General features: G+C 65.9%; 52 protein-coding genes and 2 pseudogenes (1 of these 54 running past the window's edge). 26 read left to right on the plus strand and 28 right to left on the minus strand.

From position 1 onward, the window contains the following. Window positions 1-288: 288 nt before the first annotated feature. The 8 genes from D5084_RS14445 to D5084_RS14480 form a co-directional block, all read right to left on the minus strand. Window positions 289-2,079 (minus strand): glycosyltransferase family 2 protein, encoded by a 1,791-nt coding sequence (locus D5084_RS14445; protein WP_128516210.1) that lies wholly within the window; start codon window positions 2,077-2,079, stop codon window positions 289-291. Continuing rightward, a complete protein-coding gene (locus D5084_RS14450) occupies window positions 2,076-2,888 on the minus strand; it encodes a hypothetical protein (RefSeq protein ID WP_238382664.1) in 813 nt (270 codons plus the stop codon). The genes D5084_RS14445 and D5084_RS14450 overlap by 4 nt, the downstream gene beginning before the upstream one ends. 17 nt (window positions 2,889-2,905) lie before the next feature. Beyond that, window positions 2,906-3,832, minus strand: a complete 927-nt coding sequence (locus D5084_RS14455) for a glycosyltransferase family protein (RefSeq protein WP_162302443.1) — start codon at window positions 3,830-3,832, stop codon at window positions 2,906-2,908. 218 nt (window positions 3,833-4,050) lie between these two features. Beyond that, window positions 4,051-4,461 carry a thioredoxin family protein gene (locus D5084_RS14460; protein ID WP_128516212.1) on the minus strand — a complete coding sequence of 137 codons (411 nt, stop codon included), beginning with the start codon at window positions 4,459-4,461 and terminating at the stop codon, window positions 4,051-4,053. A 12-nt stretch (window positions 4,462-4,473) separates the two neighbouring features. After that, on the minus strand, window positions 4,474-5,187 hold the full coding sequence (locus tag D5084_RS14465; RefSeq protein WP_128516213.1) for a cytochrome c biogenesis CcdA family protein: 714 nt from the start codon (window positions 5,185-5,187) through the stop codon (window positions 4,474-4,476). Window positions 5,188-5,277: 90 nt separating this feature from the next. Next, window positions 5,278-5,637, minus strand: coding sequence for a VOC family protein (locus D5084_RS14470; protein ID WP_128516214.1), 360 nt, complete (start codon window positions 5,635-5,637; stop codon window positions 5,278-5,280). A gap of 69 nt (window positions 5,638-5,706) precedes the next feature. Continuing rightward, window positions 5,707-5,994: an HU family DNA-binding protein gene (locus D5084_RS14475; protein WP_128516215.1), complete on the minus strand. Its 288-nt coding sequence runs from the start codon at window positions 5,992-5,994 to the stop codon at window positions 5,707-5,709. A 165-nt stretch (window positions 5,995-6,159) separates the two neighbouring features. Continuing rightward, window positions 6,160-7,638: an AMP nucleosidase gene (locus D5084_RS14480; RefSeq protein ID WP_128516216.1), complete on the minus strand. Its 1,479-nt coding sequence runs from the start codon at window positions 7,636-7,638 to the stop codon at window positions 6,160-6,162. Between the two features lie 161 nt (window positions 7,639-7,799). Between D5084_RS14480 and D5084_RS14485 the strand changes: the two genes are divergently transcribed. After that, window positions 7,800-8,645 carry an SDR family oxidoreductase gene (locus tag D5084_RS14485; protein WP_128516217.1) on the plus strand — a complete coding sequence of 282 codons (846 nt, stop codon included), beginning with the start codon at window positions 7,800-7,802 and terminating at the stop codon, window positions 8,643-8,645. A gap of 6 nt (window positions 8,646-8,651) precedes the next feature. On the opposite strand, the gene D5084_RS14490 is transcribed toward D5084_RS14485, so the two are convergent. Beyond that, a complete protein-coding gene (locus tag D5084_RS14490) occupies window positions 8,652-9,932 on the minus strand; it encodes an ROK family transcriptional regulator (RefSeq protein WP_128516218.1) in 1,281 nt (426 codons plus the stop codon). Window positions 9,933-10,144: 212 nt separating this feature from the next. Here D5084_RS14490 and D5084_RS14495 point away from each other — a divergent pair, with 212 nt between their 5' ends. From D5084_RS14495 to D5084_RS14555, 13 genes are all read left to right on the plus strand, one after another. Next, on the plus strand, window positions 10,145-11,170 hold the full coding sequence (locus tag D5084_RS14495; RefSeq protein ID WP_128516219.1) for a substrate-binding domain-containing protein: 1,026 nt from the start codon (window positions 10,145-10,147) through the stop codon (window positions 11,168-11,170). A 150-nt stretch (window positions 11,171-11,320) separates the two neighbouring features. Further along, window positions 11,321-12,346 carry a substrate-binding domain-containing protein gene (locus tag D5084_RS14500; protein WP_128516220.1) on the plus strand — a complete coding sequence of 342 codons (1,026 nt, stop codon included), beginning with the start codon at window positions 11,321-11,323 and terminating at the stop codon, window positions 12,344-12,346. Window positions 12,347-12,485: 139 nt separating this feature from the next. After that, window positions 12,486-13,877 (plus strand): sugar ABC transporter permease, encoded by a 1,392-nt coding sequence (locus D5084_RS14505; RefSeq protein WP_128516221.1) that lies wholly within the window; start codon window positions 12,486-12,488, stop codon window positions 13,875-13,877. A 12-nt stretch (window positions 13,878-13,889) separates the two neighbouring features. Then, entirely contained in the window at window positions 13,890-14,654 is a 765-nt protein-coding gene (locus D5084_RS14510; protein ID WP_128516222.1) for an ATP-binding cassette domain-containing protein, read from the plus strand. Next, entirely contained in the window at window positions 14,654-16,090 is a 1,437-nt protein-coding gene (xylB, locus tag D5084_RS14515) for a xylulokinase (RefSeq protein ID WP_128516223.1), read from the plus strand. Before D5084_RS14510 ends, xylB begins: the two co-directional genes overlap by 1 nt. After that, window positions 16,087-17,388 (plus strand): xylose isomerase, encoded by a 1,302-nt coding sequence (gene xylA / locus D5084_RS14520; RefSeq protein ID WP_128516224.1) that lies wholly within the window; start codon window positions 16,087-16,089, stop codon window positions 17,386-17,388. The genes xylB and xylA overlap by 4 nt, the downstream gene beginning before the upstream one ends. A 126-nt stretch (window positions 17,389-17,514) precedes the next feature. Next, window positions 17,515-19,182 carry a glycoside hydrolase family 3 protein gene (locus D5084_RS14525; protein ID WP_238382665.1) on the plus strand — a complete coding sequence of 556 codons (1,668 nt, stop codon included), beginning with the start codon at window positions 17,515-17,517 and terminating at the stop codon, window positions 19,180-19,182. 123 nt (window positions 19,183-19,305) lie between these two features. Then, entirely contained in the window at window positions 19,306-20,970 is a 1,665-nt protein-coding gene (locus D5084_RS14530) for a thiamine pyrophosphate-dependent enzyme (protein ID WP_128516369.1), read from the plus strand. After that, the gene (locus D5084_RS14535; RefSeq protein WP_128516225.1) at window positions 20,967-23,054 is read left to right on the plus strand and encodes a hydantoinase/oxoprolinase family protein; all 2,088 of its coding nucleotides are present in this window, start codon (window positions 20,967-20,969) and stop codon (window positions 23,052-23,054) included. Before D5084_RS14530 ends, D5084_RS14535 begins: the two co-directional genes overlap by 4 nt. Beyond that, window positions 23,051-24,664 carry a hydantoinase B/oxoprolinase family protein gene (locus D5084_RS14540; protein WP_128516226.1) on the plus strand — a complete coding sequence of 538 codons (1,614 nt, stop codon included), beginning with the start codon at window positions 23,051-23,053 and terminating at the stop codon, window positions 24,662-24,664. The genes D5084_RS14535 and D5084_RS14540 overlap by 4 nt, the downstream gene beginning before the upstream one ends. Further along, entirely contained in the window at window positions 24,661-25,491 is an 831-nt protein-coding gene (locus D5084_RS14545) for an NAD-dependent epimerase/dehydratase family protein (protein WP_128516227.1), read from the plus strand. The genes D5084_RS14540 and D5084_RS14545 overlap by 4 nt, the downstream gene beginning before the upstream one ends. Further along, a complete protein-coding gene (locus D5084_RS14550; RefSeq protein ID WP_128516228.1) occupies window positions 25,488-26,696 on the plus strand; it encodes an NAD(P)/FAD-dependent oxidoreductase in 1,209 nt (402 codons plus the stop codon). Before D5084_RS14545 ends, D5084_RS14550 begins: the two co-directional genes overlap by 4 nt. A gap of 12 nt (window positions 26,697-26,708) precedes the next feature. Further along, window positions 26,709-27,626, plus strand: coding sequence for a LysR substrate-binding domain-containing protein (locus D5084_RS14555; protein WP_128516229.1), 918 nt, complete (start codon window positions 26,709-26,711; stop codon window positions 27,624-27,626). A 63-nt stretch (window positions 27,627-27,689) separates the two neighbouring features. Here D5084_RS14555 and D5084_RS14560 read toward each other — a convergent pair. The 3 genes and pseudogenes from D5084_RS14560 to D5084_RS18770 form a co-directional block, all read right to left on the minus strand. Next, window positions 27,690-27,889 (minus strand): annotated as a pseudogene (locus D5084_RS14560) (ATP-binding cassette domain-containing protein); the annotation flags it as partial. Between the two features lie 11 nt (window positions 27,890-27,900). Next, entirely contained in the window at window positions 27,901-28,203 is a 303-nt protein-coding gene (locus D5084_RS18765; protein ID WP_354001229.1) for a transporter substrate-binding protein, read from the minus strand. 27 nt (window positions 28,204-28,230) lie between these two features. Continuing rightward, window positions 28,231-28,733: pseudogene (locus tag D5084_RS18770) on the minus strand (transporter substrate-binding protein). An 88-nt stretch (window positions 28,734-28,821) separates the two neighbouring features. Here D5084_RS18770 and D5084_RS14575 point away from each other — a divergent pair. Continuing rightward, window positions 28,822-29,370, plus strand: coding sequence for a DUF4202 domain-containing protein (locus tag D5084_RS14575; protein WP_128516232.1), 549 nt, complete (start codon window positions 28,822-28,824; stop codon window positions 29,368-29,370). Here the strand turns inward: D5084_RS14575 and D5084_RS14580 are convergent, their stop codons facing one another. Further along, the gene (locus D5084_RS14580) at window positions 29,371-30,204 is read right to left on the minus strand and encodes a YihY/virulence factor BrkB family protein (protein WP_128516233.1); all 834 of its coding nucleotides are present in this window, start codon (window positions 30,202-30,204) and stop codon (window positions 29,371-29,373) included. Between the two features lie 86 nt (window positions 30,205-30,290). On the opposite strand from D5084_RS14580, the gene mgrA reads away from it, so the two are divergent. Beyond that, a complete protein-coding gene (mgrA, locus tag D5084_RS14585) occupies window positions 30,291-31,316 on the plus strand; it encodes an L-glyceraldehyde 3-phosphate reductase (protein ID WP_128516234.1) in 1,026 nt (341 codons plus the stop codon). 90 nt (window positions 31,317-31,406) lie between these two features. Here mgrA and D5084_RS14590 read toward each other — a convergent pair whose 3' ends face one another. The 9 genes from D5084_RS14590 to D5084_RS14630 form a co-directional block, all read right to left on the minus strand. After that, window positions 31,407-32,750: an esterase-like activity of phytase family protein gene (locus D5084_RS14590; protein WP_128516235.1), complete on the minus strand. Its 1,344-nt coding sequence runs from the start codon at window positions 32,748-32,750 to the stop codon at window positions 31,407-31,409. A gap of 126 nt (window positions 32,751-32,876) precedes the next feature. Next, window positions 32,877-37,415, minus strand: a complete 4,539-nt coding sequence (gene gltB, locus D5084_RS14595) for a glutamate synthase large subunit (RefSeq protein WP_128516236.1) — start codon at window positions 37,413-37,415, stop codon at window positions 32,877-32,879. A gap of 10 nt (window positions 37,416-37,425) precedes the next feature. Continuing rightward, entirely contained in the window at window positions 37,426-37,869 is a 444-nt protein-coding gene (locus tag D5084_RS14600; RefSeq protein WP_128516237.1) for a GFA family protein, read from the minus strand. Further along, window positions 37,859-38,554: a hypothetical protein gene (locus tag D5084_RS14605; RefSeq protein ID WP_128516238.1), complete on the minus strand. Its 696-nt coding sequence runs from the start codon at window positions 38,552-38,554 to the stop codon at window positions 37,859-37,861. Before D5084_RS14605 ends, D5084_RS14600 begins: the two co-directional genes overlap by 11 nt. A gap of 103 nt (window positions 38,555-38,657) precedes the next feature. Next, entirely contained in the window at window positions 38,658-40,094 is a 1,437-nt protein-coding gene (locus tag D5084_RS14610; protein ID WP_128516239.1) for an NAD(P)-dependent oxidoreductase, read from the minus strand. Between the two features lie 223 nt (window positions 40,095-40,317). Beyond that, entirely contained in the window at window positions 40,318-41,160 is an 843-nt protein-coding gene (locus D5084_RS14615) for a fumarylacetoacetate hydrolase family protein (RefSeq protein ID WP_128516240.1), read from the minus strand. Window positions 41,161-41,169: 9 nt separating this feature from the next. Continuing rightward, window positions 41,170-41,910 carry an SDR family oxidoreductase gene (locus tag D5084_RS14620; RefSeq protein WP_128516241.1) on the minus strand — a complete coding sequence of 247 codons (741 nt, stop codon included), beginning with the start codon at window positions 41,908-41,910 and terminating at the stop codon, window positions 41,170-41,172. 28 nt (window positions 41,911-41,938) lie between these two features. After that, entirely contained in the window at window positions 41,939-42,157 is a 219-nt protein-coding gene (locus D5084_RS14625) for a hypothetical protein (RefSeq protein WP_128516242.1), read from the minus strand. Between the two features lie 350 nt (window positions 42,158-42,507). Further along, on the minus strand, window positions 42,508-43,287 hold the full coding sequence (locus D5084_RS14630) for an L-fucose dehydrogenase (RefSeq protein WP_128516243.1): 780 nt from the start codon (window positions 43,285-43,287) through the stop codon (window positions 42,508-42,510). 542 nt (window positions 43,288-43,829) lie between these two features. Between D5084_RS14630 and D5084_RS14635 the strand changes: the two genes are divergently transcribed. After that, on the plus strand, window positions 43,830-44,723 hold the full coding sequence (locus D5084_RS14635) for a sugar kinase (protein WP_128516244.1): 894 nt from the start codon (window positions 43,830-43,832) through the stop codon (window positions 44,721-44,723). A gap of 399 nt (window positions 44,724-45,122) precedes the next feature. On the opposite strand, the gene D5084_RS14640 is transcribed toward D5084_RS14635, so the two are convergent. Both D5084_RS14640 and ahcY read right to left on the minus strand, forming a co-directional pair. After that, window positions 45,123-45,464, minus strand: a complete 342-nt coding sequence (locus D5084_RS14640) for a DUF2853 family protein (protein WP_128516245.1) — start codon at window positions 45,462-45,464, stop codon at window positions 45,123-45,125. Window positions 45,465-45,602: 138 nt separating this feature from the next. Then, window positions 45,603-46,997: an adenosylhomocysteinase gene (ahcY, locus tag D5084_RS14645; RefSeq protein WP_128516246.1), complete on the minus strand. Its 1,395-nt coding sequence runs from the start codon at window positions 46,995-46,997 to the stop codon at window positions 45,603-45,605. A gap of 127 nt (window positions 46,998-47,124) precedes the next feature. Between ahcY and D5084_RS14650 the strand changes: the two genes are divergently transcribed. Both D5084_RS14650 and D5084_RS14655 read left to right on the plus strand, forming a co-directional pair. Further along, window positions 47,125-48,069, plus strand: a complete 945-nt coding sequence (locus tag D5084_RS14650) for a glycosyltransferase family 8 protein (protein ID WP_162302445.1) — start codon at window positions 47,125-47,127, stop codon at window positions 48,067-48,069. Then, entirely contained in the window at window positions 48,069-48,659 is a 591-nt protein-coding gene (locus D5084_RS14655) for an HD domain-containing protein (RefSeq protein WP_128516248.1), read from the plus strand. The genes D5084_RS14650 and D5084_RS14655 overlap by 1 nt, the downstream gene beginning before the upstream one ends. Window positions 48,660-48,678: 19 nt before the next feature. Here the strand turns inward: D5084_RS14655 and D5084_RS18395 are convergent, their stop codons facing one another. Further along, entirely contained in the window at window positions 48,679-48,837 is a 159-nt protein-coding gene (locus D5084_RS18395; RefSeq protein ID WP_155523139.1) for a hypothetical protein, read from the minus strand. Window positions 48,838-48,933: 96 nt separating this feature from the next. On the opposite strand from D5084_RS18395, the gene D5084_RS14660 reads away from it, so the two are divergent. Beyond that, complete coding sequence (locus D5084_RS14660; protein WP_128516249.1) at window positions 48,934-49,830, plus strand: LysR family transcriptional regulator; 897 nt, start codon at window positions 48,934-48,936, stop codon at window positions 49,828-49,830. A gap of 103 nt (window positions 49,831-49,933) precedes the next feature. Here D5084_RS14660 and D5084_RS14665 read toward each other — a convergent pair whose 3' ends face one another. The 3 genes from D5084_RS14665 to D5084_RS14675 all read right to left on the minus strand — a co-directional run bounded on the left by D5084_RS14665 (window position 49,934) and on the right by D5084_RS14675 (window position 51,528). Further along, entirely contained in the window at window positions 49,934-50,248 is a 315-nt protein-coding gene (locus D5084_RS14665; protein WP_128516250.1) for an H-NS histone family protein, read from the minus strand. Between the two features lie 71 nt (window positions 50,249-50,319). Beyond that, entirely contained in the window at window positions 50,320-50,874 is a 555-nt protein-coding gene (locus tag D5084_RS14670) for an ActR/PrrA/RegA family redox response regulator transcription factor (RefSeq protein ID WP_128516251.1), read from the minus strand. 27 nt (window positions 50,875-50,901) lie between these two features. Next, complete coding sequence (locus tag D5084_RS14675) at window positions 50,902-51,528, minus strand: SCO family protein (protein WP_128516252.1); 627 nt, start codon at window positions 51,526-51,528, stop codon at window positions 50,902-50,904. A gap of 96 nt (window positions 51,529-51,624) precedes the next feature. Here D5084_RS14675 and regB point away from each other — a divergent pair, with 96 nt between their 5' ends. The 6 genes from regB to addB all read left to right on the plus strand — a co-directional run. Beyond that, entirely contained in the window at window positions 51,625-53,016 is a 1,392-nt protein-coding gene (gene regB, locus D5084_RS14680; RefSeq protein ID WP_128516253.1) for a sensor histidine kinase RegB, read from the plus strand. A gap of 77 nt (window positions 53,017-53,093) precedes the next feature. Continuing rightward, window positions 53,094-54,662 (plus strand): PAS-domain containing protein, encoded by a 1,569-nt coding sequence (locus D5084_RS14685; RefSeq protein ID WP_128516254.1) that lies wholly within the window; start codon window positions 53,094-53,096, stop codon window positions 54,660-54,662. Window positions 54,663-54,699: 37 nt separating this feature from the next. Further along, a complete protein-coding gene (tsaE, locus tag D5084_RS14690; RefSeq protein WP_128516255.1) occupies window positions 54,700-55,167 on the plus strand; it encodes a tRNA (adenosine(37)-N6)-threonylcarbamoyltransferase complex ATPase subunit type 1 TsaE in 468 nt (155 codons plus the stop codon). Then, window positions 55,160-56,176, plus strand: coding sequence for an aminoglycoside phosphotransferase family protein (locus D5084_RS14695; RefSeq protein WP_128516256.1), 1,017 nt, complete (start codon window positions 55,160-55,162; stop codon window positions 56,174-56,176). Before tsaE ends, D5084_RS14695 begins: the two co-directional genes overlap by 8 nt. Then, entirely contained in the window at window positions 56,152-56,856 is a 705-nt protein-coding gene (locus D5084_RS14700) for a nucleotidyltransferase family protein (RefSeq protein ID WP_128516257.1), read from the plus strand. Before D5084_RS14695 ends, D5084_RS14700 begins: the two co-directional genes overlap by 25 nt. Then, window positions 56,849-57,209, plus strand: partial view of a double-strand break repair protein AddB gene (gene addB, locus D5084_RS14705; RefSeq protein WP_128516258.1) — the start only. It continues 2,537 nt past the right edge of the window; only the first 361 of its 2,898 coding nucleotides appear in the window; the start codon lies at window positions 56,849-56,851; its stop codon lies off the right edge, out of view. The genes D5084_RS14700 and addB overlap by 8 nt, the downstream gene beginning before the upstream one ends.

Here is a 57,209-nt window from a genome sequence, read left to right on the forward strand (position 1 = left end):
TGGCATCCTGATCAAGCAGGCCCGCGCCGAACATCACGGTGACGATCAGCGCCAGCTACACCACTCGACGGGACAGCATCTGGCTGGCCGGGCCGATTGCCCCTGCCGAGGCAACTGCGGGAAGTCAGGGGCCTGTCGCGGCCCCGGTCTGTGGAACCCGATGGCTGTGCCTGTGGGGCCGGTTGCGAGCACGAGCGCCTGCGGCGCAAGCCTTTGTCTCGCCTCTGGCGCGAGCGCCAACCGGCTCGGCGGGGCCTCCGGCGGGAGTATTTGGGAAACGGGCAAGAGCTAGTCGCGGCGGAGAGAAATCGTGCCGTTCGGTTCGCCCGTCATGTCCTCGGTGAAGCCGAGGGCGGTGAGGACCGGGGAAAGTTTCGTCCGGGCGACGGTGACTTCGGAGGGGTCGAGGAAGGGGATCAGGATGCGGCGGATGCCGGTGAGGGCGGCCTCGGTTAGGGCCTCGGCGGGAAGGAGCGGGCCTGACAGACGCAGCACGTCGGGGCGGGCGTCGGCGAGGAGTTTGTGCAGGCCGGACCAGATGCCGTCGGGGTTGAGCGTGACATGCGACCAGGCGATGCCGGTGGGATCGGGGAAGTTCAGCGCGACGATGCGGCGCGCCATGAGCCGGAGCGCGGGGCGCTCCTCGTGGAGCGTGACATGCAGATCGGGGATCGCGGCGCGGGCGCGCAGGGCGACGAAGCCGATGCCGCAGTCGAGGTCGAGCAGCCGGGTGCAGCCGGAGAGAAAACCTGCGATGTTGCGGGCATGGCGGCGGTCGAACTTGCCGGATTTCAGCACTTCGAGGCTGGCTGCGGTAAAGATGCGGGGGTCGAGCGGGATCTTCAGCCCCTGGTTTTCGACCAGCTCCAGCGGGATATCCTGCGACAGGTCGGCCGAGCCGGAGACATAGGGCGAGGCGAAGGGGGAGCCCCATCCGGGCGGGGGCGGGGTGCGGCGTTCGGCCTTGGGCTGCGCGTTGCGGCGCTGTTCCAGCCGGGTCTGGACGGCCTTCACCGCCTCGGGGTCGCGGGGTTTGGGAGGTTTGGCCACCACCTGACTGATCGGGACATCGGAGGCCGCGATCAGGGTCTGCACATAGGCCCGGTAATCGGGCGACTGCCGGTATTCGGCCAGCCGCGCTTCGGCCCGTTCGTGCGCGGCCTCGTGCAGGCGGCGGACCTCGGGGTCCTGAAGGAGGGCGGCCATGATCTGCGCGCGACGCTCGCGGTGGCGGAAGATGCGGGTGTCCTCGACTTCGTTGCGGTCCTGCAGGGACCAGTAGTCGGCGTTGTACTTGTCCTTCTTGAGATTCGCGTTGCCGCGGAACTTGCGCAGGCTGTAGGCGTCCATCGACTTGATGGCGTAGTGGTTGATCTGCGCCCAGTCGTAGCCCACTGTCCGGCGGATCGACCGCCAGCCGCGGAACTTGAACCAGTCTTCCAGCGGTCGGCCCGAGCCGTTGACCCAGAGCAGCGTGTCGGGGTAGTCGGTTTCCTTGTGCTGCGACTTGATGATCGGACGGTGCATCCCGAGGCGCAGGTATTTCGGATCGAACCTGAAAAGGGTCTTGGTGCCCCAGCCCTTGTTCCAGAACTCGGGTGCGGCGCGGGTGAACTGGTCGGTGATGGGCGCGCGCGACCAGGCGCGGATGCCGGAGGAGCCGAAAATGCGCCAGGTGAGGACCATCGCGCTGGCGCCCATCGCGTTCAGGTCGGCGACCATGCCGTCCAGCGTGCCCGAAGGATGGTTGATGCAGAGGAATTCATCGGCGTCGAGGACGAGGAGCCAGTCGGAGTTGACGATGAGCTCTTCTTCCGCTGCGGCCTTCAGCATGGACGGGTGCGGCTTCATGCCTTCGGGAATGATGTTTTCCCGGTGGTGGACGCCGATGTCCATCGCTTCAAGGCGTTTCAGCAGGGCATCCGTGCCATCCGAACAATCGTTCGTATAGACCATGATCTCGGTGAAGCCGACGGCGAAATGGTGGGCAACCCATTCGACGACGGTCGGGCCTTCGTCCTTCATGGTGGACAGCGCCACCAGCGAGCCGTGCGGGCTGGTCTGTCTGGTGAAGGTCATTCTTCCAGCGCGGCGGTGGGGTCGATGTCCAGCTTTTCGCACATGCGGGCGATGTAGCTGCCTTTCAGCGGCGGGTTCTTGCGCCACCAGGGACGGGCGGCGTTGGTGTAGATGTGGACCGACAGGGTCTGTTCGGTGAAGTGGCCCTCGACGTTGGAATGGGGGTCGTAGAACACATCGTTCAGCTGGAAGGGCACGGGGTAGAGCGTGTCGGCCCCCATCGCCTTGTCGATGTCGCCGGTTTTCGTGGCGAAATGGGTGAAGGCCTGGGGGCCGAAGGCGGTGCGTTCGGTCTGGTAGATGCGGACGGGTTTCGGCAGCCGGGGATCCAGCTTGTCCATCTTGCGGCGCTGCTTGTTGCCCCACCAGGCGGGGTAGTCGGGCAGGTTGTCGTAGTAGTCGAGCAGGCTTTCGATCAGCCTGCCCGTCTGCGGCATGGCGACGACGCCGCAGTTCAGCGCGCCGCGCATGCCGTGGCCGGCGTAGACGTGCTCTTGCCCCTCGGGGAATGGGCGGTGGCAGAAGGCGTCGCAGTCGATCCAGATCGCCCCGGTTTTCTGGATCATCTTGTAGCGGAACACGTTCGACAGGAACGAGGCCGAGGTTTCGGCCACGATGGCGCGGTCGATGTCCATGATTTCCGAGGCGGGGCGAACCTCGACGCCCTTGGGAACGTTGCGGACCAGGTCGGTGCAATACAGCGTCACCGGATGGCCCATCACCAGATGCGACTTGAGGCACAGCTGATTGATGTAATGCAGGCTTTCGCCAATCCAAAGCGAGGCGACAGGGCGGCGGTTCAGGTCCATGCGGGGGCCTTTGCGGGTCAGAATACGGTGGCGAAACGGTCGGGCAGGCGGAAGAGCGACTTGGTGCGCCCGCCGCCGAAGAAGGTGATCCTGCCGTCATGCAGATGCTGCTGTTCGTCGATCATGCGCTTGCGGAAGTCGGGGAGTTCGATGTCCTCGCGTTCGGCCACGCCCTTCGAGAGCTTGAGGAAGGTCTCCAGATCCTTGCCCCAGGCCTTTCCGACCTCTTCGGGGGGGCGGTCGCCGGCCATGGTCGCACGCATGTCCTTGCGGCTCTTCAGCCGTTCGGTGACCATTTCATAGTCGAAAAAGCGCAGATGGATCAGGTAGAGATGCGGGTCCAGAACGCGCGGCTGATGGCTGTTCGCGTGCCCGCCGATGGTGAAGCCGGTTTCCTTGCGCAGCACGCAGGGCTTGGCATAGTTTGCATTCGCCCGGAACACCCGGCGGCGGGACAGGATGGGCGCGTCGTCGGCCAGGGGCTCGGGTTCAGCCTCGGGGTTGTGGATCAGCTCGATCCCGAAGGGGCAGAGGGATGCCGGGACGCGCTTGCCGGTATAGGTGCCTAGGTAGGTGACCAGATCCGGCGCGACGGCGGGATCGACGATCACCACCTCGTCCACGTCGCCGACGATGAACCAGTTGTAATAGCGCAGCATCCCGGCCGAGAACTGGCTGTTGATGCCCCAGCGCCGCCGCTCCAGCCGCCAGAGAGTCGGGTCGCGCGGCAGGCGGATGACGTTCGCGCCTTCGCAGATGCGGTCGTGTTCAGGGTCGCCGCCATGCGAGAGGATGTAAAGATGTTCGCGCCCGAACTGGCGGCCGTAGTAGTCCACCCAGCGCTTCAGGAAATAGTAGTCCTTGTAGACCATGGTCATGGCCCCGGCCGGCTTCTTGGTCGGGTCGAGCGTGGCTGGTCCGGGCTGGGTGGGGGGTTCGGTCATCCGGCCTTCCTGGGGCATGCGGACGGACCGTATCACGCGGATTCGCGCGGGTTCAAGCGCGGGAAGCGGCCTGCCGCCCCGCCCGCAGCCGGTCGATCGGACGGCGCAACGGTCGCTGATGCCGCGCGGCTCAGGTCCGTTACCCCTCGGCCCTGCCGGACATGCGGATGTCCGAACGCGGGCCCGGACGTCAGGGACCTGCGTCCGGGCCGGATGGCTCAGCTGGTTGCGGCCTGAAGGGCCAGGTCCATCAGGGCCTTGATCTCGTCCCTGGCCGTGCCGGCAACGATGCGGCCAAGCTCCTTGTCGCCCTTCAGGACGACAAGGGTGGACCGGCGGGGTATGTTCAACTGTTTGACCAGATCGCCGTCGGACCAACGGTCCCAGTCGACGTTGATGAAGCTGAGGGATTGCTCATATTTCGGATTTTCCTTCAGCAGCGCAGTGATGACCCGTTCCTGCGCGGCGCAGGTGGAACACCAGCTGGCCTTGAAATCCAGAAATACGGTCTTGCCTGCGGCCAGTTCGGCCTTGAGCAGCTCGGGCGTGTAGTCGGCGGCGGCATGGGCGGCGACCGGCAGGGCCAGGGTCACGGCGGCGGTGGCAATCAGGAAGTCGCGGCGGTTCATGGGAAGCTCCGTTCAGAAGGAAACGCTGAGGTCGATCAGCCAGGTGGGAAGGTGGTCGATGAGCCAGGCTTCGGCGATGTGGTGCCAGCGGAAGAGGATGGCGAGGCCGACGGCCAGGAACATCGCCCCCATCAGCGGCTTGGCGCGGTCGGCCAGACGGCGCAGCAGGTCGCGGCGGCGCAGGATCGCGGCGCGTGCGCCGTAGCCCAGCGCAAGGATCACCGTGCCGACCCCGGCGGCGAAGGCGGTCATGATTGCGCCCGCCCAGCCGAGGCTTTGCCCCTGGCTGGCAAGGCTGATCGCGCCGCCAAGGGTGGGGCCGATGCAGGGGCTCCAGACCGCGCCGAGGAGGATACCGGCAAGCACCTGCCCGCCAAGGCCGGACCGGTCGATCCCGTCGATCCCGGCATCGGCGCGGGCGGCGAAACCGGCGGTGACGGTGGCGAAGCCGGCATTCAGGCGGGGGATCAGGAGGATCAGGCCGAAGCCGATCATCAGCACGGCGCCGGCCTGTGCCAGGCTGCGTTCGTCAAGGCCGATGGCCTGACCGAAAGCGGTGACCGTGAGGCCGAGGGTGACAAAGCTGACCGCCATGCCGCCCGCCATGGCCAGAGGTCCAAGCCGATGCGCCTGCAAGGCCGAGGCCAGCACTATAGGCAGCACCGGCAGGACGCAGGGGTTGATCAGGGTCAGAAGCCCGGCAAGATATGCAAAGACAAGGTCCATGGCATGACCTTGCCTTGTGAGCCGGTTACAGTCACTCAAACCTTTCGTTGGCCTGTGTGATCCGCCGCGAGGCGGTTGTAACAATCGGCGTCAGCCGGGCGGCTGCCATAGCTCGATGGGCGTGCCTTCGGGATCGTGGATGCGGGCGAAGGTGCCGTAACTGCCGTCGCCGTCCCAATCGGCGCGGGTTTCGACCTCGATCCCCGCGGCGCGCAATGCCGCGATCATTCCGGTCAGGTCATCGACGCGCAGGTTCAGCATCCATTGCCGTTCGGCGGCAAAATAGTCGGTGTCGGCCTTGAAGGGCGAAAGGACCGTCGGCCCGGCCTGTTGCATCCAGACCGAGACATCGGGCTGAGTGATGCCAAGATGGGTGCGATACCAGTCGTTCAACGCGGCAGGGTCCTGCGCCCGGAAGAAGATGCCGCCGATGCCGGTGACCTTGGCCATGCCTGCCTCCCAAAGCAAAAGGGCCGCCTTGATGGCGACCCTCTCACATCCGGCGGACGGCGGAAAGGCTTAGCCGTTGACCACGTCCTTCAGCGCCTTGGCGATGGCGAACTTGACCTGCTTGTCGGCCGGCTTGGTCATCGTCTCGCCCGTGGCGGGGTTGCGGACCTGACGTTCCGGGCGGGCCTTGCAGGCCACTTTGCCGAGGCCCGGCAGCGTGACGGTGCCGCCAGCGGCGACTTCGCGCGACACGACGGCGGCGATGGCATCCAGAGCGGCAGTCGCAGTCTTCTTGTCCCCACCCATCTCTTCGGCAACGGCGGCCACCAGCTGGGTCTTGGTCATCGGTTTGGACATTTGATCATCCTTCGTTGTTATTCGCTTCGTGTCATATGCACGGTTCGGCCCGCAAAGCACGGGCGTCCACCCCCGGTTGCGGGGCCACGGCCCAGACACACGGTTTGAGGCCCGAAATCAAGCCCCGAACCGAGAAACAAGGGGGTTTGACGGTTTTTTCGCCGTCTAGAGGAAGGCTGTTTCCTCGAAACTGCGCAGTTTCCGGCTGTGAAGGCGCTCGATCGGCGTTTCGCGCAAACGCTCCATGGCGCGGATGCCGATCTGGAGATGGCGGCTCACCTGCGTCTTGTAGAAGTCGGACGCCATGCCGGGCAGTTTCAGCTCGCCATGCAGGGGCTTGTCGCTGACACAGAGCAGCGTGCCGTAGGGCACCCGGAAGCGGAACCCGTTCGCGGCGATGGTCGCCGACTCCATGTCCAGCGCCACGGCGCGGGATTGCGACAGGCGGCGGACCGGGCCGGACTGGTCGCGCAGCTCCCAATTGCGGTTGTCGATGGTGGCGACCGTGCCGGTGCGCATGATGCGCTTCAGCTCGTAGCCTTCCAGCTGCGTCACCTCGGCCACCGCCTTTTCCAGCGCGATCTGGATCTCGGCCAGCGCCGGGATCGGCACCCAGACCGGCAGGTCGTCGTCCAGCACATGATCCTCGCGCAGATAGGCGTGGGCCAGGACGAAATCACCCAGGGACTGGCTGTTCCGCAGCCCCGCGCAATGGCCGACCATCAGCCAGGCATGGGGCCGCAGGACGGCGATATGGTCGGTGGCAGTCTTGGCGTTGGAGGGGCCGACGCCGATGTTGACCAGCGTGATCCCGTTCCCGTCCGCCCTTTTCAGATGGTAGGTCGGCATCTGCGGCATCTTCGGGCAGGGCTGGATCACCCCGTCCGGCGTGGTGATGATCTGGTTCCCGGTCGCCACGAAGGCGGTGTAGCCCGAGGTCGGGTCGGCCAGCGCCGAACGGGCATAGGCCTCGAACTCGTCCACATAGAACTGATAGTTGGTGAACAGGACGTGGTTCTGAAAATGCGTCGGGTCCGTCGCGGTGTAATGCGACAGGCGGGCCAGGCTGTAGTCCACCCGCTGCGCGGTAAACGGCGCAAGGGGGGCCGAGCCGTCGTCATAGCGCGTCATCACCCCGTTCACGATGTCGTCGTTTGTCGTGACCAGGTCCGGCACGTCGAACACGTCGCGCAAGCTGAAGTCCATCACCCCCTCCTGCGGGATCGCAACTTCGCTGCCCGAGACGGCGAAATGCACCGGCATCGGCGTGTCGGACAGGCCCACCTCGACCGTGACGCCGTGATTGCGGATCAGAAGCTCGATCTGCTGGATCAGGTAGTTGCGGAACAGGTCGGGCCGCGTGACCGTGGTGGCATAGGTGCCGGGCGCCGAGACATGGCCGAAGGCAAGGCGGGTGTCGATCTTGTCGAAGCTGGTGACCGTCAGCCGGATCTCGGGGTAATAGGCGCGGATGCGGCGGCCGGGATGGCCTTTGGACACGGTTTTCAGGAACTGTTCGGACAGAAAGCGGGTGGCCTGGAAATAGAGCAGCTCAAGACGGTCCACGGCCTCGGCGGCATTGGTGAAACTTTCCATTGCCGGGGCGTCCGGGGTGAGAATGGCGCTGTTCTGGTCGTCTTGCATTCCGGGGTCCTGCGGTTGATCCGGCATATAAGCCGAAAGCCGGGCAGGTCCGCAAGTGAAGCCATTGTAACGGCCGTGGCTGCCCCGAAATCCCCCGTGCCAAGCCCCGCCTCCTGCGCTGGCCTCTTGCACACCGCTGTCCGCCCTCCGATAGTCCGGCCATGTCCACGCTTCTGTCCCTTGGCCACGGCTATTCCGCCCGCGCCCTTGCCCGCCGCCTGATCCCCCAGGGCTGGCGCGTCATCGGCACCACCCGCAACCCCGCCAAGGCCGAAGCCTTCCGCGCCGAGGGGGTCGAGCCGCTGCTCTGGCCCGGCGACCTGGGTCCGGCGCTGGAGCGGGCGACGCATATCCTGTGTTCGGCGGCACCGGATGCGGCGGGGGATCCGTTCCTTCGTGCGGAACCGCGCATCGCGCAGTCAGGGGCGGTCTGGGTCGGCTATCTGTCCACCACCGGGGTCTATGGCGACCACGCGGGCGGCTGGGTCGATGAGACGACTCCGCTGACGCCGCAGTCCGACCGGGGGCGGCAGCGGGTGCTGGCCGAAAGCCAGTGGATGGCGACAGGTCTGCCCGTCCACATCTTCCGGCTGGCGGGCATCTACGGCCCGGGGCGCGGCCCGTTCGAGAAGGTCCGCGACGGAACCGCGCGGCGGATCATCAAGCCGGGGCAGGTGTTCAGCCGCATCCATGTGGACGACATCGCGCAGGTGCTGGAGGCGTCGATCCGCCGCCCCAACCCGGGCGCGGTCTATAATGTCTGCGACGACAACCCCTGCCCGCCGCAGGACGTGATTGCCCATGCGGCGCATCTGCTGGGGATGCCGGAACCGCCCGCCGTGCCCTTCGAGGAGGTGGCCCCCACGATGACGCCGATGGCGCTGGGCTTCTACAGCGAGTCGAAGAAGGTGCGGAACGACCGGATCAAGGACGAGCTTGGCGTGACGCTTCTCTATCCCGACTATCCCCAGGGTCTGGCCGCGCTGCTGGCCGGGGGGCAGGACTGACGCAGCCTACTCGGCGGCAAGATCGCGCGGCTGGGTGGCAAGGATCGCCTCGGTCACTTCGGACAGCGCCAGTGCGGCCGCGCCATGTGCCCAGAGCAGATCGCCCCAGGCGTGGATCTCGATGGGCGGACGCGAACGGCCGGTCTGGATCGTCAGGTTGTCCATCTCGGCCAGGGTCTCGGCGGCGTAAAGGTAGTCATAGCGCATCCGCTCGCCCGAAAGGATGATGAGCGCAGGGTCGAAGAGGTTGACCACGTTCGACAGCCCGACCGCCAGGTAGCGCCCGGCGCGGCGGAAGATCGACCTGGCGGTGGCGTTCCCGGCCTTGGCATGGTCGTACAGGCTTTCCAGAAGCACGTTGATCGGCTGGCTTTCCTTGTGGCCCCAGTTCAGCGCGGTCGTCGCCTCGCGCGCCAGGGCATAGTCGGCGACATAGGCCTCAAGGCAGCCGCGCTGGCCGCAGCGGCACAGGGCGCCGTCGAGATGGACCTTGGTATGCCCAAGCTCCATCCCAAGGCGCTGGGCGCCGCGATAGATGCGGTGGTTCATCACGCAGCCCATGCCGACACCGTGTTCGATGGTGACGACGGCAAAGTCGGACAGGCTGCGTCCGGCGCCGAACCATAGCTCGGCCAGGGCGACGAGGTTCGCGTCGTTATCGACGAAGACCGGAACCCCCAGCCGCGCCGTCGCCGCCGCCGCGATCGGCACCGCGCGTTCGACAAGGATCGAGGACCACAGCGCCATGCCTGCGGCGCAATCGACAAAACCCGGCAGGCCGATGCCGACGCCGGACAGCTGCGCGCGGTCGATCGCCGCCTTGGCGCAGACCTGTTCCAGAAGGGTCTGGATCGTATCGAGAATCTCGTCGACCTGCATCGGGCCAGGCTGGCGCGGGATGGCATGGTCGGCGATCAGCTTGCCGGCGAAATCGACGACGACAGCGGTGTGCTCGCGGTCGGACAGCTTCATCCCCGCGACGAGATGCGCGCCCGCACGCACGCCAAGCGACACCGCCGGGCGGCCGCGACCGGCCTCGCCATCGCGGGGGACGGCGACCTCTTCAATCAGGCCCGCCTCGATGAGTTCCGACGAAATCGTCGTGACCGAAGCCGGGCTGACCCCAAGATCCTTGGCCAGCTGCACACGCGGGATCAGGCCGGCGGCGCGGACAAGGTCGAAGACCTGCTGGCGCAGCGGCCTCTGGCTTTCGGTCAACGGCGGGATCAGGGGACCCACGCCCTTGCGCCCCTCCGTGTTGGCAGACCGAGTCGCCTTCGCCAGCATTCTTTCACACCCCGAAGTAAAAGCCGCCGATTCCGTCGTCGCGCGATGGGCGGTAGAGCCATTCCTGCCCGATCGTCAGCAGTTCCGCCTGAACTTCAGCTAAGACCAGCAGAATAATTTTGACAACTGAAATTGATATGGCAGCGTGGCCATGGTTTTGTTCAACTTTGGGATGAGCATTTTCACAAACCGCAATCAAGGGATGAACGCCGATGCAGAGACTGCTTTGGACCGCCGCACTGATGCTGATGAGCCTGACTTCGGCGGGTCTTGCCGAGGGGAAGAAGATCGGCGTGGCCTGGGGGGACCTTGCGCAGCCGCGCTGGCGGTGGGATGTCACCGCGATGCGGTCGATCATCGAGCGGAAGGGCAACAAGTATCTGCCGTTCAACGCGGGTGGATCGGCGGCGAAGCAGCTGCAGGACATCGAACAGATGATGAACGAAGGCGTGGACGCCATCGTGATCCAGGCTGTCGACAAGGAAACGATCATGACCTCGGTCGAGCGCGCCGCCGCAGCCGGGATCCCGATGGTTGCCTATGACCGCCTGATCGAACATCCCGGCGTTTTCTACATCACCTTCGACAACGTCGGCGTGGGCCGCCTGATCGCGGCCATCGTCAAGGAGAAGCAGCCGACGGGGAACTATGCGATCATCAAGGGGGATCCGGGCGATGCCAACTCGGACTTCCTGCGGCAGGGTATGGAAGAGGTGATCGGCGCGGCCGTGGCTGGCGGGCAGATCAGGATCGTCGGCGAGGTCTATACCGACGGCTGGAATCCCGACGCGGCCAAGGCGAACATGGAAAAGATCCTGGCCGAGAACGGCAACCAGGTCGATGCCGTCCTTGCCGAGAATGACGGCATGGCCGGTGGCGCGATCGAGGCGTTGCAGGCCGCGGGCCTGACTGTGCCGATCGGCGGACAGGATGGCGATCCTGCGGCGCTGAACCGGGTGGCGCAGGGGCTTCAGACGGTGTCGGTCTGGAAGAACAGCTTCGATCTGGCCAAGCAGGCCGGTCAGGTCGCCGTCCAGCTGGCCGAGGGCACGCCGATGAGCCTGATCCCTGAGGCGCGGCAGTTCAGCGGCGGCGAGAAGGGCGTTCCGGTCTGGTCGATCCTGCTGAACCCGACCGCGATCACCGCAGAGTCGCTGGACATCGTGATCGACGCCGAGCATGTGACCAGGAAAGAGGTCTGCAAGAACGCGCTGCCTTCGGTCGCGGCCTGCCAGTAAGCGCGCGTTCCCGGCCATGGCTTGCGCCGATCCCGGCGGGGGTCGGCGCTTTTATTTTTTGACAACTGAAATTATTCGCGGCATCTTCCCGCCTGTTCCGGCGAATCTGCCGGACCGGCCCGCAGAGGCCGATCCATAGGGAGGATACTTATGCGTACCGCAATTCTCGCCGCCGTTCTGGCGGTGACTGGCTTCTCGTCGGCCGCTCTGGCCGAAGGCAAGAAGATCGGCGTTTCCTGGGCCCAGTTCCAGGAAGAGCGCTGGAAGATCGACGAAGCCGCGATGAAGGCCGCCATCGAAGCCGCCGGCAACGAGTACGTCTCGGCGGACGCCCAGTCCTCGGCCGAAAAGCAGCTGTCGGACATCGACGCGCTGATCGCCCAGGGTGTTGACGCGCTGATCATCAACGCTTGGGACAAGGACGCCATCGGCCCGGCGATCGAGAAGGCCGCCGCCGAAGGGATCCCGGTCGTGGGTTACGACCGTCTGATCGAGGACAACCGCACCTTCTACCTGACCTTCGACAACGTCGGCGTGGGCCGGATCATCGCTCAGGAAGTGTACAAACTGGTGCCGAAGGGCAACTACGCGATCATCAAGGGCGACCCGGGCGACCCGAACGTCGGCTTCCTGCGTCAGGGCATGGAAGAAGTCATCGGCGCCGCTGTTGCCTCGGGCGACATCAAGATCGTCGGCGAAGCGAACTCGGACGGCTGGAAGCCCGAGAACGCCCAGAAGAACATGGAGCAGATCCTGACCGCCAACAACAACGCCGTTGACGCCGTTCTGGCACAGAACGACGGCATGGCCGGTGGCGTGGCCGCGGCTCTGGCCGCGCAGGGCCTGAACGTGCCGCTGGGTGGCCAGGATGGCGACCTTGCCGCGATCAACCGCGTGGCACGCGGCACCCAGACCGTGTCGGTCTGGAAGAACGCCCGCGACCTGGGCAAGAAGGCGGGCGAGATCGCGGGGATGCTTGCCGACGGCATGGCGCTGGACGCGATCCCGGGGGCGACCAAGTTCTCGGGTGGTGAAAAGGGTGTCGAGATGAACGCGATCCTGCTGGATCCGACCCCGATCACCAAGGACACGCTGAACCTTGCCATCGAGGCGGGCCACATCACCAAGGAACAGGCCTGCGAAGGCGCGATGCCCGACGTCGCTGCCTGCCAGTGATCTGACCTATCGGCGCCGTCCCCATCGGGGCGGCGCCTTCCTTTTCTCCTGGCTGGACCTGCGCCCTGCGGGGTGTGATGGCGCGCAGTGACGCGCACGGTTCCGGCACAGCCCCATCCCTCTCAGGCTGGACGAGGACATGACCGCTACACCCCAATCCACGACGACACATGCGCCGAAGGAAGGCGGGCTCACCCGCTTTCTGCGCACGACAGAGATCGACCCCCGCCTCTTGGGCATGATCGGCGCGCTGCTCTTGATCTGGCTGGCCTTCGAGGCCTATTCGACCTTTGTCCTCGACCGCCCCTCGATGCTGCTGGGCGCATCCCAGGCCGAGGCGAACGGCTTCCTCACCCCGCGCAACCTGTGGAACCTGTCGGTGCAGACCGCCTATATCGGCATCATGGCGACGGGGATGGTGCTGGTCATCATCACGCGCAACATCGACCTGTCGGTGGGGTCGATCATGGGCATGGTCGGCATGTACATGGGGCTGTTGCAGGTCGAATACCTGACGCCCGCGCTGGGCCTGGGCCATCCGTCGATCTGGATCATCACGGTGATCTTCGGCATCGCCATGGGCGCGCTGATCGGCTGTTTCCAGGGCGTGCTGATCGCCTTCCTGGGCATCCCGGCCTTCATCGTCACGCTGGGCGGACTGCTGGTCTGGCGGGGTGCTGCCTTCCTGGTGGCGGGCGGCAAGACCATTGCTCCGCTGGATGAAACCTTCTCGCTGATCGGCGGCGGGTCCTTCGGCGCGCTGGGCAAGACCGGCAGCTGGATCTTCGCCGTGATCGCCTGCGTCTTCGTGGTCTGGGCCTTCGTCAGCGGCCGCCAGTCGCGCAAGACGCACGGGTTCACCCTGCGCCCGGTCTGGGCCGAGACCTTCGTGATCGCGCTGGTCTGCGGCGCGATCATTGGCGCGACGGCGGTGGTGAACAGCTACATCTGGCCCAAGGGCAATATCGAGAAATACTACAAGGCGCTGGGACAGGAGCTGCCCGAATGCGCCAAGTCGAACAGCACGATCTACAGCGACGTCTGCGCCAGCTTCGGCCACGGCTTCGCCTATCCGGTGCTGATCATGATCGCCGTGGCCATCGCGATGACCGTGCTGATGACCCGCACCCGGTTCGGCCGCTATGTCTTTGCCATAGGCGGCAACCCCGAGGCGGCGGCCCTGTCCGGCATCAACACCCGGGCGATGATCGTGAAGATCTTCACCCTGATGGGCGGTCTGGCAGGCATCGCCGCCGTCATCGGCGCGGCGCGGCAGAACAGCGCCACCAATGCCATGGGCAACCTGGACGAGCTTTACGTCATCGCCGCCGCCGTCGTGGGCGGCACCTCGCTGGCGGGGGGCGTGGGCACGATCTACGGCGCGATCATCGGCGCGCTGATCCTGACCAGCCTGCAGACCGGCATGGTGCTGATCGGCTTCGGCGACGGGTCCTACCAGCGCATCGTGATCGGCATCGCACTGGTGTTGGCCGTCTGGCTCGACATCGTTTACCGCAAACGCATCAAGTAAGGGGCAGAGATCATGGTGGACAGAACCGGAACCCCGCTTGTCGAACTGCGCGACATCTCGATTTCCTTCGGGGGGATCAAGGCCGTGGATCACGTCACGGTCGATCTTTACCCCGGCGAGGTCGTGGGCCTTCTGGGCCACAACGGCGCAGGCAAATCGACGCTGATCAAGTGCCTGTCGGGCGCCTATCGCAAGGACTCGGGCCAGATCTTCATCAACGGCAAAGAGGTGGAGATCAACGATCCCCGCGACGCGCGCGCGCATAACATCGAGACGATCTATCAGACGCTGGCTCTGGCCGACAACCTGGATGCCGCCTCGAACCTGTTTCTGGGGCGCGAGCTGGTGAACCGCTTCGGCTTCGTTGACGAGTCCAAGATGGAAGCCGAGACGCGGAAGATCATGGGTCGGCTCAACCCGAACTTCCGCAAGTTCAACGTGCCGGTGAACGCGCTTTCGGGCGGGCAGCGGCAGTCGGTCGCTATCGCGCGGGCGGTGTATTTCAACGCCAGGATCCTGATCATGGACGAACCGACCGCCGCCCTCGGCCCGCATGAGACGCAGATGGTGGCCGAGCTGATCCAGGAGCTGAAGGCGCAAGGCCTGGGCATCTTCCTGATCGAACACGACATCCACAACGTGATGAAGCTGTGCGACCGGGCCTCGGTGATGAAGAACGGCCAGCTGGTCGGCACGGTGAACGTGGACGAAGTTACCGACGACGACATCCTGGGGATGATCATCCTGGGCAAGAAACCCCAGCATCTGGCCGCGTGATGTATATCGGGCTTGATCTCGGCACATCGGGGATCAAGGGCATCCTGATCGGCGAGGACCAGCAGGTCCTTGCCGAAGCGACGGCCCCCCTGACTGTCCAGCGCCCCGCCGAAGGATGGAGCGAGCAGGCGCCGTCCGAATGGATCAGCGCGGCCGAGACGGTGTTCGACAAGCTGGCGCAGAAGGGTCTGGGCGGGGTGCGCGGGATCGGGCTTTCCGGCCACATGCATGGTGCCACGCTGCTGGATGCCGCGGACGAAGTGCTGCGGCCCTGCATCCTGTGGAACGACACACGTGCCCATGCCGAGGCCGCCGTGCTGGACGGCGATCCGAAGTTCCGGCGGCTGACAGGCAATATCGTTTTTCCGGGATTTACCGCGCCCAAGCTGGTCTGGGTGCAAAAGCACGAGCCGCAGGTCTGGGACCGGGTGGCGAAGGTCCTGTTGCCGAAGGATTACCTGCGGCTCTGGCTGACGGGTGAGCATGTCGGAGAAATGTCGGATGCGGCGGGGACGTCGTGGCTGGATACCGGCAAGCGCGACTGGTCGGACGAGTTGTTGGCCGCCACCGGCCTGAACCGGGCGCAGATGCCCCGTCTGGTCGAGGGAAGCCAGGTTTCAGGCACTTTGCGCGAAGCGCTGGCCAGCCGCTGGGGCCTGCCTAAGTCGGTCGTCGTGGCCGGGGGCGGTGGGGACAATGCCGCCTCGGGCGTGGGCGTCGGCGTGGTGCGCGCGGGCGAGGCCTTTGTCTCGCTTGGCACCTCGGGCGTGCTGTTCGCCGCGAACGACGGCTACCAGCCCGACCCGGCGACGGCGGTGCATACCTTCTGCCATGCCCTGCCGGACACATGGCACCAGATGGGCGTGATCCTGGCCGCGACCGATGCGCTGAACTGGTATGCGAAACTGGTCGGCTCGGACGCCTCGACCCTGACGCGCGAGCTTGGGCCCCTGCAGGCGCCGGGCAAGACCGTCTTCCTGCCCTATCTGGGCGGCGAGCGGACGCCCCTGAACTCAGCCAGCGTGCGAGGGGCCTTCACCGGGCTGGAGCACGCGACCGACCGGCAGGCGGCCACCCGCGCGGTGCTGGAGGGCGTGACCTTTGCCATCCGCGACAGCCGCGACGCACTGGTGGCTACCGGCACCAGGCTGGATCATCTTCTGGCGGTCGGCGGCGGCTCGCGGTCGGACTACTGGCTGCGGCTGATCGCCACTGCGCTGGACTGCCCGGTGCAACTGCCCGTGGCGGGGGATTTCGGCGGGGCCTTCGGCGCGGCGCGGCTTGGCCTGATGGCCGCGACCGGCGCCGGGTCCGAGATTGCGACCCTGCCGCAGATTGCCCGCATCATCGACCCCGATCCTTCCCTCAAGGACGCCTTTGACGCGGGACATGCCCGGTTCCGCGCCGCCCAATCTGCCATCAAGGAGCTGACATGACCGACTTCTTCAAGGGCATCCCCGCGATCAAGTACGAGGGCCCGTCCTCCACCAACGAATTCGCCTTCCGCCACTACAACCCGGACGAAGTGGTCATGGGCAAGCGGCTGGAGGATCACCTCCGTTTCGCCGTGGCCTGGTGGCACAGCTTCGCATGGCCGGGCGGCGACCCGTTCGGCGGGCAGACCTTCGAGCGGCCCTGGTTCGGCGACGGCATGGCGCTGGCCAAACTGAAGGCCGATGTGGCCTTCGAGATGTTCGATATCCTCGGTGTGCCCTTCTACTGCTTCCACGACGCGGATGTCCGCCCCGAGGGCGCGACTTTCGCCGAAAGCCTGAAGAACCTGAACGAGATCGCCGATTACCTGGGCGAGAAGCAGCAGACCCACAAGGCAAAGCTTCTGTGGGGCACGGCGAACCTGTTCAGCCACCGCCGCTGGATGGCGGGCGCGGCCACCAACCCCGACCCGGACGTCTATGCCTATGCCGCCGCCACGGTGAAGGCGAACATGGACGTGACCATGCGCCTTGGCGGGCAGAACTACGTCCTCTGGGGCGGGCGCGAGGGCTATGAGACGCTGCTGAACACCGACCTGAAGGCCGAGCGCGACCACGCGGGTCGCTTCCTGCAACAGGTGGTGGAGTACAAGCACAAGATCGGCTTCAAGGGCACGATCCTGATCGAACCGAAGCCGCAGGAACCCTCGAAGCACCAGTATGACTATGACGTGGCCACGGTCTATGGCTTCCTGAAGGACTTCGGGCTTGAAAAAGAGATCAAGACCAATATCGAACAGGGCCATGCGATCCTTGCCGGTCACAGCTTCGAACACGAGATCGCCCTGGCCGCCGCCCTGGGCATCTTCGGCTCGATCGACATGAACCGAAACGACTACCAGTCCGGCTGGGACACCGACCAGTTCCCGAACAACCATGCGGAAAAGGCGCTGGCCTTCTACGAGATCCTCAAGGCGGGCGGCTACACCACCGGCGGCACCAATTTCGACGCCAAGATCCGGCGTCAGTCGCTGGATCCCGAGGACCTGATCCTCGCCCATGTCGGCGGTATGGACACCTGCGCCCGCGCGCTCAAGTCCGCGGCGGCGCTGCTGGAGTCGGGAGAGCTGGAGGCCGCGAGGGCCGAGCGTTATGCCGGCTGGAAGGACCCCAGGGCGCAGGCGATGCTGAAAGGCTCGCTGGAAGAGGCCGCCGCGCGGGTGATGGCCGAGAAGATCGAGCCGCAGCCGAAATCCGGGCGGCAAGAGCGGCTGGAGAACCTGTGGAACCGCTACGTCTGACTGACGCGGAAGGAAACCCCGCCCCGGGCTTGGCCCGGGGCCTCTTGCCGAACTGTCACCACCTCTGACCGGGGAGGTCCCGGGTCAAGCCCGGGACGGGGTCTTGGCATATGGACGGAGCCTGCCTTGAACCAGATCGACCGAATCCTTTCCGCCCCGCCTTTCAACCTTGACGGCGCGGCGCGCGCCTGGGTGCGGTCCACCCTTGGCGCGATGGACCGGGCGGCCAAGGTTCGGCAGTTGTTCGTCCATCTCTGCTTTGGCACCGGGGCAGAGGTCGTGGACCGCATCACCGCCCTCGCCCCCGCCGGGATCACCAAATTCTTCGGCCCAGACGCCACGGCGGAACTCGACACCCTCGACGCCCTGCGCGCCGCTGCCCCCATCCCCTACCTCGTCAGCGCCGACCTTGAAGGCAGCCGGATGAGCCCCTCCTTCGGGACCGAGGTGCCGAACCCCCTGGCGCTTGCGGCGGTAGACGACGTGCAGGCCTCTGCCACCATCGCCCGGATCATGGCCGAAGAGGCGCGCGCCGCAGGGATCAACTGGTCCTTCACGCCCGTCATCGACATCAACGCGCTGTTCCGGTCCCCCATCGTGGCGACTCGGGGGCTGGGGTCCGACCCCGACCGCATCCGTAGACACGCCCTGGCGCATATCGCCGAGCTTCAGGCACATGGCGTCGCCGCCACGGTCAAGCACTGGCCGGGCGAGGGACACGACGACCGCGACCAGCATCTGGTGACCACGATCAACCCGCTGTCGCTGGAAGACTGGAACGCCACCCACGGCGCGCTTTACCGTGCCGCTATCGAAGCGGGCGTGATGGCGGTCATGTCGGCGCACATCGCCTTTCCGGGCTATGTCCTTGCCAATGACCCCGACGCGGGGCTCGAGGCCTGCCGCCCCGCCTCGGTTTCGCCCCTTCTCAACCAGACGCTTTTGCGCGGCGAGTTGGGGTTCAACGGCGTGATCGTTTCGGACGCAACGCCCATGGCCGGTTTCGGCGCCTGGGCGCACCGCGACGAGATGTTGCCAGAGGTCGTCGCCTCGGGCTGCGACGTGATCCTGTTCTCGGACGAGCCCGAGGCCGACATCGCCCGGATCGAGGCGGCACTGGACGATGGGCGGATCAGCCCCGAACGGCTGGACGAAGCACTGATCCGGGTTCTGGGGCTCAAGGCCTGGCTGGGGCTGCACCGCGACGGACGCGCGCCCGCCGACCGCAGCCGCCTGGCCCGGCCCGAGGATGCCGCGACCGCGCAAGCGATCACCGGCCGCGCGCCGACGCTGGTGAAGGATGTGCGGGGCCTCCTGCCCCTGTCCCCCGACCGCCACCGCCGCGTTCTGGTCTACACGACCGGCATCGTGACTCCCCTGCATGGCGACGGGATGCCGATGGCCTTCCCGGACATGCTGCGCGCCGAAGGCTTCGAGGTCACGGTCCATCAGCCCGGCGACAAGCTGGACCAGCGCGACTTCGATCTGGTGCTGTTCGTGATGGGCGAGGAAACGCTTCTGACCCGTGGCCGCATCTTCCTGGACTGGAACCGGCTGACCGGAGGCATGCACGGCGCGATGCAGCGGCACTGGCACGAGGTGCCGACGGCGCTGATTTCCTTCGGCTATCCCTATTACCTCTACGACGCGCCCCGGATGCCCTGCGTGGTCAATGCCTATGCCACGATGGACAGCATGCAGCGCGCCACACTCGACTGCCTTCTGGGCCGCGCGCCGTTCCGGGGCACCAGCCCCGTCGATCCCTTCTGCGGCCTGCCAGACGCCCGTTACTGACCTGACTTCGGCTCTCCCCGGCGCCGGATCGACAAGAAAAACTTGTCGGTCTGCCGATTTTCTTGGCTTCCGGCCGCGAGAGCGGGGTGCAAGACTGGCCGGGCAACGGGGTTGGGTGCGACGATGCGAAACGGCGGGCAGCTACTGGTCGAATGTCTGATCGCGCTGGGGGCGCGGAAGGGCTTCGGCGTGCCGGGGGAAAGCTATCTGGCCGTTCTGGATGCGCTGCACGACACGGCCGGCAGGCTGGATTTCGTGCTGTGCCGGAACGAGGGCGGTGCGGCCTTCATGGCAGCGGCCTGGGGCAAGCTGACCGGGCAGCCGGGCCTGTGCTTCGTGACGCGCGGTCCGGGGGTGACCAATGCCTCGATCGGCATCCACACGGCGATGCAGGACAGCGCGCCGATGATCGTTCTGGTCGGCCAGGTCGGCACCGATATGCGCGGGCGCGAGGCCTTCCAGGAACTCGACTACCGCGCGGTTTTCGGCACCATGGCGAAATGGGTGGTCGAGATCGACGATGCAAACCGCATCCCCGAGCTTCTCTCCCGCGCCTGGATCACCGCCACCACGGGCCGCCCCGGCCCGGTGGTCATCGCCCTGCCCGAGGACATGCTGTCCGGTCCCGCCTCGGCTCCGGCGCTGACCGGCCCCGCCCGCATTGGCGAGCCGGCGCCCGAACCGGCAGCCCTTGCCGAGGCGCTGGCGCTGCTGGCAGGCGCCGAACGCCCTGCGATCCTGATTGGCGGCTGCAACTGGACCGAGGCCGGTCGGGCCGCCCTGCAAGGCTTTGCCGAGGCCTCCGACATCCCCGTGGTGGCGGCGCTGCGCTATCAGGACATGTTCGACAATCACTCGCCCTGTTACGCGGGCGACCTGGGTCTTGGCCTTGCGGCGGGGGTGCGCAAGACCATGACCGAGGCGGACGTGGTGCTGGCGCTCAACACCCGGTTCGGGGAAATCTCGACCGAAGGCTACACCCTGTTCCAGGTCCCGACGCCGCGGCAGAAGATCATCCATGTCCATGCCTCGGCGGCAGAGATCGGCAAGGTCTATATCCCGATGCTCGGCATACCCGCCGGGCCGAACGCCTTTGTCGCCGCCCTGACCCCGGTGCATGGGCCCTGGGCAGACTGGCGCAAACGGGCGCGGGCGGATTACGAGGCGACCTTTGCCCTGCCGCCGCAGCCCTCTCCGGTGGACATGGGGCTGGTGACTGCCCACCTGCGAGAGGTGCTGCCCGAGGATGCGATCCTGACCAACGGGGCGGGAAATTTCACGGTCTGGCCAAACAAGTTCTTCAGATTCGGCCCCAAGGCGCGGCTTCTGGCCCCGCAGTCCGGCGCGATGGGCTATGGCATCCCCGCCGCGATTGCCGCCAAGGTCGCCTGCCCCGACCGCACCGTGGTCTGCTTTGCCGGGGACGGCGATTTCCAGATGACCTGCCAGGAGCTTGGCACCGCGATGCAGGCCGGGGCGCAGCCGATCATCCTGATCCTGAACAACGGCACCTACGGCACGATCCGCGCGCATCAGGAACGCACCTACCCAGCCCGCGTCCTGGGCACCGATCTGCACAACCCAGATTTCGTGATGCTGGCGAACGCCTACGGCTTTCACGCGGAAAAGGTGAACCGGACCGAGGACTTCCCCGCCGCCTTCGCCCGCGCCCGCGCCAGCCGGACCGGCGCGGTCCTTGACCTTGCCATCTCGGCCGAGGCGCTGACCCCCCGGCAAACCCTGTCGCAGATGCGCGCCACCGCCCTTGCCACGAAAGACCCCAAATGACCCGCCAGATCCGCATTGGCGCCGACATTGGCGGCACCTTCACCGACATCGCCCTGGACCTCGACGGAGCGATCCATTCAACCAAGGTGCTGACGACCTATGCCGCGCCGGAGCAGGCCATCCTTGACGGCATGGACATCGTGCTGGCCGAGGCGGGGCTGGGCTATGGCGACCTGGACCTCCTGATCCACGGCACCACGCTGGCCACCAATGCGCTGATCGAACGGCGCGGGGCGAAGGTCGCCTTCGTCACGACCGAAGGCTTCCGCGACGTGATCGAGATGCGCACGGAAAGCCGCTTCGACCAGTATGACCTGAACCTCGTCCTGCCGCCGCCCTTGGTCCCGCGCGAAGACCGCTTTCCCGTCCGCGGCAGGATCGGCGCGCAGGGGCAGGAGCTGGCGCCGCTGGACGAAGCCGCGCTGCACGATCTGGCCGACCGGATCGCCGGGGGCGGCTACGGCGCCGTGGCCATCGGCTTCATCCATTCCTACGCGAACCCCTCCCACGAACGCCGCGCGCGCGACATCATCGCGGCGAAGGTCGCCGTTCCGATCTCCATCTCCTCCGACGTCTCGCCCCAGATGCGCGAGTTCGAACGCTTCAACACCGTCTGCGCCAATGCCTATGTCCGCCCGCAGATGGCCGATTACCTGGGCCGGCTGCAGACCCGGTTGAAAGACAGGGGCGCGACATGCCCCGTGTTCATGATTCATTCCGGCGGCGGGCTGATCTCGGTCGAAACCGCCGCCGAGTTCCCGGTGCGGCTGGTGGAATCCGGCCCGGCAGGCGGGGCGATCTTTGCCGCCGACGTGGCGCAAAGGTTCGGACTGGAGAAGGTGGTCAGCTTCGACATGGGCGGGACCACGGCCAAGATCTGCCTGATCGAGGGCTATCAGCCCAAGACCGCACGCACCTTCGAGGTTGCGCGCACCACCCGTTTCGCCAAGGGGTCGGGCATGCCGATCTCGATCCCGGTGATCGAGATGATCGAGATTGGTGCGGGCGGCGGCTCGCTGGCCTGGGTCGATGCCATGGGGCGCATCCAGACCGGCCCGGAAAGTGCCGGGTCCGAGCCAGGCCCGGCCTGCTATCAGCGCGGCGGCACCAGGCCCGCGATCACCGATGCCGATCTGGTGCTGGGCAAGATCGACCCCGACAGCTTTGCCGGTGGCGCGATCCGGCTGTCCACCGACAAAGCCCGGTCCGCGATAGCTACCGGGGTGGGCGACCGGCTGGGTCTGCCCGTCGAGGCCGCCGCCTTCGGCATCGTCGAGGTGGTGGACGAGAACATGGCCAATGCCGCGCGTGTTCATGCGGTGGAAAACGGCAAGAACATCTCGGACAACATCATGGTGGCCTTTGGCGGGGCCGCGCCCCTGCACGCCGCGCGGCTGTGCGAGAAGCTGGGGATCGACCAATGCCTTGTCCCGCCGGGCGCGGGGGTCGGGTCGGCCATCGGGTTCCTGAAGGCCCCCTTCGGCTATGAGGCGCTGGCCTCCAGGGTCATCCGGCTGTCCAGCTTCGATGCCGATGCCATGAACGCGCTGGTGGCCGACCTCAAGACCACGGCGGAAGGCTTCGTCCGCTCGGGCAGTTCGGGCGCCATCCGGCGCGAGATCATCGCCTACATGCGCTATGTCGGGCAGGGCTGGGAGATCCCGCTGCCGCTGCCCGACCGCAGCTTTGCCCCCGGCGATGCCGACACCCTGCGCCGCGACTTCCGGACCGCTTATGCGCGGTTCTTCGGGCGGGCCATCGACGGGCTTGAAGACCTTGAGATCGAGATCGTCACCGTCTCGGTCAAGGCGCAGGACCTTCGCCCCGCGCCCACCCGGCACGACCTTACCCTGGGCCATACCGAGGCGGGTGCGCCGCTCTCACGTCCCGTGTTCGATCCGGCGCGGGGTGAGACCCTCTTCAGCACGGAGGTCGCGCGCGACGCGCTGCGGCCGGGCGACCGGGTGAAGGGTCCGGCCGTGGTGGTGGAGCGCGAAACGACGACCATCGTCACCTCGCCCTTCGACGTGGTGATGCAGGGCGACGGCAGCCTGCTTCTGATCCGCAGGGAGGCGGGGAAATGACCGACGCGACCTTCGACATCCGCATGCAGGTGATGTGGAACCGGCTGATTTCCGTGGTGGAGGAGCAGGCGATGACGCTCCTCCGCACCGCCTTTTCCACCTCTGTTCGCGAGGCCGGGGACCTGTCGGCGGGCGTCTTCGACCCGCAGGGCCGGATGCTGGCGCAGGCGGTCACCGGCACGCCGGGCCATGTGAACACGATGGCCGAGGCGGTGGGACATTTCATCGCCGAAATCGGGCGCGGGAACATGTTTCCGGGCGACACCTATGTGACCAACGACCCCTGGAAGGGCACAGGGCACCTGCACGACATCACCATGGTCTCGCCCAGCTTCAAGGGCGACCGACTGGTCGGGTTCTTCGCCTGCACGGCGCATGTGGTCGATGTCGGCGGGCGGGGCTTCGGGGCGGATGGCAAGTCGGTCTACGAGGAAGGCATCCAGATCCCGATCATGAAATTCGCCGAACGCGGCGCAGTGAATGACACGCTGATCCGGCTTCTGCGCGCCAATGTGCGCGAGCCCGATCAGGTCGTGGGCGATTTCTACTCGCTGGCCGCCTGCAACGACGTCGGCCACCGCCGCCTGATCGCGATGATGGAGGAAACCGGGCTGGACAGGCTGGACGCGCTGGGCGAGTTCATCTTCACCCGCACCAGGGCGGCGATGGCCGAACGCATCGCGGCCCTGCCCAGAGGGCGGTGGGAGAATGTCCTGCTGACCGACGGCTACGACGCCCCGGTGAAACTGGCCTGCACGGCAGAGATCGGAGACGGGGTGGTGAACGTGGACTTCACCGGGTCTGATCCGGTGAACGCAAAGGGCATCAACGTGCCGGTGATCTACACCAAGGCCTATGCCTCTTACGCGCTGAAATGCGTGGTCGCGCCGGACATCCCGAACAACTGGGCCTCGCTTCAGGCCTTCACCATCAGCTCGCCCGAGAACATCCTGAACGCCCCCCGGCCCGCGCCCGTCTCGGTGCGGCATGTCATCGGCCATCTGGTCCCCGATCTGGTCCTTGGCGCGCTGGCGCAGGCGCTGCCGGGCAAGGTGCTGGCCGAAGGCGCGGCGGCCTTGTGGAACATCCACATGTCGGTGCGCCCCGTCGCCGGTCAAGCCGGGCGGCGGGCCGAGATCCTGATGTTCAACTCGGGGGGAATGGGAGCCCGGCCCGGGCTGGACGGGCTGTCGGCCACCGCCTTCCCCTCGGGCGTGATGACCATGCCGATCGAGGCGACGGAACAGACCGGCCCGGTGGTGATCTGGCGCAAGGAACTGCGCCCGGATTCGGGCGGCGACGGGCAGTTTCGCGGCGGGCTGGGCCAGATCATCGAGATCGAACCTGCGCCGGGGCATGAGTTCGACTTCTCGGCCATGTTCGACCGGGTGGGCCATCCGGCGCGCGGCCGCGACGGCGGGCAGCCGGGGGCTCCGGGCGGCGTGGCGCTGGACGATGGCACGCAACTGAAACCGAAGGGCTGGCAGCATGTCCCTGCCGGGCGGCGGCTGGTGCTGCACCTGCCGGGCGGAGGAGGCTTTGGCGATCCCGCCGACCGCGACCCGAAGGCGCGGGCCAATGATCTGTCGAAGGGCTATGTGACGAAATGACCTCTCCACTCTACGACCGCATCCTGTTGACCGGCGCCGCCGGACGTCTTGGCACCCATCTGCGCGGCGGGCTTGCGCCCCTGTGCCGCGAGCTGCGTCTGGCCGATCTGGCCCCGATCGCCGACCTGCGCCCGAACGAGACCGCGTTGCGGTTCGACCTCGCCGACATGGCCGCGACCGTCGCCGCCTGCGAGGGCGTCGATGCCATCGTCCATTTCGGCGGCATCGCGATGGAGGCCGGCTGGGAGGCCGTGCTGAACGCCAATATCCGCGGCAGCTATCACGTCTACGAAGGCGCGCGGCAGCATGGCGTGGGGCGGGTGGTCTATGCCAGCTCCGTCCACGCCATCGGCTACCATCGGCTGGAGGACCAGATCGACGCCAGGGCCCCGCACCGGCCTGACGGGCTTTACGGGTTGTCGAAATGCTTTGCCGAAGACCTCGGGCGGCTCTACTGGGACAAGTTCGGGATCGAGACGGCGGCGCTGCGCATCTTCTCCAGCTTTCCCGAACCGGCGGACCGGCGGATGCTGTGGTCCTGGCTGTCGTTTCAGGATTGCATCCGGCTGGTGACCGCCGCCCTGACCGCCCCGCGCGTGGGCTTCACCACGGCCTTCGGCATTTCGGACAACAGGGTCAAGCCGGTCGACAACCGTCTGGCGCGGCATCTGGGCTTTCACCCGCTGGACAACACCGAAGCCTACCGCGCCCAGGTCGAGGAGAAGACACCCACCCCCGATCCCCGCGCAGAATCCGTCGCGCGGCTGGGCGGCTGGTTCATCGACCTCGGCCACCCCGACGACACCGACGACAAGGACGCAACATGAAACCCCGTTACGATGTCGTCATCGTCGGCGGCGCGGTCATCGGCTCGGCGGTCGCCTATTTCCTGATGGCGAACCCGGATTTCGACGGCTCGGTGCTGGTGGTAGAGCGCGACCCGACCTATCGCCAGGCCTCGACCGCGCTGTCGGCCTCCTCGATCCGGGTGCAGTTCTCCAACCCGATCAACGTGAAGATCAGCCAGTTCGGCGCGGCCTTCCTGCGCGACTTTGCGACCACGATGCAGGTCAGGGGAGAGGCCCCTCCGGAGCTGAACTTCCACCCCGGCGGCTATCTCTTTCTGGCCAGCACCGCCGAGGGCGCACGGATCTTGCGGGAAAACCACGCCGTGCAGCGCGCCTGCGGGGCGGATGTGGTCCTCTGGGGGCCAGAGGAGCTGCAACACGCCTTCCCGCATCTGCGGGTCGATGACATCCTGCTGGCAAGCTATGGCCAGTCCGGCGAGGGCTGGTTCTCCAACACCGGGCTGATGAACGGCTTCAAGGCCAAGGCCCGCGAGCTGGGCGCGGATTATGTGACCGACGAAGTCGTGGCCATCGGGCGTGACGGGGGCCGGGTCACTTCGGTCACGCTGAAATCCGGGGCGGTCGTCTCCGCCGGCACAGTGGTCAACGCCTCGGGGCCTCGCGCCGCGCTCACCGCGCGCATGGCCGGGTTGGACCTGCCGGTAGAGCCGCGCAAGCGCACCGTCTTCGTCTTTGACTGCGCCACCTCGCCCGAGGGCAGCGCTAGGGTGAACGGCGGGCGCCTGCCGCTGATGATCGACCCTTCGGGCGTCTTCTGCCGCCCCGAGGGCCGTTATTTCCTGACCGGCGCGCCCCCCGCCGAAGACCCCGCCGTCGATTGGGACGACTTCACGCCGCGCTGGGAAGAATTCGACGACATCATCTGGCCCGCCCTCGCCCGGCGGTCCCCGGCCTTCGAGGCGATCAAGCCCGTCAATCAATGGGCCGGGCACTATGATTTCAACACGCTGGACCACAACCTGATCGTCGGCCCACACCCCGAGCTGCCGAATTTCCTTTTCGCCAACGGCTTTTCCGGCCACGGGCTGCAACAGGCCCCGGCGACCGGGCGCGCGGTATCCGAACTCATCACCTATGGCGGCTTCCGCACCCTGGACCTGTCGGAGGTCGGCTATGGCCGCATCGTGCAAAACCGCCCCTTCCTGGAAAAAGCCGTGATCTGACGCAGAGGCCCGATGACCGACCCGTCCCGCCGACTGCCGCCCCTGAACGCGCTGCGCGTGTTCCACGTTGTCGTGCGCCATCGCAGCCTGCGCAGCGCCGCCGAGGAACTATCGGTCAGCCCGCAGGCGGTCAGCCAGCAGATCAGGCTGCTTGAGGACGCGCTGGGGGTCACTCTCTTCGAACGCAAGGGCCGCGCGATCGAACCGAACGAACAGGCGATCCTGTTGCAGCATTTCGTGCAGGCGGGCTTTGCCGAACTGGCGGAAGGCGTGCGCCGCGTGGCCGGGCCGGATCACCGCAACCGGATCAACGTGAACGCCAGCCCCTATTTCGCCACCCGATATCTTCTGGATCGGATCACCCGGTTCCGCGACCTTGTGCCCGATGCCGATCTGCGGCTGACCACCATGGTCAACCTGCCCGACTTCATCGCCGATGACGTCGATGTCGCCATCCAGTGGGGCTATGGCACCTGGCGCGGGGTCGAGGCGACACTGCTCTGCCGCGATTACAAGGTGATCTGCTGCACCCCCGACCTCGCCCGCCGGATCGCCGCGCCTGCTGATCTGACCAGCCTGCCGCTCTTGCATCCCGTCCTGTCGCCCGAGCTTTGGCCGAACGTGCTGCGTCACCTTGGTGTCGCGCGGGGGGCGTCGAAAAGCGACATGCAGTTGCAGGACGCCTCGACCGCGCGGCGGGCGGCATTGGCGGGGCTGGGGGTCGGGCTGCTGTCGACGCGGGACGCGGAAGAGGACCTGAAACTCGGCCGCCTCGTCGCGCCATTTGGTGCCGGGGTGATGCAGTCGATGCCGGAAAGCGAAGTGCCCGGCTTCTACCTGATCCTGCCCCGGGCACACCGGCGCGTCAGGACCATCGCCGCCTTCTGCGACTGGCTTGTCGGCCAGGACTGGACCACGGACGCCGACTGACCTGATCGCAATCACCCCCCGGCGCATGGCTGGACCGACACCGCCGCGCCATCTCCTGCGGGCCACGGGCACCTCGCCGCCGTTCAGGCGGACCAGCCGCCCGAGCGCAGATGCGTCTCCGCCAGCGCCTTCAGGAACGAGGTCTTGCCCACCCCGTTCGGCCCCAGGATGCAGGTGATCTCGCCAGCCTTCGCGGCAAAATCGATGCCGTGCATTATCTGGCTGCCACCGTAGTGCAGGGACAGGCCAGTGGTCTCAAGCATGGTTTCGGGCATCATCCACGCCCCAGATAGACGGCGATCACCTGCGGATCGACGGTGACGTGATCCCGCGACCCCTCGGCAAGGACCGCGCCCTCGTGCAGCACCGTCACCCGACAGTTCAGCCGCCGGATGAACTCCATGTCATGCTCCGCCACCACCACCGCCCGGGTCTTCGCCGCGCTGACGGCATCGACCCCGGTCGTGCCCGCCGCCGTCACCGCATTCACCCACTTCTTGGATCCGATGTAATGCGCCTCCATCGGGACGTTCGTCACGCGCTTGTCGTCCTTGATGAAGGCGTGCCAGGCCTCGATGAAGGCCTTGTTCTCTGGGGTATCCGCCTACACACCCGCCGCAGCCAGTTCCTGATGGAAGCCGATGGTCGCATCGCTGTTGCTCGTCGAGATCACGCCGACCTTCTTGCCAGCCGCGCCCGACGCCAACACGTCGCGCTTGATCTTCGACCATTCCTCGCCATCGTACTGCACCGGGTAGAACAGCAGGCCGTTCAACTCCTTGATGACCGGCAGCACCGACTTGCGGCTTACGCTCGTCCAGCAGCCGGACATCACACCGACCTTCGACACGATCAGAAGCTCCCGCGCGTTTTCGGCGAAGAGCGGCCAGTCGGAGGCCGGGTCCACCACACTGTCTCAAACTGCTTGCCCAGAAGCCCGCCCTTGGCATTCTGCTGGTCGATCAGCATCAGCATGGTGTCCTTCAGCGTCGTCGCCGAAATGGCCATCGTGCCCGACATGGCGACAGCAGATTCCCCGGGATTCGGGGCATCTGCATAAATCCGGGGCCGACAATCCTTGCTGCGGCGTGGAAATCGGCAAGGCATGTAAACCGGGGTCAAGTCCGGCTGTTGCGCAGCCTGACGACAGCAGCCAGACTGCCGGGCGGGCAGACAGGCACGAAAAGGGGACGCGATGACCGACCGGCTACAGACCGTACTGGCACAGATCGACGCGGCGAATGCTGCCGACCCGAAGGGCGAGGCCCTGACTTACGGCGAAAGGATGAGCGCCGAGCTGCACCGGCTGTTCCCCAAGGCTTCGGACCTGTTGCAGATCGCGGCCCGCGGCCAGCATGTCGAACGCTGGCTCTTGCCGCGCTCGGACTATCCTCAGGGCAAGGCGGGCTATCTGGAATGGCGCCGCGAACAGGCCCGCCGCCACGCCCGGCGGGTCGCCGGGATCATGGCCGAAGCCGGCTATGACCAGACCGACTGCGAACGCGTGGGTGTCCTGTTGCGCAAGGAAGGCCTCAAGCGCGACCCGGAGGTTCAGGCGCTTGAGGACGTCATCTGCTTCGTCTTCCTGCGCTGGTATTTCGCCGATTTCGCCGCCGGCCACGACCCGACCGCCGTCCTCGACATCGTGCAGAAGACCGCGCGCAAGATGTCGGACACAGGCCGCGCGCGCGTGCTGGCCGAATTCACTCTGCCGGACGCTCTGGCCGCCGCCTTCAAGGCCTGACTACCGCCGCATCCGCGCATCCAGCTCTGCGTTGATCGCCCCGCCCAGCAGCACGGCCCAGACCGACAGATACAGCCACATCATCAGGATTATGACTGCCCCGATCGAGCCATAGATCGCGTTGTAGCTGTTGAAATTCGCCAGATAGACCGAAAACCCGATCGACACCCCGGCCCAGGCCAGCGCCGCGACCAGTACGCCGACAGATATCCACGGGCTACGGAACCCGCCCGGCACGTTCGGGCCAAAGCGATAGAGGATCGACAGACAGGTGACGACCAGCAGGAACATCGCCCCCCAGGGCAGCACCTTGGTCAACCAGGCTCCGAAGGTGCCCAAGGTGACATAGCTCAGCAGGATCGGCACCACGACGACCGTCACCAGCGCGACGAACAGCGCCCCGATCAGCGCGACCGTCAGCACGAAGTCCACCGCCCAGCCCTTGAGCCAGCCCCTCGGCCGAGAGCGGTGAACCACGTCCAGCCCCTGCACCAGCGCCGATACCCCTGCCCGGGCGGAATACAGCGCGATCAGCAGCGACAGGACCGTCGTCCATTGCAGGGCTCGCCTCGGCGCGGTGATCAGGCCCATGACCTGATCGTGGATCAGGGTCCGCGCCTCGGGCGGCAGAAAGCGCTCGGCCACGCCAAGATAATCCTGGATAACCCCGGGATCGGCGAACATGCCCCAGACCGCCACGGCAGCGGCCAGGCCCGGAAACACCGCAAACATGGCAAAGAAGGCAACCCCGGCGGCGATCAGGCCGAAATGCCCGTCGCCCACGCGCTGCCAGACGGCCACCACGAAATCCCAGACCTGCCGAAGCTGCCTCATGCCGCCAGCATCCCCCGGAATTCCGCCCGGCGCAACTTGAAGCCGCCCCTACCCCGGCGCATGATAGCGCCAACAGGAGGATCCCGATGACCTATGTCCCGAACCCCGACCGCTATGGCCGGATGATCTACAACCGCTGCGGCAGGTCCGGCCTGAAGCTGCCCGCGATCAGCCTCGGCCTCTGGCACAACTTCGGCCATGACACGCCACATGCCACGAAACAGGCGATCTGCCGCACCGCCTTTGACCTTGGCATCACCCATTTCGACCTGGCAAACAACTACGGCCCCCCGCCCGGCAGCGCCGAGGAAGCCTTCGGGGAACTCCTGCGCACCGATTTCCGGTCCCACCGGGATGAACTCATCATCTCGTCCAAGGCCGGCTACCTGATGTGGGACGGCCCCTATGGCGAATGGGGCAGCCGGAAATATGTCATCGCCTCCTGCGACCAGTCCTTGAAGCGCATGGGCCTCGACTATGTCGACATCTTCTATTCCCACCGCTTCGACCCCGACACTCCGCTTGAGGAGACGATGGGTGCGCTGGACCACATCGTCCGCTCCGGTCGCGCGCAATACATCGGCATCTCCAGCTACAATTCCCAGCGCACGCGTGAGGCGGTGGCGATCCTGAAGGATCTGGGCACGCCGCTACTCATCCACCAGCCCAGCTACAACATCCTGAACCGCTGGGTCGAAACCGACGGTTTGAAGGACACGCTGAAGGAACTTGGCGTCGGCTGCATCGCCTTCGTGCCGCTGGCGCAGGGGATCCTCACGAACAAGTATCTGAACGGCATCCCTGCCGGCAGCCGTGCGGCCCAGGACAAGTCGCTGCATCCGTCCGTGGTGGAAAAGGCGCTCGGCTCGGTGCGCCGGCTGAACGACATGGCCGCCGCCCGGGGCCAGACGCTGGCGCAGATGGCCATTGCCTGGGTCCTGCGGAACGGAGGCATCACCAGCGCATTGATCGGCGCGTCCAAGCCCGAGCAGGTGGTTGACTGCGTCGGCGCGCTGGACAAGCTGGACTTCACAGCCGAAGAACTGGCCCGGATCGACGCGATCTCCGAAGAAAAGGACATCAATCTCTGGGCCAGGTCCTCCGAGTGCTGACGCCACCTCGAACACTTCGTGTACTCGGCGGCGGCGAGGCGTGCACGAAGTGCTCGATGAGCGGTCAGGCAGGGAGCGGTCAGGCCAGGGTCACTTCGCCGCCAGAAGCTCCGGCACCGACAGCAGCACGAACTCATTGTCCATGGCTTTGTCCAGCGACCGACCCGACGAGAACGGCAGGTTGTTGTCGACCGCCACCATGATGTGAGTGTCGTCCACCTTCATCACGTCCTCGATGGTAAAGAACGGCAGGGTAAAGGTCCCCGCAACGCCGCCTGCGGTCTCGACCCGCGCCTTGCCCTCGGGGTTGGCGATGGCCATCAGATCGATGTGACCCAGTCGCTTCACGAACCCTTCGGCATCAATCTGCGCCGTGTCGATCAGCACCACCCGCTTGACCATCGCCGGCAGCGGAAAGCAGTCCGGCGCCGGATCGCCCGCGCATTTCAGGGCGGGCAGACCCTCGCCATTGTCGCGCTCGATCACCAGGGCGCGGGTCTCATCGATGAAGTTGAAATCGCCGATTGCCGTGGCACCCTCGGCCAGCGCGAACTTGAACTCCGCCCCGGTCCATTCGCCTTTGGCCGGATCGAAGGCCCGCACCGGCAGCGCCGTGCCCGCAGGCTTGCCATCTTCGCCCAGCAACGGCTTCTCCATCATCGCCCACAGCAGGTTCGTCCCCGGCTGCAGCGCCATGCCCTCGTAGCCGCCCGACCGCTGCACGGTCCAATCCTTGCCGGCCACGGACGTCGCACTGATGCCGGGGGTGTCCGGCCCCTTCAGCTGCACATCACCCGCCATCGTCGGATAGACGGCCAGCACCTTCCCATCCAGACTGACGCGCAGGATGTAGGGCCCAAACTCCTCGCCGATCCACAGCTCGCCATTCAAAAGCTGGATGCTCTCCGGGTCGAAATCCGCGCCCGTAAGATATCGGCTGTCCGTGCCTTCATAGGCGATGCGGAACGGCACCTTCATGTCGGGATCGCGCAGGAAGACCGTCTCCTTCACTGCAACCGACCCGCTGGCAAAGTCCGGCGCCCCGCGGTGGAACATGAGCAGCGCGTCCGGGCTGTTCCCCTTCGCGCCAAAGCCATTGTCTGTCAGGGTATAGATCGACCCATCCTCGGCCGGGTTCATCGCAAAGCCGGACATGCCCTGCAGCGGCTGACCCTCGAAAGGCAGCGACAGGCCGGTCGGCCGCTTGCCATGCATCCCGCCGGTATCGCCGGGGACCGTGCCCGCTTTCATCACGCGGGCAGCACCCGTGAACTTGCCCGACATCTGCGCGTCCTTCGGCGCATCAGCAGGGGCAGGGATGAAGGTCGCTGCCGGGATCAGGGCATGGCCTGCCAGCGTGGCGGGAAAGGTCGTCTCGGCGGCCACGGGAAGGCTGACCAGAGCAGTGCAAAGGGTCAGGGCTGACAGGCGCATGGGCAAGGTCCTCGCTGCTTGAATGCACCAGCCCTCGCTACGCGGTGAAGTTTACGTCCGTGTGATGCCTTGGCAACGATCCCGCAACAAGCTGCGCCCGACCTGGCGGGGCCGGGCGCTCAGGAATCACTCTGCCGGAACCTTCGCCACTTCGTCCGACAGCGGATAGGGCAGGCGTTCCACCATCTCTTTCGGGCAGACCTGAAGGAAGTTCCGCCGCTCGCGGTCCCAGTTGCCCAGGATACGTTCTGCGATGCGGCTTCCCGTCTCCTCCAGATGCCGGGCAATCAGGCCCTTCAGCTGCATCTCCCAGTGCGGATGGCCCACGGCGCAGGTCAGGATCGACTCGAGGTTCATGAAGTCCTCGGCCACGCCGTCGGGGTCGTAGACATAGGCCATCCCGCCCGTCATCCCCGCCCCGAAGTTGGCGCCGATCCGGCCCAGGATCACCGCCACCCCGCCGGTCATGTATTCGCAGCCGTTCGAGCCGCAGCCTTCAACGACCACATGCGCGCCCGAGTTGCGCACCGCGAACCGCTCTCCGGCGCGACCCGAGGCGAACAGGAACCCGTCCGTCGCGCCATATAGCACCGTGTTGCCGATGATCGTGTTCTCCTCGGCCTTCAAGGGCGAAGACATCATCGGCCGCACGGTGATCGTGCCGCCGGACAGGCCCTTGCCGACATAGTCGTTGGCGTCGCCCTGCACTTCCAGCTTCAGACCCCGCACCGCGAAGGCGCCCAGCGACTGCCCGCAGGACCCCGTCAGCTTCACCGTCAGATGGTCGGGCTGCAAGGCGTTCCGCATCCCGAACTTCTTGACGATATGGCTCGACGCCCGCGTGCCGATGGTGCGGTGCGTGTTGCGCACGGCGTAGCTGAGCTGCATCTTCTCGCCATCCTCGAAGAAGCGCGCGCCGTCGCGGATGATCTCGGCATCCAGCGTGTCGGGCACCGCATTGCGCGGCTTCGTCCGGTCATAGGTGATCGACCGCGCGCCATCCACGGTGATGAGCAGCGGGTTCAGGTCCAGATCGTCCAGGTTCGCGGCCCCCCGGCTGACCTGGGTCAAGAGATCCGCCCGCCCGATGATCTCGTCCATGCTCCGAGCGCCAATCGACGCAAGGATTTCCCGCACCTCCTGAGCATAGAAGGTGATCAGGTTCACCACCTTGTCCGCCGTGCCCGTGAACTTGGCGCGCAGGCGTTCGTCCTGAGTGCAGACGCCCACCGGGCAGGTGTTCGACTGGCACTGGCGCACCATGATGCAGCCCATCGCGATCAGCGCGGCGGTGCCGATGCCGTATTCCTCGGCCCCCATCATCGCCGCCATCACGATATCCCGGCCGGTCCGCAGCCCCCCGTCGGTGCGCAGCGTCACCCGCTCGCGCAAGTTGTTCATCGCCAGCACCTGATGCGCCTCGGTCAGGCCCATTTCCCACGGCAGACCCGCGTATTTGATGCTGGTCGCAGGCGAAGCCCCCGTCCCGCCGTTGTGGCCCGAGATCAGGATCACATCCGCCTTGGCCTTCGCCACGCCCGCCGCAATGGTCCCCACGCCGCTGGACGACACCAGCTTGACGCAGACCTTCGCGCGCGGGTTGATCTGCTTCAGATCGTAGATCAGCTGCGCCAGGTCCTCGATCGAATAGATGTCGTGGTGCGGCGGCGGAGAAATCAGTGTCACCCCCGGCGTCGAATGGCGCAACCGGGCGATCAGCGCCGTGACCTTCATCCCCGGAAGCTGGCCGCCCTCGCCGGGCTTTGCCCCTTGCGCGACCTTGATCTCCAGCTCTTCGCAGGCATTCAGGTATTCCGCCGTCACGCCGAACCGGCCACTGGCCACCTGCTTGATCTTGGCCGAGGGGTTGTCCCCGTTCGGCTCCGGCGTGAAATGCGCCGGATCCTCGCCACCTTCGCCCGAGTCCGACTTCGCCCCGATCCGGTTCATCGCCACGTTCAGCGTCTTGTGCGCCTCCGGGCTCAGCGCCCCCAGCGACATGCCGGGCGTCACAAAGCGCTTGCGGATCGAGGTGATCGATTCCACCTCCTCGATCGGCACCGGCTTGCCCAGCGGCTTGATGTCCAGAAGGTCGCGCAGATGGATCGGGGGATTGGCCCGCATCGCGGCTGAATATTGCTTCCAGATGTCATAGGACGCCCGGTCGCAGGCCGATTGCAGCATGTGCATCGTCTGCGCCTCCCAGGCGTGCTTTTCGCCCGTGCGCCGCGCCTTGTAGAAGCCGCCGATGGGCAGCACATCCGCGCCGCCAAGCCAGCCCCTGCGGTGCACTTCCTCCAGCTTCTGCTCGATCCCGGTCAGACCGATGCCCGAGATGCGCGACTGCATCCCCGGGAAATACTCGGCCACCATCGCGCGGGACAGACCCACCGCCTCGAAGTTCAACCCCCCGCGATAGCTGGAGATCACGCTGATCCCCATCTTCGACATGATCTTCAACAACCCTGCGTCGATGGCATCCCGATAGCGCCGCATCGCCTCGGTCAGCGGGCCGTCGAGAAGGCCGCGCTCGATCCGGTCGGCGATGCTGTCCTGCGCGAGGTAAGGGTTCACCGTGGTCGCCCCGCAGCCGATCAGCACGGCGAAATAATGCGGGTCGATGCATTCCGCCGACCGCACGTTGACCGAACAGAAGGTGCGCAGCCCCTTGCGCGTCAGCCAGGAATGCACCGCCGAAGTGGCCAGGATCATCGGCATCCCCACCTTCTCCGGCCCCTGGTGTTCGTCCGTCAGCACCAGCTGCCCGGCCCCCGAGCGCACGGCATCCTCGGCCTCGGCCCGGATGCGCTCCAGCCCCTGCCGCAGGTCGTCCAGCCCCTCGCCCACCGGGAAGGTGCAGTCGATGAAGGCCACCTGGTCGCCGAAGCGTTCGACCATCACCTCGAACTCGCGGTTGGCGATGAAGGGGCTTTCCAGCACCAGGATTTCCGTCTGGCTGGAGCTTTCGTCCAGCACGTTCTTCAGGTTGCCGAACCGGGTCTTGAGCGACATCACCCGGCCTTCGCGCAAGGAGTCGATCGGCGGGTTCGTCACCTGGCTGAAGTTCTGGCGGAAGTAATGGCTCAGCGGCCGGTAGACCGACGACAGCACCGCCGGCGGCGTGTCATCGCCCATCGAGGCGACCATTTCCTTGCCGTCCTCGGCCATCGGGGCCAGGACCTGCTCCAGCTCCTCGATGGTGAACCCCGCGGCGATCTGGCGCTTGCGCAGCTCGGCGCCGGCATAGGTCTGCGTCTCGGGGACGTCGCGCAGCAGGCTGTTCAGATCGACGACCTTCTCGATCCACTCGCCATAGGGCTGGGCGGCGGCCAGTTTGTCTTTCATCTCGGTGTCGTGGTAGAGCTTGCCCTCCACCATGTCGACCGCGATCATCTGCCCCGGCCCCAGCGCGCCCTTCTCGCGCACGGTGCTTTCGTCGACCGGAACCATCCCGGCCTCGGACCCCGCGATCAGCATCCCGTCGCCGGTGATGACATAGCGCATCGGGCGCAGACCGTTCCGGTCGAGGCCCCCGCAGACCCAGCGCCCATCGGTCATGGCAAGCGCGGCGGGGCCGTCCCAGGGCTCGATCACCGAGTTGCAGTAGGAATACATATCCGCCCAGGCCTTGGGCATGTTCACCGTCTGCTTCGACCAGGCCTCGGGCACCAGCATGGTCTTGGCCATGGGGGCCGACCGCCCCGAACGCACCAGCACCTCGAACACCGCATCCAGCGCGCCCGAGTCAGACGTTCCCCCCGGAATGATCGGCTTGATGTCCTCGGCCGCCTCGCCGAAGTTGTTCGACGCCATGCGGATTTCATGGGACTTCATCCAGTTGATGTTGCCCTTCAGCGTGTTGATCTCGCCGTTGTGCGCCAGCATCCGGAACGGCTGGGCCAGCCACCACTGCGGGAAGGTGTTGGTGCTGTAACGCTGGTGATAGATCGCGAAGGCGCTTTCGAACCGCTCGTCCATCAGGTCGGGGTAGAAGGTCGCCACCTGCTCGGCCAGCATCATCCCCTTGTAGATGATCGACCGGCAGGACAGGCTGCACAGATACATCCCCTGGATGCCCGCCGCCGTCGCCGCCTTCTCGATCCGGCGGCGGATGATGTAGAGCTCGCGCTCGAACTGCTCCTGGTCGATGTCCTTTTCGCAGCGGATCAGGATCTGCTCGATCTCGGGCCGGGTCGCATTGGCCTTCTCGCCCAGCACGCTCACATCCACCGGCACATGCCGCCAGCCGTAGATGTAATGCCCCATCCGCAGGACTTCGGATTCCACGATGGTCCTGCACCGCTCTTGAGCACCGAAGTCCGTCCGCGGCAGGAACACCTGCCCCACGGCGATCAGCTTCTGCGTGTCGGGCTCATGCCCCGTCCGGCGCACCTGGTCATAGAAGAACCTGACCGGGATCTGCACATGGATCCCCGCCCCGTCGCCGGTCTTCCCATCCGCATCCACCGCGCCGCGATGCCAGACCGCCTTCAGCGCGTTGATGCCGTTCTCCACCACCTTGCGCGACGGCTTGCCGCTGATGGAAACCACCAGTCCCACGCCGCAGGACGAATGCTCATCCTCGGCCCGGTAAAGCCCGTTCGCATCCAGCCAGGCGCGCTTTTCTTCCTCGGCCTTCACCCAGGCGGCATCGTATTTCGTCATGGCTTGCCCCTCACTCACTGGCCAGTAGCGGGAATTTTTCCACACACTGCGCGCGCGTCAAAACGTTGCGACCCTCGCCTGCAAAAGCATAGCTGTCGGGCTTTTGGTCGATGTAGATCTCGTTGGTCATGGTCAGCCCGTTCGCATCGTCGAACAGGCCCACCGGCAGTTCCAGGTTGCCCGCATAGGGCCCGTCCACGGTCACCCGGAACCACAGGGACGAGCCGCATTCGGCGCACCAGGCCCGCTCGCCCCAGGCCGAGGACTGGCGCTTGGCCACATGATCCAAGCCCGTCCACTCCACTTTCTCCCGTGGCACCGTGATCCCCAAGAGCGCCGAGCCCGTCCACTTCCGGCACATCGGGCAATGGCAGACGCCGAAATTCGTCCCCGTCAGCGATGCCTTGAACCGCACCGCGCCGCAGAGACAGCCGCCTGTCCGCTCAAGGTTCATGGGCAACCCTCCAGACCGGAAGCTCCGCCGTCAGCGCGTCGCAGTCGAACAGCGGCTGGCTCGACAGGAACCCCTCTTCCCCCGGAAAGATGAACTGCACGGGAGAGCCGTCGATCGGCAGCCACTGGCCATCGCCGAGGTCGGTTTCCCCCGGCCCGGCGAAGAACAGCCGCCATTCGGGGTGGACATATTCGTTGCCCTTCGACCGGCGCAGGACATTGCCGGACCGGTCGTATTCGGTGAAATCGACCTCGGTCTGGCTCAGCGTGATCCCGTCGATCAGGACAGTCTTGCCGGTCAGGCGGTCATAGCCTTCGGCGCGGCTTCCCGTCCCGTCGGCCTTCGACAGGCTGAAGCTCCAGGTATCCATGCCCTCGGCGATCAGTTCCGTCAGGCTGGCAGGATCGGCCGGGCCGGGGTCAAGCACCTGCTTGATCGGATCATAGCTTTCAAGCCATTGGCCCTCGGCATCGATCCGCGAATAGAAGAACGGCCCCTCCTGGTCGATGTCCACCCGCCACTGATCGCCCGGAGCATCGCCCTGGCAGCGATAGTAGTGCGACACCCGGCAGGCCTTGGACTGCACCGTCATGAAGACCTCGCAGCCCTCTGGCGCCGTCCAGGTCCCGGCCAGCGCGGGGGCGGGCAGAGCGGTCAGGCAGGCTAGGATCAGGAACTTCCGCATCGCCGTTTCACCTTGGATCAGGTCACACATCCTGACATTTGAGTTTCCCTGCACCCTGCGCGCGCATGCATGGCATGACTGTGCATCGAATACGCGGCGCAGCCTACTCCGCCGCCACCGCCCCGGTCTGGGCCAGATACCCCAGGATCGCCTCTGCCGCCTCGCGCCCGTCGCGGATGGCCCAGACGACCAGAGACGCCCCACGCACGATGTCGCCCGCCGCATAGACGCCAGGCAGGCTGGTTTCATGCGTGCGGAAATCGGCCTTGATCGTGCCCCAGCGGGTCACCTTCAGCTCGGGCACGCCCCAGAGCGTCGGCAGATCCTCCGGCTCGAACCCCAGCGCCTGGATCACCAGATCGGCGGGTTCCACATAATCGGCGCCCTCGATCACTTCGGGCGTTTGCCGCCCCGTCGCATCCGCTGGGCCAAGGCGCATCTTCTGCACCATCACGCCCTCGACCTCGGTGCCGCCGGTGAACCCTTTGGGGGCCGAAAGCCACACGAATTCAACGCCTTCCTCTTCGGCGTTCGCCACTTCGCGCTGCGACCCCGGCATGTTCGCCCGGTCGCGGCGATAGAGGCACTTCACCGACAGCGCTCCCTGCCGGATCGCCGTGCGCACGCAGTCCATCGCCGTGTCGCCGCCGCCGATCACCACGACCCGCTTGCCGCTGGCGTTCAGCTCGCCGCTGTCATACTCCGGCACCTCGTCGCCAAACCCGTGCCTGTTCGACGCCGTCAGGTAATCCAGCGCCTTCACGATCCCCTTGGCGCCCACGCCCGGAGCCTCGATGTCACGCGCCTTGTAGACGCCCGTCGCGATCAGCACTGCATCGTGCTGCCCCCGGATCGCGTCGAAGGTGATGTCCTCGCCCACGTTGCAGTTCAAGACGAAGTTCACGCCCCCATCCGCCAGCTGAGCGTTGCGGCGTTCCACCACGTCCTTCTCCAGCTTGAAGCCGGGGATGCCATAGGTCATCAGCCCGCCCGCCCGGTCATAGCGGTCATAGACCGTGACCTGCACGCCCTGCCGCCGCAGCAGATCCGCCGCGGCAAGTCCGCCCGGCCCCGCGCCGATGATCCCCACGCTTTCGGGGCGTTCGGCACGGGGGCGGATCGGCTTGACCCAGCCTTCCTCCCAGGCGGTGTCGGTGATGTATTTCTCCACCGCGCCGATCGTCACCGTGCCATGGCCCGACTGCTCGATCACGCAGTTGCCTTCGCAGAGGCGGTCCTGAGGGCAGATGCGGCCGCAGATCTCGGGGAAGGTGTTGGTGGCCTGGCTCAGCTCATAGGCCTCTTGCAATCGGCCCTCCGCCGTCAGCTTCAACCAGTCGGGGATGTTGTTGTGCAGGGGGCAATGCGACTGGCAATAGGGCACGCCGCACTGGCTGCACCGGCTGGCCTGTTCGGCGGCCTTCCTGTCCGCGAACTCCCGGTAAATCTCGTGGAAATCCTGCGCGCGCGAGGATGCATCACGTTTTTCCGGCATCTCTTTGCCGACCGTGACGAATTTCAGCATCTTCTGCGTGGCCATCGCTGCGCCCTTCACCGGAATCCTTCGGGCCTGCTGGATATCGTGGATCGACAGGCAATAAAAGTCAATATGACTGACCTATATGCAGGTTTTTCTGGAGAAGCGGCAGAATTTGTGACCTCTGTTGCCTATTTAAGGTCAACATTACTTACCTATATGCCAAACTGCACCCCCGAATCCGCCCCGCGCGCCCCTCAGGACGGTGACGCGCAGGGGCTGCGGCTCAGTCGGCGATGACGTCCTGTCTCTGCTGGCCAAGTCCCGCGATGCCCAGTTCCACGACATCCCCGGCCTTCAGGTAGCGCGGCGGCTTCCGGCCCATGCCCACGCCCGGCGGGGTGCCGGTCGAAATGACGTCGCCGGGGTGCAGCGTCATGAACTGCGACAGGTAGCTGACCACATGGGCAACCCCATAGACCATGGTCCGGGTCGAGCCCTTCTGCATCGTCTCGCCGTTCACCGTCAGCCACATGTCCAGCGCCTGGGGATCGGCGATCTCGTCCCGCGTGACCAGCCAGGGGCCAAGCTGGCCGAAGTTGTCGCAGCTTTTGCCCTTCGTCCATTGGCCGGCGCGTTCGGTCTGGAAGGCGCGTTCGCTGACGTCATTGGCGACGGCATAGCCCGCGACGCAAGACAGCGCCTCCGCCTCCGAGACATATTTCGCCCGCGAGCCGATGATGACGGCCAGTTCAACCTCCCAGTCGGTCTTGACCGAGCCGCGCGGGATGATGATCGGATCGTTCGGCCCGCAGATCGCGCTGGTCGCCTTCATGAAGATCACCGGCTCGGGCGGAACCTGCATCCCGCTTTCGGCGGCATGGTCGGCATAGTTCAGGCCAATGCAGATGAACTTGCCGGTCCCGGCGACGCAGGGGCCAAGTCGGGTGCCCTCGGGCACGACCGGCAGCGCATCGGCCTTCACGCCGCCAAGCATGGCCAGGCCGGGGTCGGACAGAACCGCACCCGCAATGTCCGGCACCAGACCTGACAGGTCACGGATCGTGCCGTCGGTGTGAAGAAATCCGGGCTTCTCGGCACCCGCAGCCCCGTGACGCAAAAGCTTCATCTCAGTTCCTCAGATATTGGTCCAGCCGCCGTCGATCACATGCGCGACGCCCGTGGTATAAGACGACTCGTCAGAGGCAAGGTAAACCACCAGCGCCGCGATTTCTTCCGGCTGGCCGATCCGGCCGATGGGCTGGCGGGCGACAAAGGCCGCACGGGCGGCATCATAATCTCCCGTTGCGCGCAGACGTTCCTCCAGAGACGGGCTTTCCACCGTGCCGGGGCAGATCGCGTTGCAGCGGATGCCCTTCGCCACGAAATCGGCCGCGATGGACTTCGTCAGCCCGATGACCCCTGCCTTCGTGGCGCCATAGGCGAACCGGTTGGGGGCCGCGATCACCGAAGAGGCGACCGAGGCCATGTTGATGATCGACCCGCCCCCCTGCGCCAGCATTCCGGGCAGGAAGGCGCGGCACATCCGGTACATCGCCGTCATGTTCAGATCGACGCTGAACGCCCATTGCTCTTCGTCGCAGTCAAGGATGGTCCCGTTGGCGACGAAACCCGCGCAGTTGAACAGGATGTCCACCCGACCCGCGGCCGAGACTGTCGCAGCGATCTCTGAAGGATCGCGGACGTTCAGCAGGCGGGTCTCGATGCCGTATTCCTTCAGACTGTCCAGCGCTGCGGCGTTGATGTCGGTGGCCAGCACCTGCGCACCCTCGCGCGCCATGGCAATCGCACTGGCTCGCCCGATCCCCTGACCGGCCGCTGTGACCAGCGCGCGCTTTCCCTTCAAACGTTCAGTCAAGATGGAAAATCTCCTCCATTGTCGCCCATCATTTTCCGGGCTTGCGGTTGTCCAGCGACATCTGGCACGGGTTCGTCACGGACCGCCAATTCTGCGTCACCGGATCGGCTGCGCTGGCAGCGTCCGCGACAAGGTCCGTGCCGTGACGGTCCCGGGTTGCAGACAGGAAGCCTTCGCCACGCAGCCCGATCGTCATCACCGTCCGCTGCATCACCTCACCGCCCGGAACTGCCAGGGCACCGAGCATCGGAGCTGGCGATCCTGCCTGCGGCGACGCGGATGAAAAGCGCGGCCATCTCCCGGCTCCTGTCTCCCGGGGTGACGCAGGAAAGCGCGTCGCCCGCGTTGCGGTCCAGTCCTGGGACAACTTCAAGACCATTTCCAACCTCGTCGCAACCTTGTTGCAGTGACCCGGCTTGTCACCCGAAGCCAAGCCACAGCCGGTCGTGAAGACCAATGGGCGCGCACCCGGAGTCACCAGCCACGGTGCCCTGCTACCGTGTCGCCCCCGGCAGCACTCGCCGGGGTCGCCCCATCAGGGATATGGCTGTCGCAGCGCAAGGGCGTACCCCGGCGACAGCCCGATCCGGTCGGCCTTCACCTGCCCACGCCCGCAAGGGCGCGGTCCAGGTGGGTATAGCCGCCGTCCACGAACAGCCACTGCCCTGTCAGGTGACGCGCCCGCTCCGACAGGGCAAAGACCGTCATCGCAGCGATCTCGGCCGCGTCGGTCATGCGCTGGCCCAGGGGAATCCGGGCGGTGATTTCCGCCAGCTTGGCATCCGGGTCGTCGAAGCTGCGGATCCAGCGGTCGTAAAGCGGGGTCATCACCTCGGCGGGAAGGACAGCGTTCACCCGAACCCCATGCGGCGCGAAGGCTGCCGCCCATTCCCGCGTCAGGCCCAGCTGCGCCGCCTTGGCCGCGACATAGGCCGAGGTGTTGCCCTGCCCGGTGACAGCCGTCTTGGAGCTGATGTTCACGATCGCTCCCACAGAGGCCTTCAGGTCATCGGCCAGCAGATGAACCAGCGTGTAGTAATGGATCAGGTTGCGTTCCAGCGACGCGCGAAAGGCCTCCGGACCGGCCGCGATCCCGATGCCGTCATTCACGCCCGCGTTGTTCACCAGACCGTAGACCGAGCCATAGCGTTCCCTGGTCTGTTCCACGGCCCTGCGGCATTGCTCGTCGCTGGACAGTTCGACCTCGATCCAGCTGGCGTCGGGACCAAGCCTGGCCAACCACTCGGGATCGGGCGCGCGGCGGGCGAAGATGACCGGCACGGCCCCTTCCGCCGCAAGGTCTTCGGAAATGGCCCCACCGATTCCGGCGGCTCCTCCGGTCACGACAACGATCTTTCCCTTCAGGCCCAGGTCCATGGCGATATCCCCAGTGTCAAAGGCTCCGGCCCTGATCAGTGGGAAGGGCCGGAGCGGTTTCCCGATCGGTCTTGCAGGACCGCCGCGACGACCGGGCAGTCCATGTTCGAGGCATCCCACCAGGCAAGGCCGAAGTCGATCCCTTTCCGCAGCGACTCGCGCCTTCATGGTGCGCCGGCATCCTTGCGGGCAGCCTCTTGCGCCGCGCCGGGGGCGTTTCAGATCACGCCCCTCTTGCCGCTTTCCCGTCCCGCACCGCCAATGCCGCCACCCGGCCGCACCGATCCACCTGGCCCGAGGCTCGGACCCCGTGACCGGCCCGATGGCATCGTGTCCTTCGTTCAGGAACAGTTCGGCAAGATCTTGCGGGCCCCGGCTGGTGCCGAATTGCAGGGCCGGGGCAACGATCCCCGCCGACCCCGACCAGCACCAGGATCTTTCCCGACTTCGACCCGGGTGAAAGCTTGCCCCCTGTTGACCTTCATGCCTGCGCCACGGCAGCTTCTCGCCACGGGCAGCGCCCGGAGAAGGGCACTGACCGTATGACACGAATTCTCTGCATCGGCGAAGCCATGGCCGAAATCCGCCGTGACGGGCCCGGATATGTGGTCGGCTTTGCCGGAGACACCTTCAACACCGCCGTCTACTGTCGGCGGCGGCTGAGGCGCGGAACCGTCGGCTATCTGACCCGCATCGGCACCGATCCCCTGTCAGCCGGGTTCCTGGCCCTCGCCCGACAGGAAGGGCTTGACGTGACGTCGGTCGGTCGGGAAAGGGCGCAGAATATCGGCATCTACACCGTCCAGACCGACGACCGGGGCGAACGGTCCTTTGCCTATTGGCGCGACGCCTCGGCAGCGCGGCAGTTGTTCCGGCAGCCCGAAGACCTTGCTGCGCTGGACACCGCCGATCTGATCTACCTGTCCGGCATCACCCTGGCGATCCTGTCGCCCGAAGCGCGCATGTCCCTTCTGACGCGACTGGCAGCGCTCAGGCAGGGCGGAAAATGTGTGGCATTCGACTCGAACTATCGCCCGAAACTCTGGCCCGACGCCCAGACCGCGCGGCGGGTCATAACACAGGCCTGGACCGTGACCGATATCGCTCTCCCCTCGGTCGACGACGAGATCGCGCTGTTCCAGGACGCCGATGACGCTGCGGTGCTGCAACGGTTGCGCGGTCTGGGGCTGCGGCAGGGCGCTCTGAAACGCGGGGCGAGGGGGCCAGTCGCGCTGGATCCGGATGTCGCCGCCTTCGACTTCCCGCCCGCCGCGCGTGTGGTGGACACCACGGCAGCAGGCGACAGTTTCAACGGCGGCTTCCTTGCGGCCTGGGCCGATGGAGCAGACACGACCGCCTGTCTGTCCGCCGGTCACGCCCTGGCCCGGATCGTGGTCTCTCGTCCCGGCGCGATCGTCGCAACGGAAGACACCTGACCCGCCACCTGCCTTCCGACCAACTCTGCAGCGGTCGCGGCCCTTGCCTTTGGCGCGCTTCGGTGGCTCACGATGTCAAGCCCATGAAGGTCCACGGTCGAGGTCACGCCGGCACAAGTCGCCTTGGCATAACGGGACCGCGTCGGTGTGCCGCCGAAATGGAAATGGAGGGCCCCGCACCCCTACGGGACCCTCCATCCAACCCACGCGCACACCCCTAAGCACCGCGTGATCTGTATAGGGTCCCGGGCGTCCTGCCCTGACTTGTCCGTCTTGCCTCGAATCCCCCGGTCCGGGCAAGGCTCGAGTGCCAAGGTCTTTAGTCAAATCCGGCAGACCTCATGCGAACGACCCGCGCCCGAGGGACACAGGCCATCGCAAGATCCCGACGAATGGGCGTCAGGCGTAAACCGACTCCTTGCCGAAATGCTTGACCAGAAGATAGTAGAACACCGCACGATACTTGTTGCGCTCGGACTTGCCGTAGGTGTCGATGGCGGCGTTGATGCCTTCCATCAGGCTTGGCCCGTCCTTCAGCCCCAGCTTCTTCATCAGGAAATTGGTCTTGATCCGCTCCAGCTCTTCCTTGTCCGAGGCAGCGACCGTCTGCGCGTCATTGTCATAGATCGAAGGTCCGCAACCGATCGTGACCTTGGTCAGAAGCGCCATGTCCGGCGTCATCTTGCATTTGTTGCTCAGATCATCCGCGTATTTCGCGATGAGTTCGTCTCTCTTACCCATGGTATCCTCGTTCCTTTTACCTGTCCCGTTCCGCCACGCACGGGCGGAGACGGGGCGAAGCTTAAGGGAACCGGGCCAAACGGCAACGGGAAAGATCGACACGCATTCCCCGCAGGCCAAAGCCTGCGGCAAGCAGGATCAATAGCGGTAGTGGTCCGACTTGAACGGGCCTTCGACCTTGACGCCGATGTAGTCGGCCTGATCCTTGCGCAGTTCGGTCAGTTTGACGCCGATCTTCTTCAGGTGCAGGCGCGCCACTTTCTCGTCCAGCGCCTTGGGCAGGATGTAGACGCCGGGGGCGTAATCCTGCCCCTTGGTCCAGAGCTCGATCTGCGCGAGGACCTGGTTGGTGAAGCTGGCCGACATCACGAAGGACGGATGGCCGGTGGCATTGCCAAGGTTCAACAGACGCCCTTCGGACAGAAGGATGATCCGGTTGCCCGAGGGCATCTCGATCATGTCCACCTGGTCCTTGATGTTCGTCCACTTGTGGTTCCGCAGGGCCGCGACCTGGATCTCGTTGTCGAAGTGGCCGATGTTGCCGACGATGGCCATGTCCTTCATCTGCCGCATGTGCTCGATGCGGATCACGTCCTTGTTGCCGGTGGTGGTGATGAAGATGTCCGCCGTGGCGACCTCGTCCTCCAGCAGCGTCACCTCATATCCGTCCATCGCGGCCTGAAGCGCGCAGATCGGGTCGATCTCGGTCACTTTCACCCGCGCGCCCGCACCGCGCAAGCTGGCGGCCGAGCCCTTGCCCACGTCGCCATAGCCGCAGACCACGGCGACCTTGCCGGCCATCATCGTGTCGGTCGCGCGGCGGATGCCGTCGACAAGGCTTTCCTTGCAGCCGTACTTGTTGTCGAACTTCGACTTCGTCACGCTGTCGTTGACGTTGATCGCCGGGAAGGGCAGCAGGCCCTTCTTGTGCAGCTCATACAGACGATGGACGCCCGTGGTGGTTTCCTCCGAGACGCCCTTGATCGCGGCGCGCTGCCTGGTGAACCAGCCGGGGCTGGCGGCAAGGCGCTTCCTGATCTGGTTGAACAGGCAGACCTCTTCCTCGCTGGTCGGCACGGCGATCAGGTCGGTCTCGCCTGCCTCGACCCGCGCGCCGAGGAGGATGTAGAGCGTCGCATCCCCGCCGTCGTCGAGGATCATGTTGCAGGTCCCGCCCTCGCCGCCGAACTGGAAGATGCGGTCGGTGTAATCCCAGTATTGCTCCAGCGTTTCGCCCTTGATCGCAAAGACCGGGGTGCCCGAGGCCGCGATGGCGGCGGCGGCGTGGTCCTGGGTCGAGAAGATGTTGCAGGACGCCCAGCGGACATCGGCGCCCAGGGCCTTCAGCGTCTCGATCAGCACGCCGGTCTGGATCGTCATGTGCAAGGAGCCCGCGATCTTCGCGCCCTTCAGCGGCTGCGACGCGCCAAACTCCTCGCGACAGGCCATCAGGCCCGGCATCTCGGTCTCGGCGATGGTGAGTTCCTTGCGACCGAACTCGGCCAAAGCGATGTCCTTGACGATGTAATCCATGGCGTCCTGTGCGTCCTGTATCCTGGGTTCGGCGCGGCCATATCAAATGCGGGCCGCCAAGACAACGCGGCGCTCTTGTCAAGCACCCGGCTTTGTGAAGAGTCTGCCGCACAAGCAAAGGGAAGACATGCCGGACACTCAACGCCATGACTGCGCTGTCGCGTTCTGCTGCGACCGCAATTACTACCATCTTGCGCTGTTCATGGTGTGGAAGATCGCGCACTACAATCCGAACCGCCGCTTCGACTTCGTGATTGCCAGCCGCGACGACCTGTCGCTGCCCGACTGGGCCCGCGCGACAGGCATCATCCTGCACCGGATCGGCGACCTGCCTCGGCACGCCGAAGTCGCGCGCTACGTCGGGTCCATGGCCCCGGTCTATCGGCTGGCCCTCGTGCGCGAGCTGGGAGACCGCTACCGCCGCCTGCTGTATCTGGACAGCGACATGTTCGTCGAAGGCGGCGACATCAACCGGCTGTTCGAGGTCGACATCGGTGAGAGGGCGATCGGCGCAGTTCTGGACGCGCCCTACTTCTTCACGCCGAATTTCCATGCGCGCGAATTCGTTCTGGCGGGCTTCCCGGCGCATCCCTACGTCAATACCGGGCTCCAGCTCATCAATACGCGCGCCTATGCAGAGCAGGAGGTCGAACGGCGATCCTTCGACATCTGCAAGACGCATCCGCAGGCCATCGTACTGACCGACCAGTCCATGACGAACCTTGCCCTGCGTGGCGATTTCGCCCTGCTTGCCCCCTGCTGGAACTGGCAGACCAACAGCCGCTACCCGTTGATGCCCTGGCGCTATCCGGTCTTCCTGCGTCATTTCATCGGCCGGAACAAACCGGACCGGGACTCGAAAGGCGTGTACGAAGCGCGTTTCAACCAGGCCTATCGGCACTTCTGCGAAACACTGTTTCCCGAGGGTCTGCCGCTGCTTGCCCCGCCCTGCAATCCGATGCCGATGTCGCTGGGCGATCTGTCGAACATCGTCCTTCGCCACATCCGCGGGACCGCCATCATTCGTGACATGCTGACCCGCTTCCCGGACCCATACAGGGCCCGGACGTGATGGCTGCGCGCGCGTGGCAAAGGATGCTGTCCGGGCGAAGGCTGGACCTGCTGGACCCCACTCCGATGGACATCGAGGTCGAGGACATCGCGCATGGCCTTGCCTTCGTTGCACGCTGGAACGGCCAGACCCGCGGGGATTGGCCCTATTCGGTGGCCGAACATTCCCTGCTTGTCGAAGAGATCTTCGCCCGGTCAAACCCTGGCATCGCGGCGAAATGGCGACTGGCTGCCCTGCTGCACGACGCGCCGGAATATGTGATCGGCGACATGATAAGTCCGGTGAAGGCAGCAGTGGGTCCGGGATACGGCGCGCTGGACGAACGTCTCGCGGCGGCAGTTCACCTGCGGTTCGGGCTGCCGATGGTTCTGCCCGCGCCGATCAAGAAGGCGATCAAGGCGGCGGACAAGGTGTCTGCCTGGCTGGAAGCAGTGCGGATCGCAGGGTTCCAGGAAGCGGAGGCGGACAAGCTCTTCGGTCGGCCGCAGCCTGCGGTGATCCACCGGCTGGAAATCAGACTTCGTCCGCCCGCAGAGGTGCGGGCGGACTATGCGGCATCGGTTGCGCGGCTCCTGGCCGCCTGCGATTGACCGGGACAGCGGACCTGCATCAGCGATTGAAGGTCCTGATCCGATCTGCGGTGTTCAGGCCCTTGATCTCCATGAACTCGCGCGGGCTGCGGCGCAGGTCCCGGCGGGGCAGATGATCTTCCGGCAGGCGTCCGAGCCGGGTTGCGATCAGCAGGGCGTCGGCGAATATATTCAACATGGCCTTTCTCCTTTTGGCTGGTGATGCTGTCTTTTGACATGAAAAGCGGCATGATACGATTCAATAGCATTGCATACCTGTTAGAGGATCTAACATATGGCAACCGACTGGCGCAGCATCCCCTCGCTGACCGCGCTGCGGGCGTTCGCCGCGACGGCCGAGTTGCGCAGCTTTTCCCAGGCGGCGCGGGTCCTGAACGTCACCCATGCCGCCGTCGCCCAGCAGGTCCGCGCGCTTGAGGACCATCTGGGCCGTCCGCTGGTGCAGCGCGAAGGTCGGGGGGTCGGCCTGACCGCCGATGGCGAACAGCTTGCCGAGGCCCTGGGCGAGGGCTTCGCCGCCTTTCAGCGCGGTTTTGAAGCCCTGCGGGCGGGCGAGGCGGATCGCCCGGTGCGCGTCACTCTGACCGCAAGTTTCGCTGCACAATGGCTGATGCCAAGGCTTAAGGACTTCTGGCAGAAGCATCCCGACATCGGCCTGTCCCTGCATCCCGAAAGCCGCGTCGTCGATCTGCACCGCGACCGGATGGATCTTGGCATCCGTTATGGCGCGGGTGCCTGGCCCGGAGTCGACAGCGTCTATCTGACCTCGGCGCATATGGTGATCGCCGGGGCGCCCGGCCTGCTTGGTGACCGGACTGACCTGTCGATCAGGGAGATGGCCGACATGGACTGGATCCTGTCCCGGACCTGGCCGGAACAGGACGCCTACCTGCGCCAGCTTGGGCTGGACCCCGAAGCGCTGAACCGGACCGACATCAACAGCGAGGAACTGGCCATTGCCGCGGCCCGGCAGGGACTTGCTCTGGTGATCGAAAGCGTCGCCCTGATCGAATCCGACGTGAGCGAAGGGCGGCTGCGAATCGTGCACGAAAGCCGCGAAAAGCTCCCGGCCTATTTCATCGTGACCCTGCCCGGTCCAAAGCGCGCTGCGGTGCGGTCATTCCTGAAGTGGCTCGGGTCCGGCTCTATCGGCCTTGGCTCGGCAAGGTGAGCCAGCCTTTGCCGGCAGGTCGTCAGCACCGGTTTTCACGAAAGGCCGGCCAGCATCACGATCTGCGCCGGACGCAGCCCCGCTCAGGCAAAAGGCCCCGGCCTCAGATCGCCATGTCCTCGGGTTTCTTTCCCTGGGCCAACGCTTCCGTAAACCAGCGCGGCTTGCGGCCACGGCCCGACCAGGTATCTGCCGGATTCGCCGGATTTGCGTATTTCGCAACCGACGGAGACCGTTTGCGACCAGAGGTCAAGCCAGTCAGTTCGGCCAGGGTAAAGCCCATGGCCTTTGCCCTTTCTTCCAGCTCGGCCAATGCTTCGCGCTTGCGGCGATCCACATAACCCGAAATCGCCTTTGCTACCTGTGATTGCAAATCCTTCAGCTCTTTCAAGGAAAGGCTATTCAGGTCTATGTTCAATGTCTGATCCTCCTAGGATAAAGACATGCCTTGAATAGGTCGAATGAACGGTTTGCGCAAGAAAGGTTAATTCATTTAGGGCTGCGCTTTGCAAGAATCCGCTGCAGCGTCCGGCGGTGCATAGAAAGCCTGCGCGCGGTTTCCGAGACATTGCGGTCGCACATCTCGTAGACGCGCTGGATGTGCTCCCACCGCACACGATCGGCAGACATCGGATTTTCCGACACTTCCGGCAGCGCGCCACCCCGCGCCAGCAGCGCATTGGTCACGTCATTCGCATCGGCCGGCTTTGACAGATAGTCGATGGCGCCGATCTTGACAGCGGCCACCGCCGTCGCAATCGCCCCGTAACCGGTCAGCACCACGACGCGGCAATTCGGGCGCTTTTCGCGCAGGGCCTCGATCACCTCCAGCCCGTTGCCATCCTCCAGCCGCAGGTCGACCACGGCATAGGCCGGCGGGTGCGCGATGGCCTTGGCCCGGCCTTCCGCCACGCTCTGCGCCGTTTCGGGCAGGAACCCGCGTTTTTCCATCGCCTTGGCCAGACGTTTGACGAAGGGCTCGTCATCGTCGACCAGAAGAAGGCTGCGGTCCGGTCCAAGATCTGCGGATGGGTCTTCGGTCATGCGACTATCCTGCAATGGCTACTGGCGTCACGGTGCAGCTTTGCTTGCCTCAACGAAACAAGCAACGCTTTCCGCCATTTGGTCAGAAGTAATCTCCCGACGGAAGAAATCCACAAAACCCCGGCCCGGAAGCATCAGATAGGTGAAGGTCGAATGATCCATGAGATAGTATTCGTCCCCCGTGTCCCGCCTCTTGTAGAAGGTCTTGTAGGCCTGCGACGCCGCCTTGACCTGCTCTGCGCTGCCGGTCAGGGCCACAAGTTTCGGGTGCATGTTCGCCGCATAATCGCGCAGGGCTTCGGGCGTATCGCGCTCCGGGTCGATCGAGATGAAAACGGGTGTCACGTCGATCCCCATCTTGTCCAGCTTATCCACCGCCTCGACGTTGCGGGACATGTCCAGCGGGCAGACATCGGGGCAGAAGGTGTAGCCGAAATAGACCAGCGACGGCTTGGTCAGCACATCCGCATCCGTCACGGTCGCGCCCGAGGTATTGACCAGAGTGAACGGCCCGCCGATATCGCCTCCGGCGACCTGGCCCTGACGGCATTCGGCAAAGACATCGTCCTTGCGATTGCCCAGCACATACCAGGCCGTCGCCCCAAGGAAGGCCAAGACCGCAACTGCGGCCACCCCGGCATAAAGTCTGGTCATCGGCGTCACTCCCTCTGCTCTGACGGGTCGCATTGATCTCAGATGGGGCCGCCCTTAACAATGGACAATCCTGACAGAGGCATATCCAGACCCAGCATGGCACATCTTGCCACCGACTATCAGGCCCTGGACGCTGGGCCGAACTGGGTGCGGCTCAGGACGTTGATCGTCCTGCGCTGGATGGCGATTGCCGGTCAGGTCGCAACGATTCTGGTGGCCAGCCAGCTTTACGGCCTTGACCTGCCGCTGGGACTGGCGACCCTGGCAGTCGGCGCTTCGGTGATCGCGAACCTGCTTCTGGTCACGCTGTTTCCCGAAAACCGCCGCCTCTCGGAAGCCGAGGCCTTCCTGACCCTCCTCTTCGACCTTGCCCAGCTGGCCGTCCTGATCTTCCTGACCGGCGGCCTGACCAATCCCTTCGCGATCCTGGTGCTTGCCCCGGTCACCATCTCGGCCAGCGTCCTGCGGCTGCGCTCGACCATCGCCCTGGGCGCACTGGCGATCCTGATCGTCACGGCGGCCCTGTTCTGGCACCTGCCCCTGCGCTTTGCCGACGGCCAGGAACTGCTGATCCCGCCGCTGTTCGTCTTCGGCTTCTGGCTGTCGATCGTCATCGGCATCCTCTTCCTCGGCCTCTATTCCCGCCGTGTCGCCACCGAGATGCGCTCGATGTCCGAGGCGCTTCTGGCAACCCAGATGGCCCTGGCACGCGAACAGAAGCTGACCGACCTCGCCGGGGTCGTCGCCGCGGCGGCGCATGAGCTCGGGACGCCGCTTGCGACCATCAAACTTGTCAGCGCCGAACTGATCGAGGAACTCGAAGGACAGCCCGAGCTTCAGGAAGATGCCCGCCTGATCCGCGATCAGGCCGACCGCTGCCGGGACATCCTGCGCGACATGGGCCGCGCCGGGAAGGACGACCGCCACCTGCGCCAGGCCCCCTTGTCCGCCGTCCTGCGCGAGGCGGCCGAGCCGCATCTTGCCAGGGGCAAGCAGGTCGACTTCAGCTTCGGCCCGATGCAGGACGGCAGCCCGGAACAGCCCTTGATCCAGCGCCGCCCCGACGTCATCCACGGCCTGCGCAACCTGGTCCAGAACGCCGTCGACTTTGCCCGGTCGCGGGTCTGGATCGAAGGCGAATGGTCCGCCTCGCGCATCGTGGTCCGCATCACCGATGACGGCGACGGCTTTCCGCCCAGCGTGATCGGCCGGATCGGCGATCCCTTCGTCCGCGCCCGCCGAACCGAGTCAGACACCGAGAAACGCCCCGGCTATGAGGGCATGGGCCTTGGCCTGTTCATCGCCAAGACGCTGCTGGAACGGTCCGGGGCCGAGCTGTCCTTCGCCAATGCGACGGACCCGTTCCTTGCCCCAAGGGACCGCCCGGAGCGTTCGGGCGCCGTGATCGAGGCGGTCTGGAACGCAGAGGACCTGGTCGCCCCGGCCACGCCCGGCGGTCTGGGAGAGAACCAGCCCATTGCAGGATAGGCGCCGGTTAACCCGCGATTAACTCTTCCACGTCTACCTTTCATTCAAGCTGAATCCATTTTCGGGGTTTTTCAGGGATGGGTGATCTGACGATGGCTTTGGGGATGGTGCTGGCGGCGCTTCTGGTCGCGCTGTCGGCGCTCGCGCTCATGCAGGCCTGGATGTCCCGGCAGCCGACGCGCGTTGCCAGCATCTTCGATCCGACCCCGAACCGGATCGCCTTCCTGTTCGACGGCGACCGCCTGATCGACGCCTCTCCGTCGGCCCGCGCCATCCTGCCCGAAGGCGAAGACCAGGGCGCCCTGGGTCGGTTGATCGCCCGGTTCGGCCCGGACTTTCCCAATCTCTCCGAACAACTGGCGACCTTGCCCCGTATCGGCCAGATCCAGATCTCCTCCCTGCCGGGAAGCGCGCCGCCGCTCGTCCTCAAGGCCGAACATCTCTCCGGCCTGACCCGGCTGACGATCCAGGGCGCACAGACCGACCAGCCGGCCGGGCCGGCCGATGCCGCAACCTTCGCCGCGCTTCAGCAAGAGGTCATGGCCCAGCGCGCCGTCCTGTCGCGGGCCCCGGTGCTGATGTGGAAGGAATCTGCGGACGGTTCGGTCATCTGGGCAAACCATGCCTATCTGATCCGGGCCGTCGAACTTCTTCCCGACGGCGAAGACCTGTCCTGGCCGCTGCCAAAGCTGTTTGACCAGACCGATGCCCCCTCTGGCCGCCTTCCCCGGCTGAAGCTCCAGATGCCCAGCGGACCGGAATGGTTTGACCTCGTCAAGATGCCCCAGGGCGACACGGCGCTCTGCTACGCGCTGGCCGCCGACAAGGCCGTCCAAGCCGAAACCGCCCTGCGCGAATTCATGCAGACCCTGACCAAGACCTTCGCCGACCTGCCCATCGGGCTTGCCATCTTCGACCGTTCGCGCTGCCTGCAGATGTTCAACCCCGCGCTGGCCGACCTGACCACGCTTCCTCCCGAACTGCTGATCGGACGCCCCACGCTGAACGCCTTCCTCGACGCGATGCGCGCCCGGGCAATGATCCCGGAGCCGCGGGACTATCGCAGCTGGCGCAAGCAACTTGCCCGGCTGGAGGAAGAGGCCGCGATGGGCATCTTCGAGGAGACCTGGAGCCTGCCGGGCGGCCAGACCTACCGCGTCATCGGCCGCCCGCATCCGAACGGCGCGCTGGCCTTCATGTTCGAGGATATCTCCAACGAAATGTCGCGCACCCGGCGCTATCGGGCGGATGTGGAACTGGGCCAGTCGGTGATCGACGCGGTCGAGGATGCCGTTGCCGTGTTCTCGCAGGGCGGTCAGCTGGTGATGTCGAACCACGCCTACGCCCAGCTTTGGCAGCATGACCCGCAGGTTCTTCTGTCCGAAGCCAGCATTGCCACCCTCTGCGCCTGGTGGCGCGACCATTCCGCCCCGACGCTGCTCTGGGACGACGCGATCGACTTTGCCACCAGCACCGACGACCGCACGCCCTGGGATGGCGATGTGCGGCTGCTGGACGGGCGGCTTGTGTCCTGCCGCTTCCGGCCGCTGACCGGGGGCGCGACGCTGGTCACCTTCCGTGTCCAGGGCTCTGCCGCACCGGCGCCGGTCCGCGAGGCGCCCCGGATGGGATTGCTGACGGCGTAAGGCTTGCAGCGGCAGGTCGGACCGCTACAGTCGCGCCATGCCAACCGCCGCAGACCCCGTGACGCTGACCCTCCCCACCGCCGACGACACCGAGGCCCTGGGTCGCAGGCTGGCGGCCCTGGCCCGCCCCGGCGATGCGATCCTTCTGCAAGGTCCGATCGGAGCGGGGAAAAGCTGCCTGGCCCGCGCCTTCATCCGGGCGCGTCTGGGCGCGGACGAGGAAGTCCCGTCCCCCACCTTCACCCTGGTGCAGGTCTATGACCATGACGGCACCGAGATCTGGCACGCCGATCTCTACCGCCTGACCCACCCGGACGAGGTCTGGGAACTCGGCCTCGACCAGGCCTTCGAGACGGCCATCTGCCTGGTGGAATGGCCCGACCGGCTGGGCAGCCACCTGCCGCCCGCTGCGCTGACCATTCGTCTGAAGGCGCAGGGCGAAGGCCGGCAAGCCGTCATGACCGGCGGTCGCCCCGGACTGGCCGCGGCCCTTGCCGATGTCTGACCGCGCCTCGGCCCTGACGGCCTTCCTCGCCCGGTCCGGCTGGGGATCGGCCGAACGTCACCACCTGGCAGGCGATGCGTCGGACCGGCGCTACGAACGGCTCCGGCTTGGCGGGGCTACGGCGGTGTTGATGGACAATCCGCCCGGCGGCGCCGACGACCCAGCCGCCTTTTCGGCCATGGCACGCCACCTGCGCGAGCTTGGCCTCTCTGCCCCGGCGATCCTGGCCGAGGATCTGGACCAGGGTTTTCTCCTTCTGGAAGACCTGGGCGACGATCTCTTCGCCCGCCTCGTCCACGCCGACCCCAGCCGTGAAGCCGAGCTTTACACCGCCGCCGCCGATGTGCTTCTGCACCTGCAAGCCGCCGCCCCACCCCCCGGCCTGCCGAACCTGTCCGCCGAGGACTGGGCCAGCGCCGCAGGCTTCGCGCTGGACTGGTACGCCTTCGCCGCCACCGGCACGCGCCCCGATCAGGCCGGGTTTCGCGCCGCCCTTACCCAGGCGCTGACCGCCTATGCCGACGGGCCCCGCGTGCTGATCCTGCGCGACTTTCATGCCGAAAACCTGATCTGGCTGCCCGGCCGCCAGGGGCTGGCGCGCGTGGGCCTGCTGGATTTCCAGCTCGCCCAGCTTGGCCAGCCCGGCTATGATCTGGTATCCCTCCTGCAAGACGCCCGCCGGGATGTGAATCCTGACACCGAAGCCCGAGTGATTGCGCATTTCGTCGCCACAGTCGGGACCGATCCCCAGACCTTTGCCGCACAGTATGCGACCCTCGGGGCCCAACGTGCCCTGCGCATCCTTGGCGTCTTCGTGCGGCTTGGCATTGTTGCCGCAAAGCCGGGTTACCTGACGCTGATCCCTCGGGTCTGGTCCCAGTTGCAGACCAATCTCACCCACCCCGTCCTCGCTGACCTGCGCGCGGTCTGTGACCGGCTGCTCCCCGCCCCCACCCCCGACCTTTTGCAGAAGATCTGCACGCAATGCCCGCCTACCCCTTCCCTCTGATGCTCTTCGCCGCCGGGTTCGGCACCCGGATGCGGGCGCTGACCGCTGACCGGCCCAAGCCGCTGATCCCGGTCGCCGGGCGGGCGCTGATCGACCATGCGCTGGACGTGGCCAAAGCCGCCGATGTCGGCCGCATCGTCGTGAACACCCACTACCGCGCCGATCAGATGGCCGCGCATCTGGCCGGTCGCGGCGTCACGATCAGCCATGAGGCCGACCGGATTCTGGAAACCGGCGGGGGCCTGAAGGCCGCGCTGCCTCTGCTTGGCGACGGGCCGGTCGCCATCCTGAACAGCGACGGCATCTGGACCGGACCGAACCCGCTGCAAACGCTCGCCGCCGCCTGGGACGGCGCGCGGATGGAGGCGCTTCTCCTTCTCCTGCCGCTGCAAAAGACGCGCGCCCATGGCCCGAAGGGCGACTTCCGTCTCGACGCCGAAGGCCGCCTGTCACGCGGGACGGGGGGAGAGGATCACGTCTACATCGGCGCGCAGATCCTCAACCCCGACCGCCTTCGCGCCATTCCAGACGAGGTCTTCTCGCTGAACCGTGTCTGGGACCGGATGATCGCCGCCGGAACCGCCTTCGGCGTCCTCCATCCCGGCGACTGGTGCGATGTCGGCCACCCGGAAGGGATTGCCGAGGCCGAGCGCCTGCTTCACGATGCCCGGCATGGCTAGGCCTGTCCCCCTTTTCGCCCTTCCGCCCGGCGTCCATTTTCCCGCCGAACTGGTGGCGGGTCTCCTGGACCTCGTGAAGGACGACCCGCCCGAGGCGATGGCCCGGGTCACCCTGATCGTGAACACCCAGCGCATGCGCAGACGGGTGACCGATTGCCTGCAAGCCACGGGCGCCCGGTTCCTTCCCCGCATCCACCTTGTGACCGAGGCCGCCCTTCTGGCCAACCTGCCGCTGCCCCGGCCCATCTCGCCGCTGCGGCGTCGGCTGGTACTGTCGGTCCTGCTCGACCGGCTCCTCGCCACCGGCACCACGCATTTTCCCCGCGCGGCGCTCTATGAACTGGCCGACAGCC

Origin of the sequence: Tabrizicola thermarum, assembly GCF_003574395.1 — a bacterium.
Classification (GTDB): domain Bacteria; phylum Pseudomonadota; class Alphaproteobacteria; order Rhodobacterales; family Rhodobacteraceae; genus Tabrizicola; species Tabrizicola thermarum.

Bases quoted from the DNA above. Each gene is read 5' to 3' on its own strand.
- D5084_RS14600 (WP_128516237.1), bottom strand. From the start codon at position 37,869: ATGAACCTTGAGCGGACAGGCGGCTGTCTCTGCGGCGCGGTGCGGTTC.
- D5084_RS14635 (WP_128516244.1), top strand. From the start codon at position 43,830: ATGACACGAATTCTCTGCATCGGCGAAGCCATGGCCGAAATCCGCCGT.
- D5084_RS14455 (WP_162302443.1), bottom strand. From the start codon at position 3,832: ATGACCGAACCCCCCACCCAGCCCGGACCAGCCACGCTCGACCCGACC.
- D5084_RS14685 (WP_128516254.1), top strand. From the start codon at position 53,094: ATGGGTGATCTGACGATGGCTTTGGGGATGGTGCTGGCGGCGCTTCTG.
- D5084_RS14700 (WP_128516257.1), top strand. From the start codon at position 56,152: ATGCCCGCCTACCCCTTCCCTCTGATGCTCTTCGCCGCCGGGTTCGGC.
- D5084_RS14500 (WP_128516220.1), top strand. From the start codon at position 11,321: ATGCGTACCGCAATTCTCGCCGCCGTTCTGGCGGTGACTGGCTTCTCG.
- gltB (WP_128516236.1), bottom strand. From the start codon at position 37,415: ATGACGAAATACGATGCCGCCTGGGTGAAGGCCGAGGAAGAAAAGCGC.
- xylA (WP_128516224.1), top strand. From the start codon at position 16,087: ATGACCGACTTCTTCAAGGGCATCCCCGCGATCAAGTACGAGGGCCCG.
- D5084_RS14450 (WP_238382664.1), bottom strand. From the start codon at position 2,888: ATGGACCTGAACCGCCGCCCTGTCGCCTCGCTTTGGATTGGCGAAAGC.
- D5084_RS14445 (WP_128516210.1), bottom strand. From the start codon at position 2,079: ATGACCTTCACCAGACAGACCAGCCCGCACGGCTCGCTGGTGGCGCTG.
- D5084_RS14610 (WP_128516239.1), bottom strand. From the start codon at position 40,094: ATGGCCACGCAGAAGATGCTGAAATTCGTCACGGTCGGCAAAGAGATG.
- D5084_RS14480 (WP_128516216.1), bottom strand. From the start codon at position 7,638: ATGCAAGACGACCAGAACAGCGCCATTCTCACCCCGGACGCCCCGGCA.
- tsaE (WP_128516255.1), top strand. From the start codon at position 54,700: ATGCCAACCGCCGCAGACCCCGTGACGCTGACCCTCCCCACCGCCGAC.
- D5084_RS14535 (WP_128516225.1), top strand. From the start codon at position 20,967: ATGACCCGCCAGATCCGCATTGGCGCCGACATTGGCGGCACCTTCACC.
- D5084_RS14580 (WP_128516233.1), bottom strand. From the start codon at position 30,204: ATGAGGCAGCTTCGGCAGGTCTGGGATTTCGTGGTGGCCGTCTGGCAG.
- D5084_RS14630 (WP_128516243.1), bottom strand. From the start codon at position 43,287: ATGGACCTGGGCCTGAAGGGAAAGATCGTTGTCGTGACCGGAGGAGCC.
- D5084_RS14655 (WP_128516248.1), top strand. From the start codon at position 48,069: ATGGCTGCGCGCGCGTGGCAAAGGATGCTGTCCGGGCGAAGGCTGGAC.
- D5084_RS14505 (WP_128516221.1), top strand. From the start codon at position 12,486: ATGACCGCTACACCCCAATCCACGACGACACATGCGCCGAAGGAAGGC.
- regB (WP_128516253.1), top strand. From the start codon at position 51,625: ATGGCACATCTTGCCACCGACTATCAGGCCCTGGACGCTGGGCCGAAC.
- D5084_RS14490 (WP_128516218.1), bottom strand. From the start codon at position 9,932: ATGCTGGCGAAGGCGACTCGGTCTGCCAACACGGAGGGGCGCAAGGGC.
- D5084_RS14495 (WP_128516219.1), top strand. From the start codon at position 10,145: ATGCAGAGACTGCTTTGGACCGCCGCACTGATGCTGATGAGCCTGACT.
- D5084_RS14605 (WP_128516238.1), bottom strand. From the start codon at position 38,554: ATGCGGAAGTTCCTGATCCTAGCCTGCCTGACCGCTCTGCCCGCCCCC.
- D5084_RS14475 (WP_128516215.1), bottom strand. From the start codon at position 5,994: ATGTCCAAACCGATGACCAAGACCCAGCTGGTGGCCGCCGTTGCCGAA.
- D5084_RS14675 (WP_128516252.1), bottom strand. From the start codon at position 51,528: ATGACCAGACTTTATGCCGGGGTGGCCGCAGTTGCGGTCTTGGCCTTC.
- D5084_RS14550 (WP_128516228.1), top strand. From the start codon at position 25,488: ATGAAACCCCGTTACGATGTCGTCATCGTCGGCGGCGCGGTCATCGGC.
- D5084_RS14650 (WP_162302445.1), top strand. From the start codon at position 47,125: ATGCCGGACACTCAACGCCATGACTGCGCTGTCGCGTTCTGCTGCGAC.
- D5084_RS14555 (WP_128516229.1), top strand. From the start codon at position 26,709: ATGACCGACCCGTCCCGCCGACTGCCGCCCCTGAACGCGCTGCGCGTG.
- D5084_RS14660 (WP_128516249.1), top strand. From the start codon at position 48,934: ATGGCAACCGACTGGCGCAGCATCCCCTCGCTGACCGCGCTGCGGGCG.
- mgrA (WP_128516234.1), top strand. From the start codon at position 30,291: ATGACCTATGTCCCGAACCCCGACCGCTATGGCCGGATGATCTACAAC.
- D5084_RS14545 (WP_128516227.1), top strand. From the start codon at position 24,661: ATGACCTCTCCACTCTACGACCGCATCCTGTTGACCGGCGCCGCCGGA.
- D5084_RS14695 (WP_128516256.1), top strand. From the start codon at position 55,160: ATGTCTGACCGCGCCTCGGCCCTGACGGCCTTCCTCGCCCGGTCCGGC.
- D5084_RS14575 (WP_128516232.1), top strand. From the start codon at position 28,822: ATGACCGACCGGCTACAGACCGTACTGGCACAGATCGACGCGGCGAAT.
- D5084_RS14640 (WP_128516245.1), bottom strand. From the start codon at position 45,464: ATGGGTAAGAGAGACGAACTCATCGCGAAATACGCGGATGATCTGAGC.
- D5084_RS14590 (WP_128516235.1), bottom strand. From the start codon at position 32,750: ATGCGCCTGTCAGCCCTGACCCTTTGCACTGCTCTGGTCAGCCTTCCC.
- D5084_RS18395 (WP_155523139.1), bottom strand. From the start codon at position 48,837: ATGTTGAATATATTCGCCGACGCCCTGCTGATCGCAACCCGGCTCGGA.
- D5084_RS14460 (WP_128516212.1), bottom strand. From the start codon at position 4,461: ATGAACCGCCGCGACTTCCTGATTGCCACCGCCGCCGTGACCCTGGCC.
- D5084_RS14615 (WP_128516240.1), bottom strand. From the start codon at position 41,160: ATGAAGCTTTTGCGTCACGGGGCTGCGGGTGCCGAGAAGCCCGGATTT.
- xylB (WP_128516223.1), top strand. From the start codon at position 14,654: ATGTATATCGGGCTTGATCTCGGCACATCGGGGATCAAGGGCATCCTG.
- D5084_RS14670 (WP_128516251.1), bottom strand. From the start codon at position 50,874: ATGACCGAAGACCCATCCGCAGATCTTGGACCGGACCGCAGCCTTCTT.
- D5084_RS14530 (WP_128516369.1), top strand. From the start codon at position 19,306: ATGCGAAACGGCGGGCAGCTACTGGTCGAATGTCTGATCGCGCTGGGG.
- D5084_RS14485 (WP_128516217.1), top strand. From the start codon at position 7,800: ATGTCCACGCTTCTGTCCCTTGGCCACGGCTATTCCGCCCGCGCCCTT.
- D5084_RS14465 (WP_128516213.1), bottom strand. From the start codon at position 5,187: ATGGACCTTGTCTTTGCATATCTTGCCGGGCTTCTGACCCTGATCAAC.
- D5084_RS14470 (WP_128516214.1), bottom strand. From the start codon at position 5,637: ATGGCCAAGGTCACCGGCATCGGCGGCATCTTCTTCCGGGCGCAGGAC.
- D5084_RS14625 (WP_128516242.1), bottom strand. From the start codon at position 42,157: ATGCTCGGTGCCCTGGCAGTTCCGGGCGGTGAGGTGATGCAGCGGACG.
- D5084_RS14510 (WP_128516222.1), top strand. From the start codon at position 13,890: ATGGTGGACAGAACCGGAACCCCGCTTGTCGAACTGCGCGACATCTCG.
- ahcY (WP_128516246.1), bottom strand. From the start codon at position 46,997: ATGGATTACATCGTCAAGGACATCGCTTTGGCCGAGTTCGGTCGCAAG.
- D5084_RS14540 (WP_128516226.1), top strand. From the start codon at position 23,051: ATGACCGACGCGACCTTCGACATCCGCATGCAGGTGATGTGGAACCGG.